This is a genomic window from Levilactobacillus lanxiensis, assembly GCF_016861655.1.
GTDB classification, from domain to species: Bacteria; Bacillota; Bacilli; order Lactobacillales; family Lactobacillaceae; genus Levilactobacillus; species Levilactobacillus lanxiensis.
The window spans coordinates 1-57671 of sequence record NZ_BOLN01000002.1 but is presented as its reverse complement, the minus strand read 5'-3'; the positions used below and the strand labels follow the sequence as shown (position 1 = coordinate 57671).

General features: G+C 50.6%; 41 protein-coding genes. 31 read left to right on the top strand and 10 right to left on the bottom strand.

The annotated features are described in order from the left end of the window. Positions 1 to 213: 213 nt before the first annotated feature. The gene (gene hflX, locus JUF22_RS02285; protein ID WP_203637504.1) at positions 214 to 1491 is read right to left on the bottom strand and encodes a GTPase HflX; all 1278 of its coding nucleotides are present in this window, start codon (positions 1489 to 1491) and stop codon (positions 214 to 216) included. Positions 1492 to 2318: 827 nt separating this feature from the next. On the opposite strand from hflX, the gene JUF22_RS02280 reads away from it, so the two are divergent. From JUF22_RS02280 to JUF22_RS13890, 7 genes are all read left to right on the top strand, one after another. After that, positions 2319 to 3947 (top strand): peptide ABC transporter substrate-binding protein, encoded by a 1629-nt coding sequence (locus JUF22_RS02280; RefSeq protein WP_203642908.1) that lies wholly within the window; start codon positions 2319 to 2321, stop codon positions 3945 to 3947. Positions 3948 to 4860: 913 nt separating this feature from the next. Continuing rightward, positions 4861 to 6489, top strand: a complete 1629-nt coding sequence (locus JUF22_RS02275; protein WP_203642906.1) for a peptide ABC transporter substrate-binding protein — start codon at positions 4861 to 4863, stop codon at positions 6487 to 6489. Between the two features lie 199 nt (positions 6490 to 6688). Then, positions 6689 to 7618, top strand: coding sequence for an oligopeptide ABC transporter permease (opp3b, locus tag JUF22_RS02270; protein ID WP_203642904.1), 930 nt, complete (start codon positions 6689 to 6691; stop codon positions 7616 to 7618). A gap of 11 nt (positions 7619 to 7629) precedes the next feature. Beyond that, a complete protein-coding gene (locus tag JUF22_RS02265; protein WP_203637501.1) occupies positions 7630 to 8655 on the top strand; it encodes an ABC transporter permease in 1026 nt (341 codons plus the stop codon). 13 nt (positions 8656 to 8668) lie between these two features. After that, a complete protein-coding gene (locus JUF22_RS02260) occupies positions 8669 to 9769 on the top strand; it encodes an ABC transporter ATP-binding protein (RefSeq protein WP_125765881.1) in 1101 nt (366 codons plus the stop codon). Next, positions 9769 to 10728, top strand: a complete 960-nt coding sequence (locus JUF22_RS02255) for an ABC transporter ATP-binding protein (protein WP_125765880.1) — start codon at positions 9769 to 9771, stop codon at positions 10726 to 10728. The genes JUF22_RS02260 and JUF22_RS02255 overlap by 1 nt, the downstream gene beginning before the upstream one ends. Positions 10729 to 11297: 569 nt before the next feature. Beyond that, positions 11298 to 11378 carry a putative holin-like toxin gene (locus JUF22_RS13890; RefSeq protein ID WP_225893638.1) on the top strand — a complete coding sequence of 27 codons (81 nt, stop codon included), beginning with the start codon at positions 11298 to 11300 and terminating at the stop codon, positions 11376 to 11378. A 471-nt stretch (positions 11379 to 11849) separates the two neighbouring features. On the opposite strand, the gene JUF22_RS02250 is transcribed toward JUF22_RS13890, so the two are convergent. Next, positions 11850 to 12506 (bottom strand): histidine phosphatase family protein, encoded by a 657-nt coding sequence (locus tag JUF22_RS02250; protein ID WP_203637500.1) that lies wholly within the window; start codon positions 12504 to 12506, stop codon positions 11850 to 11852. A 579-nt stretch (positions 12507 to 13085) separates the two neighbouring features. Further along, positions 13086 to 14942: a cation:proton antiporter family protein gene (locus tag JUF22_RS02245; protein ID WP_203642902.1), complete on the bottom strand. Its 1857-nt coding sequence runs from the start codon at positions 14940 to 14942 to the stop codon at positions 13086 to 13088. A gap of 838 nt (positions 14943 to 15780) precedes the next feature. Here JUF22_RS02245 and helD point away from each other — a divergent pair. The 16 genes from helD to JUF22_RS02165 all read left to right on the top strand — a co-directional run bounded on the left by helD (position 15781) and on the right by JUF22_RS02165 (position 35892). Continuing rightward, the gene (helD, locus tag JUF22_RS02240; RefSeq protein WP_203642900.1) at positions 15781 to 18075 is read left to right on the top strand and encodes an RNA polymerase recycling motor HelD; all 2295 of its coding nucleotides are present in this window, start codon (positions 15781 to 15783) and stop codon (positions 18073 to 18075) included. Positions 18076 to 18549: 474 nt separating this feature from the next. Further along, positions 18550 to 19473, top strand: coding sequence for a type I pantothenate kinase (gene coaA / locus JUF22_RS02235; RefSeq protein ID WP_125765875.1), 924 nt, complete (start codon positions 18550 to 18552; stop codon positions 19471 to 19473). 11 nt (positions 19474 to 19484) lie between these two features. Then, positions 19485 to 20063, top strand: coding sequence for a hypothetical protein (locus JUF22_RS02230; protein ID WP_203642891.1), 579 nt, complete (start codon positions 19485 to 19487; stop codon positions 20061 to 20063). Between the two features lie 695 nt (positions 20064 to 20758). Next, positions 20759 to 22300, top strand: coding sequence for a glutamine-hydrolyzing GMP synthase (gene guaA / locus JUF22_RS02225; protein WP_203643638.1), 1542 nt, complete (start codon positions 20759 to 20761; stop codon positions 22298 to 22300). A gap of 547 nt (positions 22301 to 22847) precedes the next feature. After that, positions 22848 to 26132: an LPXTG cell wall anchor domain-containing protein gene (locus JUF22_RS02220; RefSeq protein ID WP_203642889.1), complete on the top strand. Its 3285-nt coding sequence runs from the start codon at positions 22848 to 22850 to the stop codon at positions 26130 to 26132. 246 nt (positions 26133 to 26378) lie between these two features. Further along, positions 26379 to 26738, top strand: a complete 360-nt coding sequence (locus JUF22_RS02215; RefSeq protein ID WP_203642882.1) for a hypothetical protein — start codon at positions 26379 to 26381, stop codon at positions 26736 to 26738. A 251-nt stretch (positions 26739 to 26989) separates the two neighbouring features. Next, positions 26990 to 27370, top strand: a complete 381-nt coding sequence (locus JUF22_RS02210; RefSeq protein WP_203642881.1) for a hypothetical protein — start codon at positions 26990 to 26992, stop codon at positions 27368 to 27370. Positions 27371 to 27420: 50 nt separating this feature from the next. Further along, on the top strand, positions 27421 to 27894 hold the full coding sequence (locus JUF22_RS02205) for a hypothetical protein (protein WP_203642880.1): 474 nt from the start codon (positions 27421 to 27423) through the stop codon (positions 27892 to 27894). A 21-nt stretch (positions 27895 to 27915) separates the two neighbouring features. Beyond that, positions 27916 to 28674: a hypothetical protein gene (locus JUF22_RS02200; RefSeq protein ID WP_203642879.1), complete on the top strand. Its 759-nt coding sequence runs from the start codon at positions 27916 to 27918 to the stop codon at positions 28672 to 28674. Positions 28675 to 28801: 127 nt separating this feature from the next. Next, positions 28802 to 29575, top strand: coding sequence for a hypothetical protein (locus tag JUF22_RS02195; protein WP_203642878.1), 774 nt, complete (start codon positions 28802 to 28804; stop codon positions 29573 to 29575). A 42-nt stretch (positions 29576 to 29617) separates the two neighbouring features. Beyond that, complete coding sequence (locus tag JUF22_RS02190) at positions 29618 to 30076, top strand: hypothetical protein (RefSeq protein WP_203642877.1); 459 nt, start codon at positions 29618 to 29620, stop codon at positions 30074 to 30076. Between the two features lie 223 nt (positions 30077 to 30299). Then, positions 30300 to 30776: a flavodoxin gene (locus JUF22_RS02185; RefSeq protein ID WP_203642875.1), complete on the top strand. Its 477-nt coding sequence runs from the start codon at positions 30300 to 30302 to the stop codon at positions 30774 to 30776. Positions 30777 to 30917: 141 nt separating this feature from the next. Then, complete coding sequence (locus tag JUF22_RS02180) at positions 30918 to 31331, top strand: hypothetical protein (protein ID WP_203642874.1); 414 nt, start codon at positions 30918 to 30920, stop codon at positions 31329 to 31331. 108 nt (positions 31332 to 31439) lie between these two features. Beyond that, positions 31440 to 31922: a flavodoxin gene (locus JUF22_RS02175; RefSeq protein ID WP_203642872.1), complete on the top strand. Its 483-nt coding sequence runs from the start codon at positions 31440 to 31442 to the stop codon at positions 31920 to 31922. 77 nt (positions 31923 to 31999) lie between these two features. After that, complete coding sequence (locus JUF22_RS02170; protein ID WP_203642870.1) at positions 32000 to 34531, top strand: M1 family metallopeptidase; 2532 nt, start codon at positions 32000 to 32002, stop codon at positions 34529 to 34531. Between the two features lie 284 nt (positions 34532 to 34815). After that, positions 34816 to 35892: a hypothetical protein gene (locus JUF22_RS02165; RefSeq protein WP_203642868.1), complete on the top strand. Its 1077-nt coding sequence runs from the start codon at positions 34816 to 34818 to the stop codon at positions 35890 to 35892. A 188-nt stretch (positions 35893 to 36080) separates the two neighbouring features. Here JUF22_RS02165 and JUF22_RS02160 read toward each other — a convergent pair whose 3' ends face one another. The 4 genes from JUF22_RS02160 to JUF22_RS02145 form a co-directional block, all read right to left on the bottom strand. Beyond that, entirely contained in the window at positions 36081 to 37484 is a 1404-nt protein-coding gene (locus JUF22_RS02160; protein ID WP_203642866.1) for a C69 family dipeptidase, read from the bottom strand. A gap of 77 nt (positions 37485 to 37561) precedes the next feature. Beyond that, on the bottom strand, positions 37562 to 38329 hold the full coding sequence (locus tag JUF22_RS02155; RefSeq protein ID WP_236000690.1) for an ion transporter: 768 nt from the start codon (positions 38327 to 38329) through the stop codon (positions 37562 to 37564). A gap of 201 nt (positions 38330 to 38530) precedes the next feature. Beyond that, positions 38531 to 39895, bottom strand: a complete 1365-nt coding sequence (locus JUF22_RS02150; protein ID WP_203642862.1) for a dihydrolipoyl dehydrogenase family protein — start codon at positions 39893 to 39895, stop codon at positions 38531 to 38533. 60 nt (positions 39896 to 39955) lie between these two features. Further along, on the bottom strand, positions 39956 to 40393 hold the full coding sequence (locus tag JUF22_RS02145; RefSeq protein WP_203642860.1) for a MarR family winged helix-turn-helix transcriptional regulator: 438 nt from the start codon (positions 40391 to 40393) through the stop codon (positions 39956 to 39958). Between the two features lie 366 nt (positions 40394 to 40759). Here JUF22_RS02145 and recQ point away from each other — a divergent pair, with 366 nt between their 5' ends. Both recQ and JUF22_RS02135 read left to right on the top strand, forming a co-directional pair. Further along, complete coding sequence (gene recQ / locus JUF22_RS02140; RefSeq protein ID WP_203642859.1) at positions 40760 to 42559, top strand: DNA helicase RecQ; 1800 nt, start codon at positions 40760 to 40762, stop codon at positions 42557 to 42559. Positions 42560 to 42718: 159 nt separating this feature from the next. Further along, positions 42719 to 44962 (top strand): ATP-binding cassette domain-containing protein, encoded by a 2244-nt coding sequence (locus JUF22_RS02135; protein WP_203642858.1) that lies wholly within the window; start codon positions 42719 to 42721, stop codon positions 44960 to 44962. A 178-nt stretch (positions 44963 to 45140) separates the two neighbouring features. Here the strand turns inward: JUF22_RS02135 and arfA are convergent, their stop codons facing one another. The 3 genes from arfA to JUF22_RS02120 form a co-directional block, all read right to left on the bottom strand. Next, a complete protein-coding gene (gene arfA, locus JUF22_RS02130; RefSeq protein WP_203642857.1) occupies positions 45141 to 46631 on the bottom strand; it encodes an arabinosylfuranosidase ArfA in 1491 nt (496 codons plus the stop codon). A 184-nt stretch (positions 46632 to 46815) separates the two neighbouring features. Continuing rightward, positions 46816 to 48090, bottom strand: coding sequence for an oligosaccharide MFS transporter (locus JUF22_RS02125; RefSeq protein ID WP_203642856.1), 1275 nt, complete (start codon positions 48088 to 48090; stop codon positions 46816 to 46818). Positions 48091 to 48104: 14 nt separating this feature from the next. Beyond that, the gene (locus JUF22_RS02120; protein WP_203642855.1) at positions 48105 to 49085 is read right to left on the bottom strand and encodes a glycoside hydrolase family 43 protein; all 981 of its coding nucleotides are present in this window, start codon (positions 49083 to 49085) and stop codon (positions 48105 to 48107) included. A gap of 274 nt (positions 49086 to 49359) precedes the next feature. Between JUF22_RS02120 and JUF22_RS02115 the strand changes: the two genes are divergently transcribed. The 6 genes from JUF22_RS02115 (at position 49360) to JUF22_RS02090 (ending at position 57356) form a co-directional block, all read left to right on the top strand. Next, positions 49360 to 50250 (top strand): ArsR/SmtB family transcription factor, encoded by an 891-nt coding sequence (locus JUF22_RS02115; RefSeq protein ID WP_203642853.1) that lies wholly within the window; start codon positions 49360 to 49362, stop codon positions 50248 to 50250. An 86-nt stretch (positions 50251 to 50336) separates the two neighbouring features. After that, positions 50337 to 51422, top strand: a complete 1086-nt coding sequence (locus JUF22_RS02110; RefSeq protein ID WP_203642842.1) for a GntR family transcriptional regulator — start codon at positions 50337 to 50339, stop codon at positions 51420 to 51422. A 431-nt stretch (positions 51423 to 51853) separates the two neighbouring features. Next, positions 51854 to 53458, top strand: a complete 1605-nt coding sequence (locus tag JUF22_RS02105; protein WP_203642841.1) for a xylulokinase — start codon at positions 51854 to 51856, stop codon at positions 53456 to 53458. Positions 53459 to 53483: 25 nt separating this feature from the next. After that, on the top strand, positions 53484 to 54215 hold the full coding sequence (locus JUF22_RS02100; RefSeq protein ID WP_203642840.1) for an L-ribulose-5-phosphate 4-epimerase: 732 nt from the start codon (positions 53484 to 53486) through the stop codon (positions 54213 to 54215). A 376-nt stretch (positions 54216 to 54591) separates the two neighbouring features. Further along, positions 54592 to 56016: an L-arabinose isomerase gene (gene araA, locus JUF22_RS02095; protein ID WP_203640882.1), complete on the top strand. Its 1425-nt coding sequence runs from the start codon at positions 54592 to 54594 to the stop codon at positions 56014 to 56016. A 776-nt stretch (positions 56017 to 56792) separates the two neighbouring features. Continuing rightward, a complete protein-coding gene (locus tag JUF22_RS02090; RefSeq protein WP_203642838.1) occupies positions 56793 to 57356 on the top strand; it encodes a sugar O-acetyltransferase in 564 nt (187 codons plus the stop codon). Positions 57357 to 57671: the final 315 nt, after the last annotated feature.

Sequence of the window (57671 nt, the reverse complement as noted above, 5' to 3'; positions counted from 1 at the left end):
CGGCTGACACTTGTTTAGCCCGGACTGCGCTGGTCGTTTGTCCGGTGGCGGTTGCCTTGGTTTTGGTATTTGATTGGTTTAGTTATATTTAGACGTAAATTGAGTTCACTCACTTCAGTTCGTTGGAACTGGCGTGGGTGGGCTCTTTTCATTTATCGTAAACAAAAAGACATCCGCCTGACTATTTGTCGGGGGATGCCTTTGGTGTGCAAATTATTCGGTGACAACGTATTTTTTGAAGCGGTCGAAGTCGGCTTCTTGAAGTTCAACCTTCAGGGCCGTGCCTTCTGCTTCGTAGTTGGTGTCCAAGACGTTGGCGTGGTCGTTCATGTAGGCGACGACCTCACCGTCCGCGAATGGGACCAGGAAGTTGGCCGTTACGTAGTTGTGGAAGACCTTTTCCTTGATGGCCGTAACCAGGGCATCGATGGACGCCGGGTCCTTGGCTGACAGGATGAGTTGGTCACCTACGCGGTTCGGGTAGTGGGCTTCCGTCAGGTCGGCCTTGTTGAAGACGGTGATCATTGGCACGTCGGTGACGCCGATGTCTTGCAGCGTCTGTTCCGTGGTGGCCATCATTGATTCCTTGTTCGGGTCAGCATAGTCAACGACCTGAATCAATAGGTCAGCGTTGGCAGCTTCGGCTAACGTGGAACGGAAGGCTTTGACCAGTTGGGTAGGGAGTTGGCTCACAAACCCAACGGTATCACTCAGCAGCATCTTCTTTTGGTCGGGGAAGGTCAGCTGACGAACGCTGGTGTCCAGCGTGGCGAACAGCATGTTCTTCACGAAGACCTGTTTTTCTTCGCTCTTACCAAATTCACGAACCAGGGCGTTCATCAATGTGGACTTGCCGGCGTTGGTGTAACCGACCAGCGCAACGGAAGGGAGTTCATTCCGTTCCCGCTGTTGCCGTTGTGTGGCGGCTGCCTGGTTGATTTCCTTCAGTTCATGGTTGACGTGGTTAATCGACCGTTGAATGGTCCGCCGACTCATTTCAGTTTGCGATTCACCGGCACCACGGTTGGTGAACCCACCGCCGCCACCGCTACCCGTTTGTTGGTCCAGCCGTTGCGAAGCGCTGGTGTGCAAACGAGGGAGTTGGTATTGCAGCATGGCGAGTTGGACTTGGAGCTTGGCTTCACGGGATTGTGCCCGGTTAGCGAAGATTTCCAAGATTAAACCGGTCCGGTCCATGATGCGGGCCTTGGTGCCAGCCTCCAGGTTCCGGATTTGGCTAGGGGACAGCTCATCGTTCACGACAATGGTATCGACACCATCGTCCGCAACAATCGTCGCTAATTCCTCAACCTTACCAGTCCCAAAGTAAGTCCCTGGATTTGGCTTTGGCAATGACTGCTGAACTTCTTCAGCGACCGTCATGTTGTTGGCCTCTACCAAGTTTTTCAGTTCAGTCATCGAGTAGCCGAACGTGGCTTGACCAGCGTTCAACCCAATCGTGATGACTGGTGTTCGTGGGGTTTCTTCCAAAAGATCACCCTCCTTTAAAGTCTATACGTTGAGTATAACATGTTCCTTTGCAAACACCGAAAAATTAAGCGTTGTTAGGCTTCCGACTGTCCCAAACTAGTGAAAATCGGGTGGCGGTTTGAGGTCCGTTCCCGGCGGCGAGCTCAAGGCGCCCTGCTGTGGGGCCGGTTCCAGCCTGAGGGACGGGCTTCCACCTCAACTTTGAGCCTGAGAGGCGGTCTCAAAGGTTGTCCCATGGACTAAGCTGAGTGAGAAACCTCAGCTAAGACCATCGACACAGCTGGTCACCTTGGCTCGCCTCTGGTCACTTATACTGATCGTGTATTTTCACTGGATTGGCACTGGCTGGTGTTTGGGTGTGTGATTGCTAATTTTTCGGGTGTGAAGGCGAGGGGATTATTTGGAAACATTGAGATAACTTGTGACCACACTGGTGAATGAATCCAACGCTAAAGACAGTTAGAAATTACATATTTCTGAGAAGCAACACCACAATCGTTATTGGGTTGGTGTTATGTCAGCCGTGAGGGCGGGCAAAATAGGCTCAGCCGTGGGATTTAGTTTTTGGTGGGAACCACCGAAAACTAAATGGCGTCTTTGAAACGCGGGCTTGGCGGTTCAAAGCGAGCTGAAAGACCGCTCCTCAGGCTTTCGGCGTCCTGCCCACCGCGTTCCGGCCTATTTTGACCGCCCGGTAAGGTGATGACAAAGACCAACAGAAACTCTCGAAAATGAGAATTTGGTATTGATTCTCATTTGATTTTAATTTATAGTGGTCTTTATCAACAAAGTTGCTTAGGCATACTAACTTAGAGGGGTCGGATTTTATGAGAGTTAAATCAGTCATTAAGTTAGGGACGGTCGCCGCGCTAACCACCATTGCGTTAGCCGCGTGTGGTTCATCTTCTAGCAGCAGTAGCCAAGCCAAGGATCAAACCTTGACCTGGATGGAAAGTTCCGCGTTACCAACCATGGACAGTTCGTTGGCAACCGACGTCGTTTCCGGTGAAACGCTGAACAACACAGGTGAGGGTCTGTTGAAGTTTGGCAAGAATAGTACCACGCATCCCGCCGTCGCCAAGAGCTACAGCAAGTCTAAGGACGGCAAGACCTACACGTTTAATCTCCGGAAATCCAACTGGAGCAACGGGGATAAAGTAACCGCCAAAGATTTCGTTTACGGCTGGCAACGCACAGTCAACCCGAAGACGGGGTCCCAATACGCCTACCTCTACGCTGACGTGAAGAACGCCAACGCCATCATGAATGGCAAGAAGGCCGTTTCCACGCTGGGCATCAAGGCCGTCGGGGATTACAAGGTCCAAGTGACTTTGATTCATCCCGTCAGCTACTTCCCAACGCTGGTCGCCCAAACCGCGTTCTTCCCACAAAACCAAAGCGTCGTGGAAAAATACGGCAAGAAGTACGCCACCAACGCCCAAGACAACGTCTACAACGGGGCCTTTAAGCTGAGCTACTGGACCGGGACGTCTGACAACTGGACGCTGACGAAGAACACGAAGTACTGGAATGCCAAGTCCGTTAAGCTTAAGCACATCAAATTTAGTGCCGTTAAGGATCCCCAAACGGCTTTGAGCCAATACCAGAGTGGCAAGCTCGATGCCATTTACCTGAGTGGCCAACAACCGAAGAACTACAAGAACAACAAGGAATACCATGCGCGGAACAGTTCCCGGGTCGCTTACCTGGAACTCAACGAGAAGAAGGATTCCATGATGCGGAACAAGAAGGCGCGTCAAGCCTTGTCATTGGTCATCAACCGGAATCAATTTGTGAACAAAGTGCTCGACAACGGGTCAAAGGTCGCAACCGGGATTGTCACGAGTGGTCTGGCCATCCGCAACGGCAAGGACTTTGCGACTGAGGGCACGATTCCTGCCGCTACCGAACACAACCTGGCTAAGGCTAAGAAGTTGTGGAACGAAGCCTTAAAGGAAACTGGGCGTAAGAGTTACTCACTGACCCTGATGGCCGACGATACCGCTGAAGGCAAGAGCACGACCGAATTCGTTCAGAGTCAATGGTCGAAGCTGCCTAACTTCAAGGTCACCAACTCTAATTTGCCATACAAGACGCGGCTTTCCCGTTCTGCTAGTGGCCAGTTCGACGCCGTGGTGACGCTCTGGGGCGCTGACTTCCCAGACCCAATCACCGACCTGTCTCTGTTCACGTCCGACAATTCCTACAACAATGGGAAATGGTCTAACAAGACTTACGACAAGCTGGTCAAGGAAGCTACGACGACCAACGCCAACAAGCCGGCTGCCCGGTGGCAAAATCTGATTGATGCCCAAAAGGTTCTGTTGAAGGACCAAGGGATCATTCCGGTTTACCAGAGTGGCAAGCCACAATTGGTTAAGTCAAAGGTTAAGGGCGTCACTTACTTCCCAGTTAGTTCCAACTGGGACTTCAGCAAGGCCTACATCGCTAAGTAAGCTAGTCGGAGCCGCTTCGGCAGTGAAAATGAGAGGTGTTCGGTGACGTCCGTTCCCGGCAGTGGTCTCAAGCGGGCCTGCTATGGGGTCGGTCCCAGCCTGAGAAGCGGTCTGGGACCTCGACTTTGTGCCTGAAAGGCGGTCACAAAGGTCGCCCCGTGTTCTAAGCTGAGAAGAATCGCTCAGCTAAGAACACCGACACAGCTGGCCGGCTTGGCCCACCTCTGGTCACTCACATCGGCCGGAACTGTCTCATTTTCCTGGCCTGACAGTACTGCTAACACTTATTTTTCAAGAATTAGACAACTGATAATTTTTTTCAGGACTGATACCCCTCTAACTGGGCGTGTCAGTCCTGTTTTTGTATATGTAGGAATTTACCGGGGGTCGGGGGCTAAACGGCCGTGTGTGGACTCGGAGGGGACTTCTGGGCTGTCTCCACGTTATAAACACCTTAATGTTTTCAGCTTGCCACTCTTACGGAAAACTTAGAATGACTATTTTTGAAAAATGAATATTAGAATTCACCGATTTTGACGGATTAATTATTTAACTGGTAGCGGCACCATTTGCGACGGAATCCCGCTGGGGTGCGCTCCTTGAACTCTAATAAAAGGTTTTACTAACTCTGTGTAACCGTAACCATTGCTGTTATAACAGTCATTCAGCATCGTAACTTTATGCTGTTTTTCTGTATACGGTATACAGAAAACGAAAATTCCGCGCGTTTTAAATGTGACATCAGATTTTAATTTTTTATTTTAAACCGCGGTGCAACAACGTTTTGATAAATTTTTTTAAATTAAATTAGCTTTTACCATTGATTTTAATTGTTTTCTAATATACAATTGCAATATCAAATTTGAGGTTGTCAATTTATTTATCAAACAACTAAGAGGGGTTGGATTATAAAATGAAAATCAATTCGGCAGTCAAACTCGGAACGGTCGCGACATTTGCCGCTGTGTTACTTGCAGCGTGTGGATCATCATCAAACAGTTCTAGCGAGGCTAGCAAGCAGACGTTAAACTGGATGGAAAATTCCGCATTACCTTCAATGGATTCTTCTACCGCCACGGATGTTGTTTCTGGGGAAACGATGAACAACACCGGTGAAGGTCTTCTCCGGATCGGCAAGAACAGTTCCATTCACCCAGGGGTCGCTAAGAGCTACACCAAGTCCAAAGATGGTAAGACTTACACCTTCAACTTGCGTAAGTCTAACTGGAGTAACGGCGACAAGGTAACCGCTAAAGACTTCGTTTACGCCTGGCAACGGACCGTTAACCCTAAGACCGCTTCACAATACGCTTACATGTACGCGCAGGTTAAGAACGCCAACGCCATCATGAACAAGAAGAAGCCAGTTTCTAGCTTAGGGATTAAGGCCGAAGGGGACTACAAGGTGGTTGTAACGTTAACACAAGCCACTAGTTACTTCCCTTCATTGGTTGCAAGTCCAATGTTCTTCCCACAAAATGAATCAGTTGTTCAAAAATACGGTAAGAAATACGCAACGAATGCCCAAGATAACGTCTACAACGGTCCATTTAAGTTAACTTACTGGACTGGGACGTCCGATAACTGGACATTAAGCAAAAACACTAAGTACTGGGGCGCTAAGAATGTTAAACTAAAGAAGATCAACTTCAAGACGATGAAGGATCCCCAAACTTCTTTGAGTCAGTACCAAAGTGGCAAGCTTGACGCAACTTACTTGAGTGGTCAACAACCTAAGAACTACAAGAACGACAAGCAATATGTTGAACGTAAGAGTGCCTCAACCTTCTACATTGAATTGAACGAAAAGAAAGATTCAATGTTGAAGAACAAGAAGGCTCGTCAAGCCTTATCACTGGCTATCAACCGGAACCAATTCGTCAACAAGGTCTTAGCTGATGGTTCTACTGCTTCAAAGGGCTTAGTTTCAACTGGTTTAGCTGAAAACAAGGGAACGGACTTCAACACTGATGCTGCTGTTCCAGCCGCAACTTCACAAGACCTGGCCAAGGCTAAGAAGCTTTGGAAACAAGCTTTGAAGGAAACGGGCCGTTCTAGCTACTCACTGACCTTAATGGCCGATGACACGCCAGCCGGTAAGAACAGTGCCGAATTCATCCAGAGTCAATGGGCTAAGTTGGATGGCTTAAAGGTTACCAACAGTAACTTGCCATTCAAGACGCGTTTGAGCCGTTCACAAAATGGCCAATTCGATGCCGTTATCTCTGCTTGGGGTGCTGACTTCCCTGACCCAATTTCATTCCTGTCTCTGTTCACTTCAGGTAACTCTTACAACAACGGGAAGTGGTCTTCCAAGGCTTACGACAAGGATGTTGCCGCAGCCACTGGTAAAGATGCCAACAACAACACTGCTCGTTGGAATGACATGGTTAACGCCCAAAAGACTATCTTAAATGACCAAGGGATCATCCCCGTTTACCAACAAGGGAAAGCCCAACTGGTCAAGTCCGATGTCAAGGGATTGATTTACTTCCCAACCGGTGCTAACTGGGACTTCAGTCGCGCTTACATTGCTAAGTAAGCAACACGTTTAAATCAGTTATGACGGTCAGGCGAAGGCCCGACTTAAATAAGCTTTATCGGGGTAAGGATTAACGCGAGTTGGTCCTTACTTTTCGATATTATTGCAATCATTTATCATCTTGTTATTTTCGTGGAGTTCTTGTTAAGTTTAACGACTTAACGGTAACAAATAAGTCTACTGATTGAGAGGTAAACAAATGGCAAAGTATCTAGCAAAACGGATCTTTTACCTGATCCTGACCTTATTCATCGTTATTACCTTGACGTTCTTCCTAATGAAGTTGTTACCCGGGACGCCACTGACTAACCAAGCTAAGTTGTCCAAGAGTCAGATTGCGCTGATCTACGAACAATATGGTTTGAACAAGCCAGTCTGGCAACAGTACCTGCTGTACCTAGCAGGGGCTGTGCGGGGTAACTTCGGAACGTCTTTCCAATTCAGCGACCAACCAGTGTCCTACTTGCTTTCAAGTCGGATCGGACCATCCTTGCAGATTGGGCTGCAAGCCATGATCTTAGGGGTCATCGTTGGGATCATTGTCGGGGCCTTTGGGGCCATGCGGCAGAACTCGTGGGTTGATACCACGGCTACGGTTGTTTCTATCTTAGGGATTTCTATTCCATCTTTCGTTTTAGCCGTTTTACTCCAATACTACTTGGGGTTGAAATTGGGCTGGTTCCCAATCGCCGAATGGGGTGGCTTTATCTACACGGTCTTGCCAACCCTAGCGTTAGGAGCGACGCCGCTAGCCGAGTCGGCGCGGTTCGTCCGAACCGAAATGGTCGACGTGCTCAGTTCGGATTACATTGAATTGGCCAAAGCGAAAGGGTTGAGTCGTACGGGGGTTATTTACCACCATGCGCTGCGGAACAGTTTGATTCCGTTGATTACGATCGTTGGACCGTTAGCTGTGAACATCATGACTGGATCCATGGTTGTGGAAAACATTTTCTCCATTCCTGGTATCGGGGAACAATTCGTTAAGTCCGTCTTGACGAACGATTACCCAACCATCATGGGCTTGACCATCATCTACTCATTCATGCTCTGTGTCGTTCTGTTGTTCACCGATATCTTATACGGTATCGTGGACCCACGGATCCGGATCACAGGAAAGGCTAACTAGGAGGTAAATAAATGGCAGATACAGTTAAACTCCCTGAAGATAGCTTTAAGCGAATCAATGCCGATGACCGGGCAGCGCTCGACAGTGAAAAAATTGCGGCGCCTTCGTTAACCTTCGCGCAAGATGCATGGCGCCGGTTGCGGAAGAACAAGGGTGCTTGGGTATCCTTGATTGTCTTAGCCATCGTGTTCATCATGGCCTTTGGGTCCCTGGTGGTCTCACCACACAACCCGAACGCCGTGAACCCGTCATACGCCAACTTACCTTCTAAGATTCCTGGTATTGGCATCAACGGCTTCAACGGGACGTTGGTCCAAGCGGGTCAACGAATCGATGCTTATAAGCAGGCTGGGGCTTCCAGCAAGTTTTACATCATGGGGACCGACTACTTAGGCCGGGACCTGTTCTCACGGGTTCTCTACGGGACTCGGATCTCCTTGATCATTGCGTTAGTGGCGACCCTCTTTGATTTAACGATTGGGGTGACCTACGGGATGTTCTCGGGGTGGAAAGGTGGCCGCATAGATACCATTATGCAGCGTATCATTGAAATCATCTTGTCCATCCCTAACCTAGTTGTTATCGTCCTGTTGATTTTGATTCTGAAACCCGGGATGACCTCAATCATCATTGCCATCGCGCTGACATCGTGGACCAACATGGCCCGACTAGTCCGAGCGCAAACGATGGAGATAAAGGAACAAGAATACATTCTGGCGGCGAGAACGCTGGGTGAGCGACCGCTGAAGATAGCCTTCAAGCATCTTCTGCCAAACCTCTCCAGTGTGATCATCATTAACACGATGTTTACCATCCCTAACGCCATCTTCTTCGAAGCCACCTTGTCCTACATTGGGATTGGGATTTCCTCACCACAGGCTTCACTAGGGACGTTGTTGAACGATGGACAGAAGAACTTCCAATTCCTACCATATCAAATGTGGTGGCCAGCGTTGATTCTTTCCATCATCATGTTAGCCTTTAACCTTCTGGGTGATGGCTTACGGGATGCCTTTGATCCGCGGACGAAAGAGTAGGTGAACTAACGTCATGGAGAACGATAAAAACATTTTGGAAGTACGCAACCTGCAGGTTAATTTCAAAACTTACGCCGGTGACGTTAAGGCCATCCGGAACGTCAGCTTTGATCTGCGGAAGGGTGAAACCTTAGCCATCGTTGGGGAATCTGGTTCCGGTAAATCCGTGACCACCCGGACGATTATGGGATTAAACGCCCGTAACGCCGACATCACCAGTGGCTCGATCCTATACAAGGACCAAGACCTGTTGAAGAAGAGCGACAAGGAAATGGAACAATTCCGGGGACAAGATATCGCCGAAATTTTCCAAGACCCAATGACCTCACTGGACCCAACCATGAAGATCGGTAAGCAAATTGCCGAACCGCTGATGGTCCACAAGGGTATGAAGAAAGAAAAAGCCTTGGCACAAGCCTTGGAAATGATGAAATTAGTTGGGATCACCGATGCAGAAAACCGGATCAATGATTATCCGCACCAATTCTCTGGTGGGATGCGGCAACGGATCGTGATTGCGATTGCCTTGATCAATTATCCAGAAATTCTGATTGCCGATGAACCAACGACCGCCTTGGACGTGACGATTCAGGCTCAAATTTTGAACCTGATGAAGGAACTGCAAGACAAGATTTCCACGTCAATCATCTTTATCACGCATGACTTGGGTGTCGTGGCCGGCATGGCCGACCGGGTCGCCGTTATGTATGCCGGGAAGATCGTGGAATACGGGACTGTCGATGAAATTTTCTACAACCCGAAGCATCCGTACACGTGGGGCCTTTTGAGTTCCATGCCAACGCTTGATTCGAGTGGGGATGAATTGCCATCGATTCCTGGGACGCCACCTGACTTACTCGATCCACCAACCGGGGATGCTTTCGCTGCCCGGAACGCGTACGCCCTGAAGATTGATACGGAACAAGAACCACCATTCTTTAAGGTTTCTGACACGCACTACGCGGCCACTTGGTTGCTCCATCCGGATGCACCAAAGGTCACGCCGCCAGCCCAAATCGTGGCGCGGCAAAAGAAGTACGCTGAGATGCAACAGGCCTTGGTCGCCAAGCAACGGCCAAGTGTCCCAGTTGAAGAAGAGGAGGAACAGCAATAATGGACTACGAAAATGCCGAAAAAATCCTCGAGGTCAAGCACCTCAAGCAATACTTCAACGTGGGTAAGGCCGATGAGGTTCGCGCCGTCGATGATATCTCGTTTGATATCTACCGCGGGGAAACCTTTGGTCTTGTTGGTGAATCCGGTTCTGGGAAGACCACGACCGGTCGGGCCATCATCCATTTGTACGAACCTACCTCAGGTGAAATCTTGTTTAACGGCAAGAACGTGGATAACTTTACTAGTAAAGACGACCAACGCGAATTCCGTCAAGATATGCAAATGATTTTCCAAGATCCTTACGCGTCCTTAAATCCGCGGATGAAGGTCAAGGATATCGTGGCCGAAGGTATCGACATTAACCATTTGGCTAAGGACGATGCCGACCGGACCAAGCGGGTGGAAGACTTGCTGGAAACTGTGGGTCTGAACAAGGACCACTCCAGCCGGTACCCCCACGAATTCTCTGGTGGGCAACGGCAACGGATTGGGATTGCGCGGGCATTAGCCGTTGATCCTAAGTTCGTGATTGCCGATGAACCTATCTCAGCCTTGGATGTTTCCATCCAGGCCCAAGTGGTCAACCTGATGAAGAAGCTCCAGCGTGAACAGGGCTTAACGTACCTGTTCATCGCCCATGACCTCTCCATGGTGAAATACATTTCGGACCGGATCGGGGTTATGCATTACGGCCGGATGCTAGAAATCGCCGACTCTGACGAAATTTACGCCCACCCCTTGCATGATTACACCAAGAGTTTACTGTCCGCTGTGCCTGTCCCTGACCCTGAGTTCGAACGGACCCGGGAAGAGATTGCGTACGACGGTAGCGGTGAAAACGATGGCAAGGAACGTCATTTGGTTGAAATCGCCCCACGTCACTGGGTGCGGGCTGCCGATGATGAAATTGACATGTACACCCAACGGGCCCACGAGGCTTCGTTGATTCGCAAGTAAGTGTTTTAGCACCGCAGCTGTTTTCCTGGCTGCGGTGCTTTTCTTTGGGCTTGGTTCGGGGCTTTAGGTCAAAGGCTTTTGGGTCAAGGACAGTGGAGTGGGGGATGGCCGCCTGCGGCTTCCAGGGTTCCTCCAGCTCGCTTTTAAGCCGCCAGGGTCGGCATCTCAAAAGTCGCCCCGTGATGTAAGGTCGGGAAGCCCACCGGCCTAACATCACCGACACAGCCGTCTCCGCCCTGGCTTCCTCCGGCTCCTGGTTGTGCGTTGACCAGGTCGCTGGTTTAGCCCGAAGCCCGAAGCCCAACTTAATTTGCTGACTTGGTACAAACTATTCACAGTTGGCTACACAGCTTATGTACTTGGAGGATGCAAAAAGGGCCAGCAACCGTGATTAGTTGCTGGCCATAGAGATGGAACGGTTTATTGAATTATTTGTAAGTCGACTTACCGAGGGAATGGCGATAACTCTGTTACACTGGGAAATGCAGGAAGTTTTGTGAGCGGGGGCTGTCTTTTTCCTTCTGAGGTGAAGCGTATGGAAAAAATCCCAAAGAAAGGTTTCACAGTCCATGAGCGTGTTTCAAGCGCTATCATTGATGTTGGCGTTTGCCACATTGATGATACTAATCGATCGTCACGATCGAAAGTAATCAAAAAAGCCGCCCTGTATAAGCTTTGACAGGCTAGGGCGACTCATCTGTCGTTACTGTCTCCGCTCTTGAAGCGGCTTGTAAGGTCGGCGGTCCAACGCCGGCCTTTTTCTATGATTACAATATAGCATATTCTGACTCGAATGCCTATTCAAGCCACTCAAATTAGTGTGAAAGCATAGAGAATTTGAAATCAATTCCATAGCCCTAAACATCGTTCAAATCCATAGTTGATTGTCATAACAATCGGAAATATTCAAAAGCCGCCCCCTAAATCTTTGACGGGTTAGGGCGACTCATTCGTCGTTACTGTCTCCGCTCTTGAAGTGGCTTGTAAGGTCGGTGCTCGAACGCCAGTCTTTTTCATGCTTATAATATAGCATATTCTAACCCGGACAACCCTGCCAAGCGCTTACAAATTTCGTTATAAAAAGCCCGCCAACAAAAGCTTGTCAGTAGGCTAGTAAGAGACTATTTAATCTTACCCTCAGAGTTGTTGTAGTCGTTCACCTTGTAGGTGCCGTCCTTAACGGTAATCTTGGTGATACTCCCGTTATCGACCGGCACGGAGACGTCGATGTCCGAGTACTTGGAAACGATACTGCGGATGGTCGTGCTGTGGGTGGCAATCAGAATGCGGTCGCCATCTTTGGCAGCGGCAATCGCGTGGTCCAAACCTGGTTGTACCCGGGCCCAGAACATCGCGTTGTCTTCAGCATCGCCGAAGGGGTCTTGGGCGTGAAACATGTCCTTGGTCTTTTCAATCGTCAATTCCTTGATCATGGCGTTGAAAGAGTCCAGGCCAACCGGCGTACCCAGCGTGTGCCAGGTGAGACCGGTGTCGAGGCCTTCGAAATACCCAAAGTTTTCTTCACGGAAGGCGGGTTCCGTCGTCAAAGCAACGGGGGCCTGGTTAGCGGCTAAAATGTTCTTCGCCGTATTCTGGGCCCGCGTCGTGTCACTGGCATAGGCAGCGGCAAAAGGAATCTTCGCCAATCGCTCGCCGGCACGTTTTGCATCGGCGATTCCCTTAGCGGTCAGCGGAGAGTCGGACCACCCTTGAATCCGGTGGTATTTGTTCAAATAAGTTTGGCCGTGACGCACCAAGTAAAGTTCAACTGTTGCCATCTCAATCTCTCCTATTCTTCAAAGAACTTCCTCCATGGTCTGTTGCTCGCTGTCATTGCCTCCGGGATAGTGAAAATAGGCCGTGGCGCTGTGGGCGAACGTCCGAAGCCAAAGAGCGGTCTTCGGACTTACTTTGAGCCTCAAAGGACGAGTCTCAAAGATATCAGTTACCTAAGTGGCTTTGCCGCTAAGGTAACTCCCACGGCTGAGCCTATTTTCACCATCCCTGCGGCTGATAAACGTTTAGACCATGGATAAGGTCAACTGTTCGTTAAATGACAGCTACTTTCAGTTAGTTACCAATACATAGGTGGTAACTAACTGAAAGACATAACCAATGGTGTGGGCACTCGCAGTGTAGCCGAGAGGGCAGCGAAAATGAGCTCAGCCGGGGGATTCTCTGTGTTCTTCAAAGAATGGCGACTTTGAAACGCGATTTGGGCGGTTCAAAGCGAGGGCGAAGACCGCTCTTTGGCTTCGGCCGTCCTGCCCCCAGCGTTCCGGCTCATTTTTTCTGCCCGGCAAGGCGCTGGTAACATCAGTTTGGTACCCATACAACTGGTTAATATCTTAACAGTTTTAGTTTAAAATGCCTAGTTCGCGCCGGATGTCACGAGCCGTTTCCGCATTGCTCGTGAAGATGATCCGGTCATTCAGCTTTAGCGTGGTACTCCCGGTTGGCCGAACAAAGTGACCATCCCGGAAAATCTGACTGATGGTGATGTCTTTAACAAATGGCAAACTGTGAATTTCCAGGCCGGTGTAGCGCCGGTTGTGGAGGGCCACTTCGTAGACGGCGGCGGTCGTTGAGGTCAACAGGCGTAAGGTCGTTGGCGTTTCAATCAGGCTCCGGAGCATGGAGATGTTCACGTTCGGCGTGTTGTAGACCTCGATGCCCAGGTCGGTCAGCTCGTCTTCGCGGGCGTCTAACACGTTGCGGTCCTCGAAGCGGGCGATGACCCGTTTGACCCCGTAGGCTTTAGCGGCCTTGGCCAGCTCATAATTCTTGTTGGCGTTGAAATGACCGAGAACCACGATATCCGCGTCGAAGGCATCCTGAGCCTCCACGTAGTCACTTTCCAATGAATCCAGCAGGTGAACGTTGACCTCGGAGTTATAAGTTTTGTAATTGTCAGGTTTGTCGGTGTACATACTGATGTCGTACCAGCTATCGGCCAGCTGTTGCGCCACGGGCACGGTCAGCAGGTTGGTCCCGATGAAGTGGACGGTCGACTTCTTCAGGTCTTCAGCCTCGGCGGAGTAGCCGGTGTTAAAGAGCAGGGGCCCCAGCACACAGGTCAAAATGGCGGCCAGTAGGAAGGCACCAGACTGTTGCGAGGTGACGACCTTCATGGACTTGGCAACCTGCAAGACGGCCAGGACCATGGTGATGGTGGCCGCGGAAATGGCGGTCCCTGCAAAGGCGTTACCGCGTTTGAACCGCAACCGCAAGATGAAGTAAACGGCGGCCTTGGACAGCAGGTAGGCGGCAAAGAAGGCCGGAATCAGCAGCAAGGTTGCCGGGTCTGCCAGCAGCGTGCGCAGGTTGAGGTCGGCCCCACTCATCATGAAGAAGATGGGGATGAAGAACCCGTACCCGATGCCATCGAGCCGGACCATGGTGTTTTCCTGTGGTTGCAGGAGTTTCATCACGATGCCGGCCACGAAGGCGCCCAGGATACCCTCGGCCCCCACGGATTCGGCAATGACCACCAGACTAAAAATCAGGAAGAAGGCCAGTCGAATGTCCAGCTGGGTCGTAGACTTGTTGATGCTGTCAAAGAAGGTGAAGAACGGCTTGAACCGGCGAAAGAGCACCCCGGCCGCCAGGAAGACCAGCAGGAGCAGCCACAGGGACTTGCTATTGTCACCAAAGACGGATGCGTAAATCGTTAGCGAAAACAGCGGGATGATTTCACCCAACGCGGCAATCAACAGGACGGTCTGTCCGAATGGTTTGCTCAGCAGTTCCTTTTCCTTCAGCGTGGCAATGACGATCCCCAAAGAAATCGTCATGAAGATAATGGCCGCCAGCCACGGGTCCTTGAACAGCCCGGTCCATTGGCAAATGAAGCCCAGCAACAGCGAGCTGACCATGATGGCCGCGTAGCTTGAGACGGCGAGAAAGACCGGCGAGTACTTGGGCGCACTCCCGGCCGCTTTGGCCGCTAACGGGGTCTGCGGCACCTTGCGCCGGCTGAACAGGCTGAAGTCGATTTCCATCCCACTGAGGAACAGGAGGAAAATGACCCCGGTGCTCGACAGTAAGGACAACGTCGAATTGCTGTGAACGATGTTGAGGACGCTAGGGCCCAACAGGATTCCCACCAAAATTTCCACCACGGCGGTCGGTAGCACGGTCAGTTTGAATTTGGCCATGACCAGCGGCGTCACCAGGGCGGCGGTTAAAATAATTAACAAGGATACTTGATCCATCGTTTCATCCCCTCAAAAAAAGTTCCCCTACATTATACCAAAGTTCGCGTGAAGGAACTGGTTTGACGCCGGTCAGTTTACTTTCTTTATAGGCTGAACACGTGTAAAATGGAAAGTCGAATTATGCTTGATACGGGTTTAATTTTAGTCGTTGCTGGTGCCTCCGGGCTGGTGAAAATAGGCCGTGACGCTGTGGGCGAACGCCCGTCACTGACATCGGCGGTACGGACGCTCCCGGCGGCGGATTCAAGCCGCCCTGCTATGGGGCCCGGTTCCAGCCTGAGGGGCGGTCTGCCACCTCGACTTTGAGCCCAAAATCGGTCTCAAAGGTCGGCCCACGTTCTAAGCTGTGAAGATCACGCAGCTAAGAACGTCGACACAGCTGGGCGGCTTGATACGCCTCTGGTCGCTCAGACTGGCCATGCCAGTGACAATCAATGTGGTTGGTCGATTTTCACCATCTCGGTGGTGTCCATCGGTTTAGCCCGTAGTCATGCATAGTTGATTAATGTTGTTGGTTTCATTGTTGACGTCGGTAGGTCGCCTTACTAATCATTCGGCCTAACTGTTAAGACAATGACTTATCTAGTAGGTTAGACTAAAATAGAGTTATGGAATAAAGTTGGTGCATGAAATAAATTAATTTAGCCACCACAATTACCATATGAGTGGCGACGGAGTCAGTTAGGTATGGAACCGCCGCCTGTGAAGACCGCCCTATGGCTTCAAAGGGTTGCCCCACAGGGGTGGCATACCTAACTGACGCAGGCAGAACGGATTTAACATACAGTAATTTTAAGTGGTAGTTGTTTACCCAGTTATTTGAGGAGGGATTGGCTTGCCAGATTCAATCAAGGCCCACGAGCAAGAACATTTAGACGCGGTGGTCACAAAGATCAAGACCGCCGAAAAGGAAGCTAAGGAACGGATCGACGTAGCCGAGAGTGATGAGGCCGGGATCCGGAAGAACTTTGTCAATGATTTACGAATCAAGACGGATAGTTACGAAGGGATTTTGGAAACGGCGCTCTCCGTGCGGCAACAGCAACAAATGCTGGCCGAACGGCAGAACAGTTGGCAACATGCGACGACGGAACTGAGTACGCTCAAACGCTTGGAACAGAAGGCTTACTTCGCCCGAATCGACTTCCAGGAAGGTCCCAAAGCCAAGGTGGAAACCATTTACATCGGTCTGGGGTCCTTCTCCGACACGCCCGACCACTTCCTGATCTATGACTGGCGGGCGCCCATCTCCAGCATCTACTACGATGGCGAGCTGGGAAACGTCAGCTACCAAACGCCGGATGGCGAGCAGACGGTGGACGTCAAGCTAAAGCGCCAATTTCAAATTGAAGACGGTACCATCATCACTCTGTACGACACGGATCAGACGGTCACCGATCAGATGCTCCTGTCGGCCCTGAGTGAGCATTCCGACACCAAGATGAAGAGCATCGTGACCACCATTCAAAAGGAACAAAACCAAATCATCCGGGACACCGGCTCCGACCTGTTATTCGTGCAGGGGGCGGCGGGTTCCGGGAAGACGGCCGCTATTTTACAGCGGGTCGCGTTCCTCTTGTACCGGTACCGCGGGCATTTAACCGCTGGCCAGGTCATGCTCTTCTCGCCTAACCAATTATTTAACGATTACATCGACCAGGTGCTCCCAGAATTAGGCGAGCACAATATGGTCCAAATGACGTATTACCAGTACGCTGGCCGTCGTTTGCCAAAAATTGAAGTGGAAACGTTGGCCCAACGCTTTGACGAGACCAACACTCCCGCGCAAAAGAAAATCAATCAGATGAAGGGGAGCCTGGCGTTCTTTGATGCCGTGACCGGTTACGCCGATCATTTGGAAGCCAAGGATATGGTCTTCCGTAACATCAAGTTCCAGGGCGACGTCTTTATCCCCAAGGAAAAGATTCAGGAAATCTACTACAGCTTCAACCGCAACTACCATCTGGGCAACCGGCTACAGGCCACCAAGGAAGCCCTGATTCGGATTCTCAACCGCCGCATCACCAGCGAAATGAAGACCAAGTGGGTTGAAGACACGATTCAAGACTTGAGCAAGGAACAGTTGGACACGCTGTACGGGGATGACCCCCGGGAGTTCGATTCCTCCGAAAAGGAAATGCAGTTCTTGGCGCGTAAGGTTGTCATGAAGGCCTTTGAACCCATTCGAAAGGCCATCGTGCGGGCGCGCTTTCTGAGCATCAACAATCAGTACGTCCACATGCTCCGCGACATGCCGAATCGCATCGACCTGAGCGACTACCAGGTCACCGTGGCCGACTGGAACGCCAGCGTCGAGGAATCCGTGGCAAAGCTGCGTGACCACCGGATGCAACTGGTCGACACCACGCCGTACCTGTACCTGTACGACAAGATGACCGGGAAATCCGGCGAACGTGACATGCGCTACGTCTTCATGGATGAAATTCAGGACTATAACGCCTTTCAACTGGCGTTCCTGAAGTTCAGCTTCCCACGAGCTCGTTTTACCATGTTAGGGGACCTCAACCAGGCCATCTTCACCAAGGAAAATAGCGGGACGCTGCTGCAGGAGCTGAGCACCATGTTTGACCCCGACAAGACGCGCGTCGTCCAGTTGACGCAGTCTTACCGGTCAACGCAACAGGTCACCGACTTCACTAAGCACATTTTGAAAAATGGGGAAGCCGTGACCGCCTTTGCCCGTGAAGGGGAGCTGCCAACCATGACGGTGGCGGCTGATGAGGAAACTGGCCTGCAAAAGGTTATCGCCCAAATCAAGCAAAACGAGGAAGAGGACGAAACCACGGCCATCATCGGCAAGGACTTGGCGGACTGTCGCGACCTGACGGAGCGCTTGAAGGCGGCCGGCGTGGCGGTGACGTTGATCCAATCTGAAAACCAACGGCTCGCACCGGGGACCATCGTGGTGCCATCCTTTTTGGCCAAGGGGCTGGAATTTGACGGCGTCATCGTGTGGCAGGCCTCGGCCAGCCGCTATGACGCGGATGACGAACGGCAACTGCTGTACACCATCTGCTCGCGAGCCATGCACCGCTTGAGCCTGATTGCGGTCGGCGAGTTGTCACCGCTATTGAGTGACGTGCCGGCGGATGAGTATGAAATGGTTTAAAGCTACTATCTAAGAAATGAAACGCATCCTCCACTGGCCTTTGGGCTAGTGGGGGATGTTTTTGTGTCCATAAAGTGTCTTGACTGAATCCGCTGCCATTCTGGTGAAATCATGCCCGGTAACCAGCGTATCTGCGGTATAATAGGATTTAATTGTTTGACCTGTTGTGCGTATAAAACAAGCAGTGCCAAGGCTTAGAATCTTAGACACTGGTGCGGGTTTAAATCAACGGATGGTCGGTCTTGGAGCCGGAGGGCGTTAGGCTTGCCAGCGCCTGTGTCGGTGGTGTTAGACCGGTGATTTTCCGGCCTTACAGCACGGGACGCGTTTGAGATACGTGACTTTCGTGGCTCAAACCGAACCCGAAGACCGCTCTTTGGCTTCGGGTGGGCCCCACAGGCCGGCTAGCCTAAACGCCCGCAGGCGGAAAGACCCAGCACAACAGTTTATTTTAACCAAAGTAGAGGTGTCTCCATGAGTGATCCCATCAATTACAATGCGTTTACCCGCGCCCAGTGGCGGGCCTTTTCCGATGACGCAACGCTCCCACTGACGCAGGAAAGTCTGCGGCAGATCAAGGCGTTTAACGACCGGATTTCCCTGCAAGACGTTCAGGACGTGTACATTCCGTTGGTGCATTTATTACACTTGGAATTTAACCACTACCGCCAATTACAAAAAGACAAGGCGGCCTTTCTCCAGCAAAAGCCGCGGCGGGTCCCATTTATTATCGGCATCGCCGGCAGTGTGGCCGTGGGTAAGAGCACGGCGGCACGCTTGCTAGAAGTGTTGCTCAATCACTATTTTGAGGGGCAACGCATTCAGCTGATTACGACCGACGGCTTTTTATACAGCAATGAGGAATTAAAAAAACGCAATCTGATGGCGCGCAAGGGCTTTCCGGAAAGCTATGATATGGCGTCACTGATTCAGTTTTTAAACGACGTTAAGGCGGGGCAGGAGCTAATTAAGGCCCCCGTTTACTCGCACAAGGTCTATGACATCGTGCCAGATCAATTTGAATACATCGTGCACCCAGACGTTTTGATTGTCGAAGGGATTAATACCCTGCAGTTACCGACCAATGAACAGATTTATGTTAGCGACTTCACCGACTTTTCGTTGTACGTGGATGCTGATCCGACGCTGATTGAGAGTTGGTTCTTGGAACGGTTCGAGTTGTTATTGCAAACGGCTTTTCAGGACCCGACCAACTATTACTATCCTTATACGACGGTCAGTCACGAGGAAGCCATCGCGAAGGGTAAGCAGGTTTGGCGTGACATTGATTTGAAAAATTTAACGGAATACATTTTACCCACGCGTAATCGCGCGGACATGATTCTGCATAAATCCTTCCACCACCGCATCGACCGCTTGTTGTTGCGGAAGTACTAGGGGGCGGCGCGATGTTACGAGACGCAACGATTGTGGACGCGGACGCCGTGGCCATGCTGGTGCTCCACGAGGTGGAACGCCGCCAGCTCAGACGCCTACGCCGCGTGACCAAGGAACAGTTATCGCAAATGTTATTTGTCGGCTACCACCAGCCTGATTTTCGCTACGGGTATCCGCAGGCGAGAGTCTATCAAAATCAGGGTGTGGCGGTCGGTGTGGCTTACGGGTATCCCGCCGCAACTGAGCGGACGCTGGATAATCAGTGGGCGACGTTGTTTGAACGGCAACAGTTAACGGTGCCCCAACAGCTCGTGGTGACGCCGCGGGCCTTGCCGGACGAGTGGTATCTGGATCTCTTGACAGTCCGTAACCGCTCCAAGGGCAAGACCTACCAGCAGAAATGGTTTGATGAGTGGCTGCTGGGCGACGCCATCCATCGCGCGCGGCAGAGTCGATTGCCGGCGATGGGGATGGATGTGCGGCCGGGGAGTTCGCTGGCGGGGCTGGCGGCCGACTTCGGTTTCATCGCCACACAACGCCGCCAGCTAGACCGCCAAACTTACTATCATTTGCGGTTGAAACTGGTTTGAATTGCGCCTCCGGGCTGGTGAAAACTGGGCCGTGACGCTGTGGGCGCACGTCCGAAGCCGAAGGGCGGTCTCCGAGCTTACTTTGAGCCTCAAGAATCGAGTCTCAAAGATATCAGTTGCCTAAGCGGGAAACCCGCTAAGGCAACTCCCACGGCTGAGTCCATTTTCACCAGCCCTGCGGCTGACACTGGTTTGAACCGCAGATAGCGAGTTGGCGGCTCTGCTGGTGTGCTGCTGGTGAACAGTTGTTAAATTTAAATGATGTGAACTAGATTAGTTGTACTCGTGCCAAAAGGTTACGTCAGTATAGGTGATTTTGAGCAGCATCCTTTGATGAATAGGTTTACCGAGATGAAAATTTGCTTGGTCGGAACCGGAGGAGGACAGCCCCGTGCCACCTGTGTCGGTGCTGTTAGGCCGGGATTTTTCCGACCTTACAGCACGGGCCGACCTTGGAGACTTGTGGTTTTTACAAGGCTCCAAGGCGAGGTAGAAGACCGCTTTTTGGCTTCTGCCGGGCCCCACAGGTGGCACGGGGCTGTCAGCCGCAGGTGTAGACCGTGGAGACCAAGCAAATTTTCCATCACCGGGTGAAGCGATTGTGGTGGATTTATATTGACCCGCGTTTCAGAAATCGGTATGATATAACCAATGTTTAAAAAGAAGAAAGGGTGAATGGCTTGGCAAACGTTGATATGTCCAAATTCGATAAAATTATCGTCTTGGACTTCGGAAGTCAATACAATCAATTGATTACGCGCCGGATTCGTGACATGGGCGTTTACTCTGAACTAAAGGCCCACACCATGAGTGCGGCTGAAATCAAGGCTTGGGGCCCTAAGGGGATTATTTTCTCCGGGGGACCTAACAGTGTGTACGATAGCAGTGCCTTTAACGTTGACCCAGAGATCTTCAAGTTAGGGATTCCTATCTTGGGTATCTGTTACGGGATGCAACTGATGGCCCACAGCCTGGCTGGCGGGAAAGTTGAATCCGCTGATAACCGGGAATATGGGCGGGCTGACATCACGGTATTAAGTGACGATGCCAAACTGTTCAAGGACACGCCAAAGACGCAGACGGTATGGATGAGTCACGGTGACTTAGTGACCCAGGTGCCTGATGGCTTTGAACGCGTGGCAACGAGCGAAAATTGCCCGATTTCTGCTATGCAAGACGTTGACCGCAACTTCTATGGGATTCAATTCCACGCGGAAGTTCGGAACACGGAATACGGTAATGACATCTTGAAACACTTCGCTTTTGATGTCTGTGGCGCAAAATCTAACTGGTCCATGGACGACTTCATTGACCTGCAGATCGAGCATATCCGTGAGACGGTCGGTGACAAGCGGGTCTTGTTGGGCCTGTCCGGTGGGGTCGATTCCTCCGTGGTCGGTGTGCTCTTGCACAAGGCTATTGGGACGCAACTGACCAGCATCTTCGTGGACCACGGCCTGTTGCGAAAGGGTGAAGCTGAACAAGTGATGGCGAGCCTGGAAGGGAAGTTTGGTCTGAACATCGTTAAAGTCGATGCGCAAGACCGTTTCCTGAGCAAGCTGGCTGGTGTCACTGAACCCGAAAAGAAACGTAAGATTATTGGGAATGAATTCATCCAAGTCTTTAACGACGAAGCCCAAAAGCTCGACGGTATCGACTTCTTGGCCCAAGGCACGTTGTACACCGACGTGATTGAAAGTGGGACGGACACGGCGCAAACCATCAAGTCTCACCATAACGTGGGTGGGTTGCCGGAAGACATGCACTTCCAGCTGATTGAACCCCTACGTTCCCTGTTCAAGGATGAAGCCCGTGAGTTGGGTGAAAAATTAGGGATGCCAAGCGACCTCGTTTGGCGTCAGCCGTTCCCTGGTCCCGGTTTAGGGATTCGGGTTCTGGGTGAAATCACGCCAGAAAAGTTACAAATTGTTCGCGATAGTGACTTGATTCTGCGTGAAGAAATCAAGAAGGCCGGCCTCGACCGTGATATTTGGCAATACTTTACCGTCTTACCAAATATTAAGAGTGTCGGGGTCATGGGCGATGGCCGGACCTACGATTATGCCGTGGGTATCCGGGCCGTCACGTCCATCGATGGGATGACGGCGGACTTCGCGCGCATTCCATGGGATGTCTTACAGGAGATTTCCGTCCGCATCGTCAACGAAGTGGATCACGTCAACCGTATCCTGTACGATGTTACGAGCAAGCCGCCTTCGACAATCGAGTGGGAGTAGGCTTTACTTCCATTCAGCCGGATTGTAACGGCGTAAATATACGATGATTTAAACGAAGCAGCTAACCTTTTGTTGGGGTTGGCTGCTTTTTTAGTGGTGGGCAAGAACTTACGGGTATTGGGGTATAAAATTATTTTTCACAGAGAGTCGGCTCACGCACACAAGTAGATTTATCGTACGCAACCCATTGAGACCAGTTAGGCTCTCGATGGATTTTTAGTAGCACTAGGATGCTGTGGCGGCATCGACCGTGTAACCACAAAAAAATGATGATACGATTCGATAAAGGTTTATTACCTACATAAAATTTCACGTTTTACCCGCCAAAATACGGCTAGACCATAAAAATTCAAGTACCCATAAACCACCTGTAGATCTAAGCGTAACGGGGGTTCACTTAACGTTTCAATAATATTCGGCAGTAATAACGTTTTAGGGGATTGAATGTATCTCACAAACTACCTATAATGGATAGTAATAACAAGGGTAACGACTATATTTGACATCACATTACCTGAGCTTGGTCATGTTAAGAGGGGGACCAATCATGAAGGATTATGAACGTAAAACACATTACAAGATGTACAAATCACATAGAGGCTGGCTAGTTGCTGGTATCACTGTCACCAGTATGGCAGTGGGAATCGTCGCTGGACCACAGACCAGTCAGACTGCACGGGCTGACGATAATGCGCCAACTACCACGACAACCACTTCCGGTCAATCGACGACAAGTGGCTCGCAAGCTAAACTACCGGCTACACCGGTTGCGTCAACGACGGACAAGTCGGCTGGAGTTAGTAATGGTGATCCAACACCAACACCAACACCAACACCAACACCAACACCAACACAGAACCCGGCAGAGAAGCCAGTAGTTGAGTCTGCACCCGTCCAGCCAGCTGACAGTGGCACGCCGGCTAACGATGGTATCGTTACGACAAAGGAGCCTTCATCTGATCAGACGACACCGGCACCGGTTGAACGACCGACTGCTAGAGCTGCCGTGACGACCGCTACGCCTGTTAAGACCGGGATTTCTGTGCAGGATACCGATGATTTAACCAACAAGGTGGCTGCCACACCAGCCTTTAATATCAGCAAGACTGATCAATTGCAATATACTTATAATCACGAGGATTCTGCCGGGCACAACACAGACTTAAGAGTTGTGGATGGTTATGATAGTAGTCACCAAGTACAGGGAGCTGGCACTTGGTTGGGCGAAACGTATGCGAACCAGATTGCCCAGGATGCCAAAGGGATTGATCCCGTTTCATCGGCTAAGTATGGGACCCAACTCATGTACATCGATGAATGGTTGCCAGATTATGGACTCCAATACTTTCTCTGGCAGAATAACTATGCCAAGACGTATGCCACGATTGCTGACTTTCGAAACAACTTCTCGAAGGCTGAGTTGGCAACGCTTACGTCCATTTATTCGAACGATAATTTACAAGCCGCAGCCGGCAATCAGCCGACGACTTACTATCAGAGTATCATGGCCATGCAGACACTTGAAGGCCTACAAAATGCGGTCAACCTTCAGGTATTAGATATTTCGCCGAACATGTTGGTCAGTTTAGAAACTTACGGGACTGGTGAGAAGAATAGCAACCTTTGGGATATTCGGGCGTTAAGTGGCCTGCAGAACCTGCGTGAGGTTCGGTTACCAATGGCTGCCATCAATGATATCTCAGCGTTGGGGAATCACGACAAGCTGACTGAGGTCGGTTTGATCGATAACCAGATCACGGATATTTCACCATTGGCGACGGATAAGAACCTCTTGATTTCAAATGCTAACCTGGCTAAGCAACACGTGCTGTTAGCACCGATTAAAGTCAGCGATAAATTGGCTAAAGGGGCCAACACAACTGACGCAGGAATGCTGACCTACACAACACCTTCCTTTATCATCAAGGACCTGACTGCTAGCAACCTGCCAATTCAGGGCTTTGATAATGCCAGTGATCTGTTATATCCTTCCCTGTACCCGTCTAGTTCTGATGCCGGTAATCTGAACAGTAACACGTTGACCTGGTATAACTTATTAAATAGTACCGATTCCACGTACGGCAGTCTGTCCACCACCTGGAGTGATACCAACAGTGACTTCGCCGGTTACATCATTCAGCCGTATGAATTGGCTGCCAACGTCAGCGATTTAAACGTTAATATTCAGCTGCTACAAGCTAACGGCCAGCAGTTGAACTTGGCGCCAGCTACCCTGATTTCTGGGGATGTTGGGTCGAGTGTGAATGTCCAACAGAATGCGACCGTCCAGACGTTATTGAATCAACAGTTGTCTAAGGGCTACACGTTCTCCGGATTGATTTTGGATGGCACGGGCCTTTATTCCGACTACGTGGCGAAAAATGGCAAAGCCAATGCGCAAACGTCTTGGGCCACCACTTTAGGTGACGAATCCAAGAACTGGACGATTCTATTCTACAAGGACGTCATGCCCTGGACGGTGTCAGTTGGTTATGGTGTGAAGGATGCCAATGGCAATTACACAGCAATCACGAATGCGGATGGTTCGGCCGTGACCGCCAACTACAAAGGAACGTCAGCGGACAAACTAGCTTTGACCGATTATGAAAAGAACTTTGACGACTACGTTTACACCGGTGCTGAAACGAGTGCCGATGGTCAGACCTGGACTGATATTAGTCAGGCAGCTGATATTCCTTACGTTAACGATATTCAAGCAGTCCGGATGGTTTATGCCCAGGCTAAAAAAGCCACGGTGACCATCAAGGACGCTACCACGGGTAAGACGCTCCAGGTGTTGGATGCGACGACTAATCCTGAACTGAAGGGGGCCATTGGTTCCACCAGTTCCTTTGATTCCAACGCGGTGATTGCGCCTGAACTGGCCAAGGGATACACGGTGGTCAGTGATACCACGAAGAACGCTGACGGCACCAGTGCCATTGTTTTCGCCAAGGATGCTACGGCTAACTTGGACTACACGATTACCTTAGCACACGCTTTTAAGACCGTTGAGCAGGCCGTTCACGAACAGATCACGTATCAAGATAATCAACAAAAGAACGTTGCTGCGCCGGTAACTAAGACGATGGACTTTGCCACGGTGACGGATCAAGTCACCCAAGAAGCCGTCACCTACAGCAAAGTAGATGCTACGGCGACGCCCGAATTAGACGTCACTGGTAAACCCACTGACCCTAGCTGGGTGGTTTACCAAGCGGGTAGTGATCTGGCATTCACTGCGGTGAAAAACCCAAGTGTGCCTGGGATGCACGTTGTTTCAACAACTGACCCGGCCAACGATTTGACGCAAACGGTGACTCAGCCAGTAACACCAACCACCGCCGACCTGAGTTTTGTCGTCACCTATGACGCTAACCCAACATCCGGCGGCGGCGACAATGGCAACAACGGTGGCGGGACCGTCACGCCACCAGTGACACCAACTACGCCAACTCCCGGCGGTAATGGCGGTGGCGCCGCGGCTGTAGTCGCACCTAAGAAACCGACAAAACCGACAACGCCGACAAAGCTGACAGAACCCAACCAGGGTGGTCAAGCGGTTGTCGTGAATAAGAAGACGATTCGCGGAGCTGGTCATCAGGCTGGTGGGACGGTCACTGCCGGTAGTCAAGGGGCGAAGGTTCAGTCCTTGACGGCGCCAGTAGCGAAGCCAGCATCAGTAGCGAAAACGGCTGCAGCAACGACGGATTTGAAGGTCGCTCAGTTACCACAGACTGATGAACAGCAGCATAACGGGTTAGCCGTCATCGGTTTAGCGCTGTTAGGTGCTTTGACTAGTGTTGTGGGCTGGAGGAAACGTCGCTTCTAAGTTTAGATTTGAAATACAACCGGTATGTAACGACGCAAATATACGATGATTTAAATGAAGTAGCTAACCTTTTGTTGGGGGTGGCTGCTTTTTTAGTAATGACAATCATAGAAGGGAAAAGTCCATTGAGTAGCAAGGAACATATAAATCTGTGAATGTATACGATAAAGTGGATATAAGATTTAATCATTTACGAGATTAATGATACAATTAGTCTTGTATTTGAATCCATAGGAGGAGTTCAGCATGACAAGAATCACAAAATTAATTGCACTAATGGCTGCCACGGCCGGTGTCGCTGGCGGGATTATCACCACGACTACCCCGATTACCGCTTCCGCCAACACCAAGGTTCGGTATTACAAGAACATGAAGCCCCACACGTATAAAATCGTCAAACAGAGAGCACAGATTTATACTAGTGGTAAGATTAATCATAAGAGCCTCTTTATGCTCGGTGCCTACGGCGATAAAGGCGATCCCCTCACCATCTACAAGGCTTCCCACGTGACCATCAACGGCCACAAGCGTGTCTACTACATGTTCAAGGGTCACTTCAGAATCCCTACTGGCTGGGTTTGGAGCGGTGCCTTAAAGAGGGTTTAGCAAGGACCAGGGCAACCAACTTAAAAATAGTTCACGGGTATACACCCAATGTAGCAGCCACACTGGGAATTAGATTCCGGTGTGACTACTTTTTGATTATGGCGAAAGCTTCTAACTACGAAAAAGGTAGCTAGAAGCCTTTTTGTTGCCGTTCAACAATCAGTGTCAATTAAATTTTTAGTGCGGTGAAAGTCAGATAGTGCTATGGTTAATTTGGTTAATAAGTACATAAAAAGGAGAATAGTGGGAAGATGCGCAAATTAGCAGCAACACTGATGATGGTGACGGCTCTGGGCTTCGGGAGTAGCGTGGTGACAACGACTACGGCGAATGCCAGCACCTGGCACAAGGGGACACCCAAAGTCTTGCGTGGCGTTTGGAAGTACAGTCTTTCAGGAAAATGGAAAGATGACGTTGGGCCTATGTTTAAGCTGACGAAGACCACGATGAAGACGTATGGTCGCGGCAGTATTCAGGGGAAGGCGTCATACAAAGCATTGGGTCACCATAAGTATCAGGTGAAAACGAAAGCCGAAGGAAAATTACCACCACTGAATTTCAAGTTTCAATACGTAGGCAAGAATAAAATGCGGATGGTTGGAACTGGGTACAGTCAGCTCTATAAGCGTTAAGCAAGCACCCAAATGAAAGCGTTTTATAAGCTAGAGGAGTGAAGGTCACTATGAAGAAGCAATTATTGTTTTCAGGACTAGCCGTTATGGTGGGCCTGACTTTAGGGAGTGTCGCGTTGCCAGGCACCACGGCTGAAGCCAAAATTCACTACACGACAACGCCTAAATCGTTTAGAGGAACCTGGGTGAACTTTTTCAAAGAAGACATGAACGGTACTATGTATCGCTATCGTTCAACGACAAAGATAACTAAGTACGTGTACAACTATAAATATGTCGTTAATGGGCGGACAATCTCCAAGGTTAACTGGTCGGGAAAGAAAAAATCACATTTTTATAATCATAGTGATCTTAGCGTTAAAAAGGGTAAGAACGGCCACTGGCGGATTTCTCAGTATGGCATGAAAAATAACATCTTCAATACGACCTACAAGCGGGTTAAGCACAATGGGAAACAGGCCCTAGTCAGTCTTGATCATTACGAAGATGGTACACCACTGAACTTTTACTACTACAAGAAGTAAGTCATGAGGAGGATTAAGCGAATGAATAAACGGGTAAAGTTAGTTATTGCCGGATTGGTGGCGCTCAGCTTTGGCATCGTCTCTGTGGCCACGGCCTCTTCACCCGCTTTGGCAAAGACTAAGGCGGCCAAAGTGATTAGCCACCAAAAATTAGCGAAGACCAAGTTCCATCCCAATGGCGGAAGTCTATATACCTCAACTAAGCTGACGAAGAAGTCGCCTAAGACGTTCAAGACAGTAAAAACGACGTTCTACGCGACGAAATCGGTCAAACTCAAGAAGGCTAATGGTAAGCGGGCAACCTATTACTACGTTAAAAATAAGAAGGGTAATATTAACGGTTGGATTTGGAAAGGCTTTTTGAATAAGACTTCAGATTTAGCTCAGCGTTCATCAGATATCCGAAGATTCAAGGGAGCCTATTCATTGTTGGAGAAGCGGGGCGATATGCGTTCCCTGACAGACAAGGCACTTCGAGAAATGACGTTAGCTCATGCTTATAATATTAGTGACCACGTTGATAAGGCTGGAATTGCTTCCTTGTTAACCGGGTTCTATGCCTGGAATCCCAAAGAGGCCAAAGCATCCTTAGCTGCGTACAACATATTTAAGGGACGTTTTAATGCCAAAACGAATGCAAAATTGTTGAAGCAGAAAAAGGCAGTTCTAAAAGCAATTTCGGAATATAAATCGGACAATTTTGGTTCTGATGACGATTTGTGGAATGCAACGAATGATTTTGGCCTGACATTGGCTAAGGCGGTTCATACGCTGGATTAGTGAGTTAACGATGCGTCATTGTTTTGGCAATGGGAAACAGACCTTAGTCAGTCTTGATCATTACGAAGATGGCACACCACTGAACTTTTACTACTACAAGAAGTAAGTCATGAGGAGGATTAAGCGAATGAACAAACGAATAAAGCTAGTTATTGCCGGATTGATGGCACTCAGTTTTGGCATCGTCTCCGTGGCCACAGTCTCTTCGCCAGCTTTGGCAAAGACCAAGGCGGCCAAAGTAATTAGCCACCAAAAATTAGCGAAGACCAAGTTCCATCCCAATGGCGGCAGCCTATATACCTCAACTAAGCTGACGAAGAAGTCGCCTAAGACGTTCAAGACAGTGAAAACGACGTTCTACGCGACGAAGTCAGTCAAGCTGAAGAAGGCTAATGGTAAGCGGGCAACCTATTACTATGTTAAAAACAAGAAGGGCAATATTAACGGTTGGATTTGGAAAGGGTATCTAAACAAGACCCAAAACCTGGCACAACGTGCCTCTGACATTCGGCGTTTTAAAGCGACATACAAATATGTTGATAATCCCAAGGATGACGGGTACCAATTGTACCGTGACTCGTTGAGCGGCATGACTTTAGCCCATGCTTATAATGACAGTATCTATGTTGAGGATGCGGGTATTCCCTCGATTCTTGAGGCAACCTATAGTACATCGAACGCTAAAACGCTGCGGGGATGTCAGGCGACTTATAAAATTTTCAAAGGTCGGTTCAGCGCTAAGATTAACGCAAAACTAGCGAAGCAATGGAAAAAGGTCTTAAAGGATTCTGCTGCGGTGAAACGCCAACCTGATATGGGCGACGTTACCGATCAGATGTACGACTCGACTTTGAAATTCACGAAGACATTAGGTCATGCTATTCATGGCTTGGATAAGTAAGCAACAACAGTCACCAAATTTAGTAAGGGAGCGATAGATATTATGAAATCTAAATTGATTTTTTCAACCATGGCAGTAGCGGCGGGTCTAGCCCTAGGCGGCGTTGCGACTCCGAACACGACGGCTGAAGCGAAGATTCACTACACAACGATGCCCAAATCATTCAGAGGAACCTGGGTGTGCGTTGATGATGAAGATTCCGCCAACATTCACACGCTTAAGATTTCGAAATACGTGTACGACTACAAGTCTAATTATCATGGCAAGAAAGAGACGCTGGCTAAATGGTCCGGCAAGAAGAAATCACATTACTACAACCACAGTGACCTTAGCGTCAAGAAAGGTAAGCACGCGGGAACCTGGCGAATCAGTTGGTATCGCATGAATAGTTTGTTTGCTGAAACGATTAAAAAAGTGAACCATAAGGGGAAGACGGCGCTAGTTTTCCTAAATCATTTTGGTGATGGTACGCCGCAGAGAACTTATTTCTACAAAAAGTAGACTAGCTGTATCTTATCGTCGTCAATTCAAAAATTGGCGGCGATTTTTTAGATAGCTTAGTCACCTCCCCAACCCCCATGTAGTCCATAAATGCGTCAACCCTCATACTCAAAACGTATACGCCATCACTCAGTTTTGGAATCTTTCGCAGGGATGACCACAGACGGACTAAAAGGGTGTATAACTAAGTTAGAATGCTATTTATAAAACGGGGGAATGACTAATGGGGCAATCAGTTGTCATGTACTTTTCAAATACTGGGACTACCCAGGCTATCGCTGAACAGATTGCGGTTACGACGGGCTCTAAGCTCATTGGGGTTCACGCCAAGGAAGACTATACACCGGCCGATTTAGACTGGGAGGACCCAGCCAGCCGGAGTTATCATGAGATGCACGCCGGAAAGGTGCGGCCAGCCATTGAGGCGATTGATCCGGCACCGATTGCGGCAGCCGACGTCATCTACCTGGGTTTCCCACTCTGGTGGGCGACCGTGCCACGGGAAATCAACACGCTCCTCGACAGTTTGGATTTGACCGGCAAGGCGGTTCATCCTTTCTGCACATCTGGGTCGACGCCAATCGCCGAGGCAGTTGAACGGTTACGGGCAAATTATCCGCACATTGATTGGCATGCCGGCCGTCGTTTCGCCACCAGTCTGACCGCGGATGAGATTCGTGACTGGGCGGAAGAAGACTAACTACGGCGAATACGTCAATGGCTGTCGTCTCTTTAACTAGAAAGTAAAACCCCACAAATTGTGCGCCACAACACTGGTAATCGCGAGGTTCACCGTGCTATTCTGGGCTTGTACCGAATACATAGTGGAGGAGCGATTCAGATGACGTTCAAACAAGTTGGGGTATCTTTGTTAACACTAGTCGTTTTAGCACCGGTGATGACCGTACCCGCCAGTGCTAAGGTTAAGGTGATTCCAAAGGCCATGCGGGGCACCTGGGTAACGAAACCCCAGTACAATAAAAAGCCGCATATCAAGAAGAACATGTGGCTACCCAGCATGAAGTTAGTGGTTTACAAAAAGACTGCCAAGTGGCAGATGAAGGGTTACTTGCCTTCAGATACGGGTTATGATCATAAAATCCATAAGATCAACGCCTTTCAGTACAGTAAGGATATTGTCACGCTGCACGGGGATGCGCTGTTTACGAAGTGGAATTTTTTAAGTCGTCAGGGCAAGAAGCTCGATTTCGGCCAACAAATGGGCGGCGACATTATCATGCACCGTGCCAAATAAAAATTCAGTTCAACACCAACACAATCCCCAATCGGATTGTGTTTTTTTGCCAAGAAATGGTCGTATAATAAAGACAGAGAGAAAAATCCAACCACAGGAGGATTTTACATGTCAAAACAAGTGATTATCTACTTTTCTAATACTGGACACACCGCTGCCGTGGCCCAGAAGATTGCGGCCGTGACGGGTGCGCAACTCGTTCAACTTCAGGCCGAGCAACCCTACACGCCGGCCGACCTTGACTATCAGGATCCGACAAGTCGGACCTCACTGGAGACCCATGACGAGACGTCGCGGCCAGCCATTGTGGTGCCAGACAAGACGCTGATTGCCAACGCCGACAGGATTTACCTGGGCTCACCCCTCTGGTGGGGCCAGGTCCCACACGTCATCAACACCTTGCTGGAGACCGGCTTCTTCCGTTGCAAGGACGTCCGGCAGTTCTGCACCTCTGGCGAGACACCCATCACCAAGTCGACGGCCAAGCTGACCACGGACTATCCCGCCATCAATTGGGGACCCAGCCAGCGTTTCACCAGTGCCATCACCGGCACGGCGGTCGAGGACTGGATCAAACGGGGGAATCGGTAATCTCGTCGCGTGATTCGTGGCGCCCCGCAAATAATTGTCGTATAATGGGTTTATTCTAAGAATTTAAGGAGAAAACTATGGCAGAATCCACACATTTTTATGCACTGTTTCAACCAACGCATTACAACGTTTACCTTGATATCAACCGTGCGACCAAGCTGATCTCTGGGACGTCCACCATCACTGGTGACGCCAAAGAGACGAGCATCGCCATTCACCAGAAATACATGACCATCAGCGCCGTTAAAGCCGATGGCAAGGACGTGCCATTCACCTTTGATGACGAGTCCGAAGGCATCCACATCGACCTGGGCAAGACCGGCGAGACCACGGTAGCCATTGACTTCACCGCACCATTGACCGACAGCATGATGGGGATTTACCCCTCCTACTACGAGTTAAATGGGGAGAAGAAACAATTGATTGGGACGCAGTTTGAAACGACCGCTGCTCGCCAAGCCTTCCCATGTATCGACGAACCCGAGGCCAAGGCCACGTTTGACCTGGCAATCAAGTTCGACGAGCGTGACGGCGAAACCATCATCAGCAACATGCCTGAAGTTAAGACAGTTGATGGTGTTCACTATTTTGACACCACGGTTCGCATGTCGTCTTACCTGATTGCCTTTGCTTTCGGGGATATGCAGAGCAAGCTGACGACCACCAAGAGTGGCGTCAAGGTCGGTGTTTTTGCCACCAAGGCGCACCAGGCCAAGGAACTCGACTTTGCCTTAGACATTGCCAAGCGCTCGATTGAATTCTACGAAGACTTCTACCAAACGCCATATCCACTCCCACATTCCTGGCAACTGGCCTTACCAGACTTCTCAGCCGGCGCCATGGAAAACTGGGGCCTGGTCACGTACCGGGAAGCCTACTTACTGTTAGATCCCGACAACACGTCATTTGAAACCAAGCAACGCGTGGCCACGGTTATTGCCCACGAATTGGCTCACCAATGGTTCGGTGACCTGGTTACTATGAAGTGGTGGGATGACCTCTGGTTGAACGAAAGTTTTGCCAACATGATGGAATACGTGGCCATCAACGCCATCGAACCCGACTGGCATATCTGGGAATCCTTCCAAACCGGTGAAGCCCCAATGGCCCTCCAACGGGATGCCACGGACGGTGTCCAATCCGTTCACGTGCAGGTTGAAGATCCCGCCGAAATTGACGCGCTGTTCGACAGTGCCATCGTCTACGCCAAGGGTGCGCGGATGCTGGTCATGGTCCGTGCCTTGATCGGTGACGACGCCTTACGTGCCGGCTTGAAGAACTACTTCGCCACGCACCACTACGGCAACGCCACCGGGGCCGACCTCTGGGCCGCTCTGGGGGCCGCTTCCGGCATGAACGTCGGCGCTATCATGACCTCTTGGCTCGAACAACCCGGTTACCCCGTTGTTTCCGCCGCAGTCGTCGATGGTAAATTGACCATCCACCAACAACAATTCTTCGTGGGTGAGGGCAAGGACGCTGGCCGTCAATGGCAAGTGCCATTGAACAGCAACTACGACGCTGCCCCAGCCATTTTCGCGGACACCGATGCCACGTTAGGCGATTACGCTACGTTGCGTCAGACCAGCGGCGAACCTTTCCGGTTGAACGTCGGGAACAACTCCCACTTCATCGTGAAGTACGACGCCACCTTGTTGCAAGACATCCTGGACAACTTGGAGTCTCTGGACGCCATCACGCAGTTACAATTGTTACAAGACCTGCGTTTACTCGCGGAAGGTCGGCAAATTTCTTACGCGGACATCGTGCCATTACTGCCACGGTTCGCTAAGAGCCACTCCGCTGTGGTCAACGACGTGCTCTACGGTGTTGCCAACAACCTGCGGAAGTTCGTGACGCCTGGTTCGACCGAAGAAGCCCAATTACGGGCCTTGTTTGGTAAATTAAGTGCGCCACAGGCTGATCGGTTAGGGTGGTTACCACAAGCTGGCGAATCCAACGACGACCAGTTGACACGGCCAACGATTTTAAACGCTGCGCTGTACGCCAAGGAACCAGCCACGTTACAGGCCGCTCACGCCATCTTCACGGCGAACCAGGACAAGTTAGCTAGTTTGCCAGCTGCCGTACGGGTCTACATTTTGGCGAACGAGGTGGAAAACTTCGGGAACGCCGACTTGTTTGCCCAATTGTTGAACGACTACCGGAAGTCCAGCGACGCCAGCTACAAGGCCGACATCGCTGCAGCCTTACCAACCACGCCGGACGCTGACTTGATCAAACAATTGATCAACGCGTTCGAAGATGCCGACACCATCAAGCCACAAGACTTACGGGCATGGTACCGTGGCGTGTTAGCCCACAAGGGTCAACAGGCGGCATGGGATTGGTTACGGAACGACTGGCAATGGCTCGAAGACACGGTCGGTGGCGACATGGAATTCACCACCTACATCACCGTGACGACGGGCGTCTTCCACACGCCAGAACGGTTGGCTGAGTTCAAGGCCTTCTTCGAACCTAAGATCAACACCCCAGGCTTAACCCGAGAAATTAAGATGGACACCAAGGTCATCGAGAGTCGCGTTGACCTGGTCGAAGCCGAAAAGGATGCCGTGAACGCTGCGGTTGCCAAGACGGTAAAGTAAAGCTTAACTGAATGAAACGGAAGCCCTCATCAGAAATGGTGGGGGCTTTTTCGGCTCTGGATAGGGGGAGATGGGGCGTATGGTATACTACAATGAGTTATTGCTAGTAGATAGAATGTATAAAAAAATTGTGTTTAAATCAGACCAGTTTAAGTGACCAGAGGGGGATCAAGGTTTCAAGGCGAGGTGGCAGACCGCCCCTCAGGCTGGAACCGTTCCCCACCGCCGGGAACGACAGTAACACAAGACTGATTTGCACAACAACTGTGGAAGAAGGGCATGGCGTGAGAGAACTCGTCGATTATTTTCAATCTATTCGGATTCGGGGGATGGGCTGGCTGTTGCTGGTCTGCCTGTATTTATTTGCGAACCAACCAATGCTAATTTTGGTGTACATCTACTTAGCCGCGATGATGATTCTGCGGACATGGTTGGCGCAGTTTCCGCGACTGGCTAAATGGGGGCTGACGGCGGTTTACGGCCTCTTGATGGCGTTACAGATTATCTTTGTCTCGGTCGTGGTCTTTCCGGACCGCGGTTGGTCATTCGTGTACTTTCCCGAAAAAATCATCGGGGTCGTCATCGTGTTGTTGCCGCTCTGGGTCGAACGCTTCGTGACGACCAACAATCAGGTAGCCTTTTACCTGCCGACGGTCGAAGAGGCGGCAACGGTCAGCTTCGATGAGCTGCGGCAGAGCGCTGACAAATTGAGCGACCTGATGAACGATGCGACGGCCGCCAAAGACAAGGTGTCCGTTGACCATTTGAAAACGATATTGGCGGACCTGCCACGTCACAGTTCCGTGCGGTACATCAATCATGGCACGTTGACGGACGACTACTTTGCGGCCGCCACCGCGACGCTAGCCGATGAGCACCTGTACCTGGCCGTGTCCAATACCGGGAGCGCCGCTAGTGAAATGATCTCGGTGGTTACGCGCAAACAGTTCAATCACGTGTCGCTGGCATTTGACCGCGACCTGGCCACGATTATTTCGTACAACGGTGGGGACAATGTCTATCCGCCGGGAATGAACGCGGAGACGCTGGAGTTTTTTCACCAGAAACAGGGCGCGTCACTCTTGGTCTACAGTTTGCCGGTGACGCGCGCACAGAAGCAGTTCGTGATTGATAAGATTGCGGAAATTAACCGGGAAGGCAGTGCCTACAACATGGTGGGCCTGGTTTCGAAGCACTCGGCGAAGCCCAATATTCTCTTTTGTTCGCAGTTTGTCTACAAGATGCTCAAGTTGGCGGGTGTCGCCTACTTTGATAAGCGAGACGGTGAGGTCAAGCCCACGGACTTTATCGAGCAAGATTACTATAAGAAATTGGCGTTTGCGTATGAGTTAAAATTCTAACTGACACCAGCGCCTAAGTAAAAAAGGGACAGAATCGTTTTTGCCTGCAATGGCTCGCGGGTTAAAACGATTCTTTCCCTTTTTTGCCGGTGTTCGCTAGTTATTTCGGTGGGGGCCAGGTATACTTGCAAGAATCACTTGAAATAGAAAAAGAGCCTGGAAAAATCCCAGACTCTCAATCAGATTAATTAGTCGTTTAGGTTGTAACGTAACTTCATGTGTTCGGAACCAAAGGTCACCATGTCGCCAAGCAACTTGGTTTGACGGGTGAAGGATTCGTTGGACAATTTTTCGTTAGCATCCTTTAAAATCTTCACGTCGGCGCCGTTAGCAATTGCGGCATCCGTGTCGTTTTGAATCTTACGGTAGGCACCCATGGCGTCTAAGGCAAAGGTGTTCCGGAAGTCTTCGTACAGGTCGAAGTCCGTGTCACCCAAGAGGGCCGTGGTGCAGCTCAACCAGTACATGTGGTTCATGTTGAAGGTGCCATCAGCATCCTTGTAGGCAGCTGGGGTGTCGTCAACGTTGGCGTAGAAAGGTACGACCGTGTTGAACGTGTTGGCGCCAAAGGCTAACCAGTGAATCCCGGCAATGCTGTCGGGCACGTTGTTCCGAATTTGCAGAATGTGGACATCGTGGTTCCGGTTGATCCCGATTGGGCGGAACTTCGTCTTGTCACTTTCGGAGCCGTCGCCGTAAACATCATACTTCGTGTTTTGGAAATGAGAGCTCAGGACGTACTTGACGTCTTCAATAGAGATCTTCCGGTTGGCGTGACAAATGAATGGCAGGTCTTGACCTTGTGGGTCCTGTTCAACGTCTGGGGTGAAGTACTTTTGACCGAACCAAGCACGTGGGTTGTTGTAAACCGTGTCCTTGTCAGTCGCACTCCCAAAGATGTGACGCAGGTTAACGCCGTCAAAGTCGGGGTTCAGGTTGTAAGTGGCAATCATGTCAGCCAGGTCATCTGAAGCCAGTGTGTCATCGGCGTTGAAATCAAAGTCGTCAATGTTCATCCGGTTAGGGGCAACCACGTAGGCGTCATCTGGAATCCGCTTAGCAGCCCAGTGATGACCACCGATGGTTTCTAACCACCAGATTTCGTTGTTATCGGAGAAGGCGATGCCGTTTGGTTCGTAGGTCCCGAATTCCTTCAGGAGGGCACCCAAACGTTCGACCCCTTCCTTGGCACTGTGGATATATGGCAGAACTAAGGTGACCAGGTCTTCTTCACCAATTCCACCGGCAACGTAAGGGTCGATGCCCAAGACGCGGGAGTTCGTGGTGATGGTTTCAGTGGCTGACATCGCGATGTTATCGCTGTTGATGCCGGCTGCTGGCCAGATACCGTTGGTCAGAATTGAGTTAGGAATTGACGTGTAACGTAAGGGGTTATCAGGCAGCTTGATTTGAACGCCACTGATAACGGCTTGGTAATCCCGGGGTTGGTCAGCGGGGTTAACCACGACAAACTTCTCGGGGTCGAGGGCTTCGTGGCCATCGTCGTTCCGTGAAATGATGGTTGAGCCGTCGATTGAGGCCTTTTTCCCAACTAAAATAGTGGTACATGAACCTTTAATTCGTTTTTCCATAAATGCAGTACTCCTTTTAACCCATATTATATCATTGTCGTCAGGGTGAAGAGAAGTGGTTCGGCAATTCCAGCGGGCTATTTTTCAGCTGTTTCAGCGTGTTTGTCGGATGTGTCGTCAGTCTTGGAGCGTTGCGCACGCAAGAGGTCTCTGAGCTCCTGGTTCTGTTGCTCGATGGTGGTCAGGCGGTTAACGACCTGCTGATACTCGGAGTCACGTCCGCGGTTCGCAAAGTAGGTGGTAATCGTACTGGTCAACGCCCCGATAAAGCCAATGCCCACCAGCATTAACAGGGTGGCCGCACATTTGCCGATGACCGTATGCGGGGCCACGTCACCGTAGCCGACCGTCGTCGTGGTGGCAATCGCCCACCAGAGGGCCTCGCCCCAGGAAACGTGCTCGGCGTAGGAATACAGGGTGGCCGCCAGAATCAGAATGGCGGTACAGGCCCAGAGGAGGTAGACGAAGCCATTCGTCTTTAGGAAGCCCTTTAGGGTGTGACGGAGCTTGCCAATGAAGCCCACGAGCCGGACGAACCGAAAGAGGCGAACCAGTCGAAAGAGCCGCGTGATCCGAGCCAACCGGAAGAAGCTGAAGATGGTGCTGAGGGGGATGATGGCCAGGAGGTCAAAGATGTTGTGGCGGAAGAAGGCCCATTTGCGAGGCGCCCGCCACAGTCGAACGAGATAATCCAGCGTAAAGAAGGCCAGAATCCCGTCATCCAGCACGGACCACGGCCAGTGGGTGATACCGATGACCCCGGAGAAGTCAAAGACGGCCAGGCCAATCGAAATCAAGGCCAGACCTACGACGATTAAGTTGTAGAACTTTTTAACGGTCGTCAATATCATCACTCCCCACAGTCATTTGTCCCTCGTATTAAGGCTAGTATGACACGTTTAGGCAGCGGATGAGTGTGGGGGTGACTGGTATTGACGGTGGGCTTACTTGAAAAGAGTGTGACAAATAATAGGCCAGGCAGCAGGGCGACAAAAAGAGCCCAGGACAAGTCCCAGGCTCAAGCAGGATACATAGTTTTAAAAAGATTAGACCGTAGCAACCGGCGCAGGCATCATAGCTGGTAAGAGCGCATCGATAATGCCCTGAGTGGCCGTTGGAAAGGCAAAAATCATCTTGCTAAGGTCCAGCGCGCTCAGGCGTTGATCAATGATTAGGGCCAAAACGTTGACAATATCCGGGGCATCCATGCCATAGACCGAAGCACCCACCAATTGGTTAGCATTATTAAATACAGCCGTCAATTCGGCATCGGTTTCGTTCTGATAGGCGAAGGCAAAGAGCTTGCCGTAGGGGATGGTCTGAACGTGGTAACTGTCTGGATCAACAGCCACATCTTCAGTGGTAACGCCGATTTGGGCCAACCGGGGGAGCGTGAAGAGGACACTGGGGATGGCCGGGTAAGCGATGGGGTCCGAGTTACCTAAGATTTGACCGGCAATGTAGTTGGATTCGAAGATTGCCGTGGGCGTGAGCTTGGGCTCGTCCTTGTCCAGAACGTCGCCGCTGGCGTAAATGTTGTCGCCGTTCGCCCGCAGGTGGTCATCGACTTCGATACCACGTGCGCTGGAGTAAATGCCGGCGTTCTCTAAGCCTAAGCGGGTGATGTTGGCTTCCCGACCGGTGGCGTCGATGACGTACTGGGTGTCGATACTCTTGCCACTAGCCGTGGTGACCCGGTAGCCATCGGTGGTGACGTCAACGGATAAGGCAGATTCATTGAAGTAGCAGGTCGCGCCGGCTTCTTCTAAGTGGGCTACTAACTTGTCAACGTGTGCGGCATTAAAGCCACGAGCCGCTCGGTCGCCGTGTTCGATGATGGTGACCTGACTCCCGAGAGCCAGCACCAAGGAAGCAAATTCTAGCGAGATGATGCCTGCCCCAATAAAGGTGAGGTGACTAGGTAATTTCGGTAGACTAAGGAATTCACGGCTGTCATGCAGAAATTCATTGCCCACGATGGCGAGGCGTTTAGGCTTTTGCCCGGTGCCAATCACAATGTTGTCGGCCTTGATGATTTCCTTACCAACTTGGATGAGGTGGTTGCCCATGAGGATGCCCCGGCCATTGATGACGTCGATCCCCAGTTTAGTGAAGAGGGCCGTCATTTGGTCTGGGAGGGGATCAATCACCTGGTGCTTGTAGGCCATGAACTGGTCCCAGTTAACGTTCATCGTGCTTTGAACTCCGACGTTGGCGTATTGGTGAAGCTTGGCAATCAGTTCTGAAGGCCCATCCAGTAAAATTTTGGCATCACAGCCATAGTTGGCACAGGTGCCGGCAACCAAGTCCTTTTCGATAATAACTACTGATTTTCCGGCTTGTTTCAAGGTGACAGCGGCGTGCCAATTGGCGTGACCGCTACCGATAAACGCGACATCATATTGTGACATTAACTAAATAACCTCTTTCTGTTTTTGGTCGTGAACGATTGATTTGGGGGACAAAAAACACTAATTTAGCATTTTTTGTAGTTTCTCGATGAGCGCATGGTTCATCTGCAACGCGGCGTTGTATTGAATCGGGTCGATGTTTTGGGCATCCACACAGATTCGGATGGCGTCAAAGATGGCTGGTTTGGATGTTCGCCCGTATTCCGTGAGGCTGATGATCAATTGACGCCGGTCATCGACCTGGGGGGTTCGCGTGAGCCAGCCGTTGTATTCCATCCGCCGAAGCAGTGGGGTCAGCGTATTACTGCCAAAATCTAGGCGGTCACCTAGATCATGGAGGGGTTGCCGATCATTTTCCCACAGGCTCAATAAAACGAGATACTGGGGATACGTCAGGGAAAATGGCTGAAGCGCTTGTTGATAGAGTTTAATCAGCAAACGGCTAGCGTGGTAAGTTGAGAAACAAAGTTGATTGGCTAGAGTTAAGTCATCCTGCACAGTATCCTCGCCTCCAATTGAGTTGTGTACGATACACTGTACTATATGCGCATTTGTCTTACCTGTCAACTATCTTCGGGCTATATTGTGAAAAATCCGAGATAATTAAGGCCGTTGTAACCGTCACCGAATCCCGGCTAAATAGGATTGTGGGATGAACTAAAAATTGTTGAATAAATTTTTTCACTAAAAGGTTAACTCACACTATTTACGTAAAATGGCTAAAAAGCTGACTGGCCCGCTAGCTGGACTGAAGTTTGGTCATGTCAGTCTAACGACCAGGGGAGTATTGCGGGCCAACCTAGCGTATAATGGAGCCTAGAGTTAATCCGCAGAAATTAGAAACAAGCATAAGGAGTAGACGTGATGGAGTTAGCGGCAGCACAAAAGGTTTTAAAAACAGTCTTCGGCTACGATGAGTTCCGGCCGGGGCAAAAGGCCGTCATCGAACACGTGATGGCTGGCGATAATAGTTTGGCCATCATGCCGACCGGGGGTGGGAAATCCCTGTGTTATCAAATCCCAGCGGTGTTGTTTGATGGCATTACCGTAGTCGTGTCTCCCTTGATTTCCTTGATGAAGGATCAGGTCGATGCGTTAAACGACAGCGGCATCCCCGCCACGTTCATTAACAGTTCGTTGGACTGGCCCGATATTCAGGAACGCTTGAACGCCTTACACAATGGCGTGTTTAAATTGCTCTACATTGCCCCCGAACGGTTGGATTCGGCGGCGTTTATTCAGGCGCTGTCAAGTTTGCCGATTGATTTGCTGGCGGTCGATGAGGCCCACTGTATTTCTCAATGGGGTCATGACTTCCGGCCCAGCTACCTGGCGTTGAGCACGGCGATTGAACAATTGCCAACACATCCCCAGGTCTTAGCTCTGACAGCCACGGCCACGGTTCAGGTGGCCACCGACATCCGTCAGCAACTACGTATCGATGAGGCCAACGAGGTCAACACCGGGTTTGCCCGGGACAATTTGAATTTGACCGTGGTCAAGGACCAGGATACGGACCGGTACATTTTAGACTACTTAAAGGTCAACCAGGGCGAAGCTGGCATCATTTACGCCAGCACCCGGAAGGAAGTCGACCGGGTCACCAAACTCTTACAACGGCACCACATTGACGTGGCCCCATACCATGCGGGACTGGACGAAGATGTGCGGCGGCAGAATCAAGAAGACTTTCTCTATGATCGGGTTCAAGTGATGGTCGCCACGAACGCCTTTGGGATGGGCATCGACAAGAGTAACGTGCGCTTCGTGATTCACGCGCAGGTGCCGGGCACGCTGGAGGCCTACTACCAAGAAGCGGGGCGGGCCGGTCGTGATGGGTTACCCAGTGAAGCCATTTTGCTCTACCGGGCCTCAGACCTCCAGATTCAACGGTTCTTTATTGATCAATCCGAAATGGATGAGGAGCACCGCCAACGGTCCTATCGCAAGCTGCAGGTCATGAACCGCTATGCCAACACGCAGGGGTGCCTGCAACAGTTTATTCTGCATTACTTTGGCGAAGAGTCCGAACCCTGTGGGCGCTGTAGCAACTGTCTCGATGACCGGGAAGCCCAAGACGTCACCACGGATGCGCAGAAAATTCTGTCCTGTGTTATTCGGTTACGGTCCCGTTACGGTAAGGCCGTGGTCGCGCAGGTGCTGACTGGCGCGCACAATCAGCGAGTTCGCGAGAATCATTTAGACGAAGTCACCACCTACGGTATCATGCAGGGCCAGCGACAAAAGGCCGTCGGGGAGCTGATTGACTTTCTGACCGCGGCCGGCTACCTGGCAAGCGTTGGGGGCCAGTACCCCACGTTAAAGGTGACGGCCGAGGGTGGGGCCGTCTTGAAGGGCGACGAACAGGTCTTCCGGAAGATGGCCCGGCAGGTCAAACGCCTGGCGCCAGAGGATGATGAACTCTTTGGTCAACTGCGCGCCTTACGTCGTGAATTGGCCGAAGCCATTGGTAAGCCACCATTTGTCATTTTCTCGGACAAGACGCTCCACGCCATCTGTGAAGCCCTGCCAACCGATGACCAGAGCTTCCTCGACGTTAAGGGTGTCGGTCAGAGCAAGCTGGATAAGTACGGCGAAGAGTTCATGGCAATCATTCGCGAGTACGTGGCGACAGAACAGGAAAAATCAACAAAAGAAGCCTAATACCTAACGCCAAACGGCCAACGATTAACGGGAGTTTCCCGCCATCGTTGGCCGTTTTTTTGACGACGTAAAATGGCAAGACGTCTCACTTTGTTCACGCTATCAACTATGGTAATCTAGAAGTCTGTCAGTTACTTAGTCAATCGACGGGAGGTCGCCATGTCTAATCCAGACTTTATCGAAATTGTGAATGACCGGGAAAACAACTTGAAGAACGTGAGTCTCAAGATTCCCAAGAATAAATTGACCGTGTTTACCGGGGTATCCGGATCGGGGAAGTCTTCCATCGTCTTCGACACCATTGCCCAGGAGGCGGGGCGACAGCTGAACAGTACATACGATAGTTTCACGCGGCTATACCTGCCACACTATCACCGACCGGACGTGGATGAGGTGCATAACCTGTCGACGGCCATCGTCATCGACCAGAAGCCCTTAGGTGGCAATGCCCGCTCGACGCTGGGGACGGTCAGTGACATCAACGCGCTCTTGCGGATTCTGTTTTCACGGTTCGGTCGGCCCCAGTATGGGCACGCCAGCAATGCCTTTTCCTTCAATGATCCGGCGGGGATGTGTCCGGATTGTGAGGGCATTGGCAAGACCTACGTGTTGAATCGCGAGGCGGCGTTGGATGTGACAAAATCCCTGAACGAAGGCGCCATCCAGTTGCCGGGGTACGGGGCAACCAGCTTTTACTTTCAAATGATTGCGAACAGCGGTTACTTTGACCTCGACAAACCGGTGCAAGACTTCACCCCAGCCGAAATGGACCAGCTGATGAACGGTGAGAAGCCCTTAACGGTCGATTACCGGGGGTCACAGATGAACGTGACGTTTGAGGGCATCGAGCGACTCTTCTATCGGCAAAATCTAAAGACCAGCACGGGAATCAGTGAGGGTGCACGCAAGAAAATCGAAAAATTTGCGACCATGCAGACGTGCCCAACCTGTCACGGCCAACGTTACCGGCCAGAGGTCTTAGCCGCCAAGGTCAACGGGTTTAATATTTTTGAACTAACGGACCTACAGTTGGATCAATTACTGGTCATGTTAAAGACCTTTACGGATGAGCGGATGCAGGGCCTGATCACCAGTATTCGCGACCGGGTCCAAAGTTTGGTCGACGTCGGTCTGGATTATCTTAGCCTGACGCGGGAGACCACCACGTTATCCGGCGGGGAATCTCAACGGGTGAAGACGGTCAAGTATTTGGCCAATAGTCTGACGAACCTGTTGTACATCCTCGATGAACCCAGCACGGGCTTACATCCCCGCGATGTTCACCGACTCAATGACTTGCTCTGTCGCTTGCGGGATAACGGCAACACGGTGCTCGTGGTCGAACACGACCCGGACGTCATCAAGGTGGCCGATTACGTGGTCGATGTCGGCCCACGCGCCGGTATTCATGGGGGCGAAATTACCTTCACCGGGACCTATCCAGAATTGCTGAAGGCAGACACGTTGACCAGTCGTTTTCTGAGTCAAAGCCTGCCGATTAACCCCAATCCGCGCCAACCAACGACCTTTTTGACCAGCCAACCGAGTCGCCGACATAACCTCAAGGACGCCGTTTTGCGGGTACCAACGGGGCTATTTACCGTGGTGACCGGGGTGGCGGGCTCTGGCAAAAGCACGCTGGTCGAGCAGGCCTTTGCCCATGACCAGCCGGACGCCATTCAAATCGACCAGCGACCGTTACACGCCAATAGTCGCTCCAATCCGGCGACCTACATTGGCGTGATGAACGACATTCGCAAGTTGTTGGCCACGGCCAATGACGTGAGCGACAGCCTCTTTAGTTACAACTCCAAGGGCGCTTGCCCCCAGTGTGGCGGTAAGGGTGTCGTGGAACTGAACCTATCATTTATGGAAAACGCGACGGTGACCTGTTCGCTGTGCCACGGCGGAAGGTTTGATCCGCAAGTGCTGACCTACACCTACCAGGGAAAGAATATTGTTGAAATTCTGGCGATGACGGTTGAGGAGGCGGTGACCTTCTTTGCTGGTACTAAGGTGGCGAATAAGTTGACTCACGTGACCAATGTTGGTCTGGATTACTTGGCGCTCGGCCAGCCCCTGAACACCTTGTCCGGTGGGGAAGGGCAACGGTTGAAGATTGCCAAAGAGCTCAACAAGCGCGGAAACCTCTACATTTTAGATGAACCGACTACCGGACTGCATCCCTCAGACATTAAGGTGATGATTCAGATTATTAATCGTCTGGTGGATAAGGGCAATACGGTGCTGGTCATTGAGCACAACCTGGACATCATGCGCAGTGCGGACTGGCTGATTGATATCGGTCCGGACGGCGGGGACAAGGGTGGCGAGGTCCTGTACGAAGGCCCCGTTAGCGGCATCCACCAGGCTGAGCGTTCGGTGACGGCCCAGTACTTGTAAGCGAGCCCGTTCCCGGCGGCGAAGTCAAGCTGTTCTGCTTTGGGGCCGGTTCCAGCCAAAGAAAATTCAGTAAGAACGCAAATATGTATCAAAAAATAAATGTAAACCAAAAGATTCGCGTCCGCGCAAAGTTGCGGATGCGAATCTTTTTTGCTAGTCGTTCATTTAATAAAACAGGTTATTCCGTAACCTGAATCCGGAACATGTTCCAGGAAAGGGGTTGGAGCGTGGTTTGTAAGGTGTTATCGGTCAGGGTGACGTGGTCGTTAGATTTGATGGCCATGGTCTGATCTTCATTGGTTTGTTTGATGTCGTAGCCGGCAAATTGCGTGGCTTCAATCACGGATTGCGCGGTGAATTCCCGCAGTTCGGTGCTGAAGTCCATGGCATCTTCACCCTTATTTTCGGCAAAGACCACGACTTCGTGATGTTCAGGATTGTAGACGGCCAGGCTATCGAGGTAAGGCACGTCGGTAAAGTCCTTACTGTTGTAGGTGTCCGCCGTTTGCTTAGGAGCGAGCGCGATGCCACGGCCGTACTTGGAGACCTGCATGAATGGGAAGAAGATGGACTGCAGCCAGATGCCGGTGTCGTCGGTCATGATAGGCGCAATCACGTTGACCAGTTGGGCCAGGCAGGCAATTTTTACCCGGTCGGCATGCTTCAGCAGCGTGATCAACATGGTCCCGACCATCAGGGCATCCTCAAAGTTGTAATGGTCTTCCAACAGATGTGGGGCATTTTGCCAGGGCGCGGTCTCATCATCTTGCTTGTGGGAGTGGTACCAAACGTTCCATTCATCTAAGGCCAGATTGAGCGTCTTGTCGCTGTGTTTACGGGCCTTGACGGCGTCACACACGGCGACGATGCCACTGATAAATTCATCGAAGTCGACGGATTTGGCCAAGAAATTGTGGAGGTCGTTTTCCTCATTATCATAGTAACGGTGCAGGGAGAGGTATTGCACGTCGTCGTAGGTGTGGTCGAGAACGGTTTCTTCCCAGCTACCAAACGTCGCCATTTCCCGGGTGGAACTGCCGCTGACGACCAGGTCGAGGTCGGGGTCGACCAGCCGCATGACCTTGGCCGTTTCGTGGGCTAATTTGCCATATTCTTCGGCGTCCTTGTGGCCAATCTGCCAGTCGCCATCCATTTCGTTACCCAGGCACCAAGTCTTGATGTTAAAGGGTTCTGCGGCGCCGTTTTGCTTCCGTAGATCACTCCAGTAGGTGCCACCGGGGTAGTTACAGTATTCAACCAGGTTGCGGGCAGCATCGATACCGCGGCTGCCCAGGTTAACGGCCATATCGGGCCGCGTGCCGGTCTGCTTGGTCCACTTCATAAATTCGTGGAGGCCAAACTGGTTGGTCTCAATGCTCCGCCAGGCCAGGTCCAGCCGGGTTGGTCGTTGGTCTTTCGGCCCAATGCCGTCTTCCCAGTTGTAGCCAGAAACAAAGTTCCCACCGGGGTAACGGATCAGGTCGATGTTGAGGTCTTTAACGGCTTTGACCACGTCCTGCCGAAAGCCATTGTCATCGGACAGGGGATTCCCCGGGTTATAAAGCCCATCATAAACGCCGCGGCCCAAGTGCTCAATCAGGGCACTAAAGACACGGTCGTCGATTTTAGAAATCTGATTGGTCGGGTCGACGGTTAATTTTCCTTGCATGGAAGTTTTCCTCCTAATTAGGTATGTGTCAGTTATCGGTGAATCGGGTACGTGTTTACGTGTGATAGAAGTCCACAGGAGTGGATAGATGCGTGAAGAAATAATGAGGCACACCTGTAGAAAAGAGGGGCGGCCGCGATTGGCCTCCCCTCTATTTCAAATCTAATTACTTAAGCGTTGACGGTCATTCCTGATTAGTCGCCGTTTCAGTCTTAGCAGCAGGTGCTTCAACTTCACCAGCTTGGACAGGGTCTTCCTTCTTTAACATGAAGGCAGCGAACAAGGTAATGAAGAAGACAACGACACCCATGATAACGTAAGTGTGTTGGTAACCAATCTTGTCGTACATGCTCCCAGCAACGGTTGAGAAGATGAAGACGGAAATCTGTTTAGCGAAGTTCGACGCGAGGGCGTAAACCGTAGCGTACAAACGAATATCGAAGGCACCAGCGATGTACTTCATAATAGAAGTTAACAGCAATGGCATTTCCAGACCAGCCAACAGACGGAAGCCGACGATCCAAATCCAGTTAGGGGATAAAGCAGACCCTAAGATCCGGATACAAGTCAGGAACCCGTAGATGATCAACCCGTTCCGAGAACCAATCTTGTTGATGATCCATGGCATTGGGAACATTAAGCAGAATTCAATGGCCGTTTGGGCGGAACTCATGTAAGAGTAAACCAAGGTCCCTTGGGCGGCCGTGTCAAAGAAAGTCTTGAAGAAGATGATAAATTGTTGGTCAAAGACATCGAATAAGGCAGAAGCACCCATGTAGAAGATGGCCAAAACCCAAAGGTTCTTGATCTTGAACACGGAAAGAACCGTCTTCATGTCCAGGGAGTCGGAAGTATCACCGGCAGCGGAGGCATTGTCCATATCAACTTTGTCAGAGAAAAGTAATAAACCAGTTAAAACAATAGCAGCAATGGTACATGCCCAGAAGATTGAGTTTGGTTTCCAGAGGAATACTCGGCCGGCAACTAATGAAGCGACAACCCCGGCAACAGAACCACCAACCCGTGAGTGGGCGTATTCGAAACCGTTGGCTAAACTAGCACGTTGGACGTATTGTTCAATAACGGAAACACCACCGTTTAAGATGAAACTGAGGAAAGTCCCAGTCACAATGGCAACTAATACCGTGTTAATGTGCAGCAATGGCATGAAGGCCCATTGGAAGTAAGGCCCGATGAAGATCCCGACGATGGAAATCGTTAAGATCAAGGTCTTCTTGAAGAGTAACTTATCGGAAACAACCCCGAAGACTGGTTGGAAGATCAAAGAAATCCCGGCCATCATGGAGAAGATCATCCCAGATTCAGTCCCGTTTAAATGGGCAACTTGTTCCAACCAAAGAGTTAAATACCCGTTGACGACAGCCCAGATAAAGAAGTAACTAAAGTGAGAGAATGGGAACCCCCAGAAATGTTTTGATTCAGTTTTTGCATTATCCATTTTTTATTTCGCCCCTATTTGTAATTGTATGGAACTGGCTTACCAAAGTTTGGTGTGCCATCATCATTCCAAGTGAACGGCTGAACCATCGTGTGACGGTTTGGATCGTACAGTGGGTCACCCTTGATGTCGGTGTAGTTCCGGCAGTGGTAAACCAAGATATCAGTTTTATCATCTTCGGCAACCGTGAAGGAGTTATGACCTGGGCCAAATTGGTGAATTGGCATGTTGCTTTGGAAAACAGGTGTCTTAGACTTGGTCCAGTTGGATGCGTCCAGTAAGTCAGCATCTTCGGGAACACTCAGCATGCCCATGGCATAGTTTTCGTCGGTCGCGCTGGCGGAGTAGGTGAGGAAGAACCGACCGTTACGGTGTAACACGGCAGGACCTTCGTTGACCCAGAAAATCTTCGTTTCCCAGTCGTATTCAGGCTTCGTCAGCATCACTGGCTTGCTCTTCAACGTCCAAGGATTTTCCATCTCAGCGATATAGATGTTAGAGTTTCCTTTGATTGCGGGATCCTTTTGGGCCCAAACGTAGTATAACTTGTCTTGGGCTTCAAAGACCGTGGCATCCAAAGCGAAGGTGTCCATTGGCGTTTCGACCCGGCCATGTTCGATCCAGTCGGATTCGTCACGCATGGGATCTGGATTGTCACATTCAATACAGTACATCCGGTGTTGGAACATCCCGTTGTGGTCGAATTCCTTGGTGTGGGAAGCGGCGAAGTAGATGAACCACTTACCATCAATGTAGTGTAATTCTGGTGCCCAGATCAATTGGCTCATGGCACCGCTACCATCTGGGTGTTTACGCCAGATAGTCCGGGGTGCAGCATTGGCCAACCCGTTTAAGGTTTTTGCCCGGCGAATTTCAATTAAGTTGTAGGCAGGCACCGAAGCAGTGAAGTAGTAGTAACCGTCAGTGTGCTTGTAGATGTAAGGATCTGCCCGTTGAACAATGAGTGGGTTGATGTAATCCTGTGCTTGTACCATATTAAATCAATCTCTCCTTTGATGAATAATTTGTAAGGACTTAAAATTGCTATTTCCAAATAAATCCTAATAAATAAGTACATATGAAATATACAACCGGATGAAAACGCTGTCAACCACTTTTGTTAATCTTTCTACAAAAAAGTTTGTTTTTCGTGGCTGGGTTAACTATAATGTTAAATGTTAGCGGATACATCGCCGATTGGTTTTGATTTAGTTAATCTAATGGTAAATGTTAAAGACTGAAAAACTTTGTGAAGAGGGGCGCATTACGATGCAATTAGATTTAACAGAAACATCTTTACCGGTTTACGAGGCCTTGGCAAGCCCCGTCCGATTGAAAATTATTCAATTGTTGTCCGGTCAACCGATGAGTGTCCAAGATTTGGCTGGTCACCTGGATTTAAGCAGTGCCATCGTTACCAAACACTTGCGTAAGCTAGAGACGGCCGGACTGATCGTCAGCAAGCGGGTCGGTCATCAGAAGATTTCTTCCTTACATGTCGATACGATTGAGGTCAAGTTCCCCCAGGCCATTTATCCGGACTTCAAGGTTCACCAGACCACCATCCCGGTTGGCCACTACACCGAATACTCTGTGCAGCCGTCATGTGGGTTGGCCGGCCCCGATGGCTACATTGGCAAGGTAGACAACCCCAAGTTCTTCATGTTTCCCGAGCGGATGAATGCCGGGATGATCTGGTTTAACGATGGTTACGTGGAGTACCGCACGCCTAACTTCCTACAACGGGGGGAGCACCTGGAGATGCTCGACCTGTCCGTGGAGTTGGGCTCGGAATTTCCGTTCTCCAATAATACCTGGCCGTCCGACATTACGTTTTCCATTAATGGTAAGGAAATTGGCACGTGGCGGAGTCCCGGTGACTTTTCCGATATCCGGGGGAAATACACGCCCGACTGGGTGCCGGACAACGTCAACCAGTATGGGATTCTCAAAATCTTGCGGGTCACAGACCATGGGACCTATCTGGATGGGCAACCCTTCACCGATGTTTGTTTGGATGATTTACCAACGGATCAGGAGACCTGGACCATTCGTTTTGAGGTTAAAAAAGATGCTAAAAAGTCCGGTGGCTGTACTATTTTCGGCCAAGGTTTTGGCAACCATGACCAAAATATTGCGTTGTCTGCCTTCTATAGTTAATTGTCTAATGAATTCCGATTATTATGATATTTATTTGAAACGGACGCCGAAAACCGGTAGAATAAGTGCATTGATGAGGTGCTGACATGGAAAATAAATATCAAAAAGTCAAAGATGGCTTAAAAGAAGATATCATCTCGGGCAAATATCAGGTGGATGAAAAGCTACCGACGGAGTCCGAGTTAATGAAACAATACGCGGTGAGCCGCTACACGGTGCGCCGGGCAGTGGGGGATCTGGAAAGTGATCACTTCATTTACCGGATTCAAGGGGGCGGCATGTTCGTCCAGGACTGGCATAAGGACTGGTCAACGCCAACCGATACCAAGCTGATTGGGGTCATTACCACCCACATCGCGGATTACATATTCCCGAATATCATTTCTGGAATCGACCAGGTGTTGTCCAAGGCCGGTTACTCAATTTTGATCAGTAACACGCATAACATGCATGATAAGGAGCGTAAGAGCCTCATCAACATGTTGGACAGTAAGGTGGCCGGGCTGATCATCGAACCCACCCAGAGCGCCTTGCCCAACCCCAACGAGGACCTTTACCAGGAAATCAAGGATGATGAGCTGCCGACGTTGTTCATTAACGCCCACTATCCCAAACTGGACTTTCCCTACGTGGATACCGATGACCTGACCGCCGAACAGAGCATGATGCGCTACCTGTTTGACCTGGGGCACAAGAGTATCCTGGGAATTTTCCAGGTGGATGATATCCAAGGGGTCTACCGGATGAACGGGTTTGTCCGGGCCTACCAGGAGCATCCCGAGTATTCCTATATGAGTAACATTATCATGTACCAATCGGGAGAATCATCCGAGAAAATCTATGAACGCATCAATGGTTACCTGCAACAGACAGAGGCCCCAACAGCCATCGTCTGTTACAACGACCAGCTGGCGATTCACGTGATCGACTACCTGAAGTCTAACGGCGTCCGGGTCCCGGAAGATATCTCGGTCACGGGCTTTGACAACTATCAGATTGGGGAATACTTCACGCCATCCCTGACGACCATGAATCACGAGAAGGAACGCATGGGGGCCGACGCGGCCAATGCCATGATCAAATTGCTGAACCATGATCAGGTTGAGAACATCACGTACCAACCAGAAATTGTGAAGCGTCATTCAGCAATTAAGCTACCAGATGGGGACTAGCCGTCTGATTTGATCAATAACTAGTATGAGAGAGCGAACTTGGTGAAACTGCCGGGTTCGTTTTTTTTGTGGTCGAAATGGATTCGGTAAATTCAGCGCGCACGGTGTGAGTTGTTAGAGACGACAGTGAATCAGGTCAGTTACTTATCCGGATAAGTACATAATTCAGGCAACAACCAACCTTTTGGATATCGTTTTTGGCGAAAATAGGTCAGTTTCACCCGGTTATCTTCCACTTTATGGACGATAATTTGGTTGTATTTTGAAAGAACCAACGATTGCGAGTCCCACGAACCCTTGATACGACTGAATTAAACAAATAATCCGTACAAATATAATTTGTTCTTGATTTATGCGAATAAAAATTGTACAATTCTTGTGTTGAGTCATAAGTTACAGAACTAGCCGACAGAGCTATGGAGGTTAATCGCATGAGTGCGGAGAATATTATTCAGGATGTTGAAAGCGGTAACATCTCGTTGGGAATCGAACTAGGTTCCACGCGGATCAAGGCCGTCTTAGTCACTCCCGACTTTAAAACGATTGCTTCAGGCAGTTACGTTTGGGAAAACGAGTTGAAGAAGGGCGTTTGGACGTATTCCTTGGAAAACGTTTGGGCCGGGATTCAAGCCAGTTACCAAGAGATGGCTGCGGAAGTACAAACGAACTATCATGTTCCCTTGACCAAGATTGGGTCAATTGGGGTCAGTGCCATGATGCACGGGTACATGGCCTTTAATGAAAACGATGAGCTGCTGGTGCCATTCCGCACTTGGCGGAACAACATCACGGAACAGGCCGCCGATGAGCTGACGGATTTATTCGACTTTAACGTGCCCCAACGTTGGAGCGTTGCCCACTTGTATCAAGCCATCCTCAATCAAGAGGACCACGTCAAGGACGTGACGTTCTTCACGACGTTGGCCGGCTACGTGCACTGGCAACTCTCCGGTGAACGGGTCATTGGGATTGGGGATGCCTCCGGGATGTTCCCAATCGACAGTTACACCAAAGATTATGATGAAAAGTTATTAGAAAAATTCAGAAACGTCAAGTCCGTCCGGCAGTACCACTGGGATATCAAGGAAATCTTGCCCAAGGTACTCTTAGCGGGTCAACCAGCCGGTACCTTAACGACTGATGGCGCCAAATTATTGGATCCGAATGGCAACCTGACCGCTGGTAGCGTGATGGCACCGCCTGAAGGGGATGCGGGGACCGGGATGGTCGGCACCAACGCCGTCCGCGAACGGACCGGGAACATTTCCGCTGGGACGTCCGCCTTCTCCATGGTGGTCTTGGACCAACCTATGAAGGCCGTTCACCGCGACATTGACTTGGTCACGACCCCAACCGGTTTGCCAGTTGCCATGGTCCACACCAACAACTGCTCTTCCGATATCAACGCTTGGGTCAACCTGTTTAAGGAATTTGCCCAAACGATTGGTGTTGACTTGAAGCCCGACGAATTGTACGGCGCGCTGTTTAACAAATCAACGGAGGGCGATGCCAACGCCGGGGGCCTGTTGAACTACAGTTACCTTTCCGGTGAAAACATCACCAAGATGACGGCTGGCCGGCCACTGTTTGTCCGGACACCGAACAGCAACTTCACCTTAGCCAACTTCGTGAAGACGCAGTTATACGCCGCGTTTGCGCCATTGAAGATTGGCATGGACATTCTGGCTAACGAGGAACACATTCATTTGGATTCCCTGATTGCTCAGGGTGGGCTGTTCCGGACGCCTAAGGTGGGTCAACAGGTCTTAGCCGACTCGTTGAACACGCCGATCACCGTCACCAGCAATGCCGGCGAGGGTGGTCCTTGGGGGATGGCAGTCCTTGGCTTCTACGTCATGGACAAGGATACCAACGAAACGTTGGAAGACTTCCTGGACAACAAGGTCTTTGCCAACCCTGACAGCACCACGGTCGACCCTGACCCAGCTGGTGTGCAAGGTTCGAATGAATTTATCGCCGGTTACAAGGCCGCCTTACCCGTTGAAGGCAAGGCCGTCGACTTACTAGCTGATTAATCACTGATAGTTAAGGAGAAAGAATATGCTTGAAGATTTAAAACAAGAAGTTTATGAAGCCAACATGCGTTTGCCAAAGCTTGGCCTGGTCTCATTCACCTGGGGTAACGTTTCCGGGATTGACCGCGAAAAGGGCTTGTACGTCATCAAGCCTTCCGGTGTCGATTACAACGACCTGAAGCCAGAAGACATGGTTGTCGTGAGTGTCGCCGATGGCAAAGTCGTTGAAGGGGACATGAACCCTTCCAGTGATACGCCGACCCACACGTACCTGTACAACCATTTTCCAAATATTGGTGGGATTGTGCACACCCATTCACCTTGGGCCGTTTCTTTTGCCGCTGCTAAGATGGACATTCCAGCCATGAACACGACGCACGCCGACACCTTCTACGGTGACGTGCCTGCTGCCGATGCCTTGACGCAGGAAGAAATCGAAGAAGACTACGAAGGTAACACGGGGAAGACCATCGTGAAGACCTTTAACGAGCGGGGCATCGACTACGAAGCCGTTCCCGCAGCGTTAGTTAGCCAACATGGTCCCTTTGCTTGGGGCCCAACGCCAGACAAGGCCGTTTACAACGCCAAGGTGCTCGAAGTGGTTGCCGAAGAAGACTACCACACGTCCCAGTTGACGCGGGCTAACCGGGAGTTGCCACAGTACTTGTTGGATAAGCACTATCTCCGCAAGCACGGCGCCAACGCCTACTACGGCCAAAACAACGCCAAGTCCAAGGAACACGCCGCTCGCGAGTAGGGCTTTGACCTTGACGCCTGCGCTAACTAGGAATTCCTGCCTGTGGGGCACAGCCGAAGCCAAAGAGCGGTCTTCGGCCTCGCTGGCAAGCCTCACGCCTTTGTGAGGCTTGCCAGCGTCCCGTGCTGTAAGGCCGGGATGACACCGGTCAACACCACCGACACAGGCATCCATCCCTAGTTAGCTCCGGCTACTGGCAATGGTTGTGAACGTCGCGCGGTATTCTCTGGACTAGCGTGAGTGTGATTGTTGTGGGCCTGATCCATTTGGGTTCATGCCTATGATACTTATATGAATCAGTATTTATAAATGGCATAGGTTGGCTACTTGAATTATCGCGAATAAATAAAAAATATATCAAAGGAGTGTCATTATTATGTTATCAGTTCCAGATTATGAATTTTGGTTTGTTACCGGTTCCCAACACCTGTATGGTGAAGAACAATTGAAGTCCGTTGCTAAGGATGCTCAAGACATTGCCGACAAGCTGAACGCTAGCGGCAAATTGCCTTACAAGGTGGTCTTCAAGGATGTCATGACGACCGCTGAAAGCATCACCAATTTCATGAAGGAAGTTAACTACAACGACAAGGTTGCCGGTGTGATCACTTGGATGCACACGTTCTCCCCAGCCAAGAACTGGATCCGTGGGACGGAATTATTACAAAAGCCATTACTTCACTTGGCTACCCAATACCTGAACAACATTCCTTATGCCGACATCGACTTTGATTACATGAACTTGAACCAAAGTGCCCATGGTGACCGCGAATACGCCTACATCAACGCCCGTTTACAAAAGAACAACAAGATCGTTTACGGCTACTGGGGTGACGAAGACGTGCAAGAACAAATCGCGCGTTGGGAAGACGTTGCCGTTGCTTACAACGAAAGCTTTAAGGTTAAGGTTGCTCGCTTTGGCGATACTATGCGCAACGTTGCCGTTACTGAAGGTGACAAGGTTGAAGCACAAATCAAGATGGGCTGGACTGTCGACTACTACGGTATCGGTGATTTAGTTGAAGAGATCAGCAAGGTTGCTGACGCTGACATCGACAAGGAATACGCCGACCTCGAATCTCGTTACGAAATGGTTCAAGGCGACAACGATGCTGACAAATACAAGCACTCTGTTCGCGTACAATTGAAGCAATACCTGGGAATCAAGAGTTTCTTGGAAAAGGGCGGTTACACGGCCTTCACCACGAACTTCGAAGACCTCTGGGGGATGGAACAACTTCCTGGTTTGGCCGCACAATTATTGATTCGTGACGGTTATGGCTTCGGTGCCGAAGGTGACTGGAAGACCGCTGCCTTGGGCCGTGTCATGAAGATCATGTCCCACAACGACCGGACGGCCTTCATGGAAGACTACACGTTGGATCTGCGGAAGGGCCACGAAGCCATCCTCGGTTCTCACATGCTGGAAGTTGATCCTTCAATCGCTTCCGACAAGCCACGCGTTGAGGTTCACCCATTGGATATCGGTGGTAAGGCTGACCCTGCACGTCTGGTCTTCACGGGTTCCGAAGGTGACGCCATTGATGTCACTGTTGCGGACTTCCGCGACGGCTTCAAGATGATCAGCTACGCCGTAGACGCGAACAAGCCAGAAGCTGAAACGCCTAAGTTGCCAGTTGCTAAGCAACTCTGGACGCCAAAGGTTGGCTTGAAGACCGGTGCCTTGGAATGGATGAAGGCCGGTGGTGGTCACCACACCATGCTTTCCTTCTCCTTGACTGAAGAACAAATGGAAGACTACGCTACCATGGTTGGCATGACTAAGGCTTTCATTAAGTAATTTTAATTGAAAAGGAGTGGCCGCTCGCCGGTAAGGCGGACGGCCACTTTTCTTATCGGTTTGTGCTTTGCGCTCCCGGCGGCAGCCTCAAGGTGCTCTGCTGTGGGGACCGACTACGGCCTGAGGAGCGGTCCTCCGTCTCGCCTTGAAACCTCGCTGAAAAGCGCGAGTTTCCAAGGTCGTTCCATGGCCTAACCTGGGTGAGAATCCCCAGCTAACGCCATCGACACAGCTGCGTCCGCAAGGTTGCCTTTGGTCGCTCACAAATGTGAAGAGAAGTGGCCGGAGTGGGTGTGTAGGGATTGTGTGTTGTCAGCAGCGTGGATTAGTAATTTCACAGGTTCTGAGCAACAGCCAGCGTCACGGAATCTACCAGTAAAATATGTGGATATCAATAGAATAAGTGACATCATCTCAAAACAATAAGTATGTTACCGACAACAAGAAGAATGACGCGGTAACGGGGTAAACAAGTGTTAGCCGCAGGGCTGGTGAAAATGGGCCAGTTGTGGCAGTGACCAGAGGTGAGCCAAGCCGACCAGCTGTGTCGGTGGTCTTGGCTGAAGTTCTTTTTCAGCCTAGTCCACGGGACAACCTTTGCGACCGGTTCTCAGGCGCAAAGTTGAGGTGGAAGCCCGCGCTTTGGCTGTAACCGGCCCCACAGCAGGGCAGCTTGAGCTCACCGCCGGGAACGGACGCGACGAGGCCCATTTTCACCAGCCCGGAGGCGATGCAAAACACCTGTTTAAACTCAGAACCGGGAAAATGGAGGAATTATGGCTAAAAGTGAAAAACAAAAAATGATCACCGGTGAACTCTTCAACGTCTACGACCCAGAACTAGTCGCCGAACGTGACGTGGCGCGTAAGCAGGTCGAAGCCTTGAACGCGTTAGGTGAATCTGACCCGGCGACCAGTGAACAACGAGTGAAGGCTCTATTTGGGGCGACGGGCGAGGGCGTTGAAGTCCACGCCACGTTCCGGTGTGACTATGGCTACAATATTTATGTCGGTGATGATTTCTTTGCCAACTACGACTGCACAATCTTAGATGTGGCGCCGGTCCGAATCGGCAAACACTGTCTACTGGGACCTAAAGTTCAGATTTATTCGGTGAACCATCCGGCTGACCCCAAGCTCCGGCGTAACGGGGCCATGGGCATTGGCAAGCCCGTCACGTTGGGCGACGACGTCTGGGTCGGTGGTGGGGCCATCATCTGCCCTGGCGTGACCCTTGGAAGCAACGTCATCGTTGCGGCCGGTGCGGTCGTGACTAAATCATTTGGCGACAACGTGGTTCTGGGGGGCAATCCAGCACGTGTGATTAAAAATTTAAACTAAACTTGTATTACAAAGCACAATTTTCGCAGGGTAAGACGCGGAGGTGTTTGTACCAGAAACCAAGGGCCGAATGCCGGAAGAGATCGAACAACAAGCGACGCAAGCGAAAAAGCCTTACGAAATTTCTGAATCGCAAGACCGTTAAAATTGGTTAAAAAAGAGGCTGTGACATAACTAGCCTCTGTAGAACAAAAATGAGGCACGAAACCGAACTTTGGTTTCGTGCCTTATTTCCATACTCTTGATTCTCAAGCCGTCTTCTCCTGGTGGAGACTAACTTGAGGATATTCAATGCTAGAACGAGGATTCCAGTTT

What these genes read in the sequence shown, in the direction of transcription:
- JUF22_RS02175 (WP_203642872.1), top strand. Translation starts at nt 31,440, where the DNA reads ATGTCAAAACAAGTGATTATCTACTTTTCTAATACTGGACACACCGCT.
- araA (WP_203640882.1), top strand. Translation starts at nt 54,592, where the DNA reads ATGTTATCAGTTCCAGATTATGAATTTTGGTTTGTTACCGGTTCCCAA.
- JUF22_RS02105 (WP_203642841.1), top strand. Translation starts at nt 51,854, where the DNA reads ATGAGTGCGGAGAATATTATTCAGGATGTTGAAAGCGGTAACATCTCG.
- JUF22_RS02255 (WP_125765880.1), top strand. Translation starts at nt 9,769, where the DNA reads ATGGACTACGAAAATGCCGAAAAAATCCTCGAGGTCAAGCACCTCAAG.
- JUF22_RS02195 (WP_203642878.1), top strand. Translation starts at nt 28,802, where the DNA reads ATGAACAAACGAATAAAGCTAGTTATTGCCGGATTGATGGCACTCAGT.
- JUF22_RS02110 (WP_203642842.1), top strand. Translation starts at nt 50,337, where the DNA reads ATGGAAAATAAATATCAAAAAGTCAAAGATGGCTTAAAAGAAGATATC.
- JUF22_RS02150 (WP_203642862.1), bottom strand. Translation starts at nt 39,895, where the DNA reads ATGTCACAATATGATGTCGCGTTTATCGGTAGCGGTCACGCCAATTGG.
- JUF22_RS02210 (WP_203642881.1), top strand. Translation starts at nt 26,990, where the DNA reads ATGCGCAAATTAGCAGCAACACTGATGATGGTGACGGCTCTGGGCTTC.
- JUF22_RS02215 (WP_203642882.1), top strand. Translation starts at nt 26,379, where the DNA reads ATGACAAGAATCACAAAATTAATTGCACTAATGGCTGCCACGGCCGGT.
- JUF22_RS02200 (WP_203642879.1), top strand. Translation starts at nt 27,916, where the DNA reads ATGAATAAACGGGTAAAGTTAGTTATTGCCGGATTGGTGGCGCTCAGC.
- JUF22_RS02170 (WP_203642870.1), top strand. Translation starts at nt 32,000, where the DNA reads ATGGCAGAATCCACACATTTTTATGCACTGTTTCAACCAACGCATTAC.
- coaA (WP_125765875.1), top strand. Translation starts at nt 18,550, where the DNA reads ATGAGTGATCCCATCAATTACAATGCGTTTACCCGCGCCCAGTGGCGG.
- recQ (WP_203642859.1), top strand. Translation starts at nt 40,760, where the DNA reads ATGGAGTTAGCGGCAGCACAAAAGGTTTTAAAAACAGTCTTCGGCTAC.
- JUF22_RS02220 (WP_203642889.1), top strand. Translation starts at nt 22,848, where the DNA reads ATGAAGGATTATGAACGTAAAACACATTACAAGATGTACAAATCACAT.
- JUF22_RS02245 (WP_203642902.1), bottom strand. Translation starts at nt 14,942, where the DNA reads ATGGATCAAGTATCCTTGTTAATTATTTTAACCGCCGCCCTGGTGACG.
- JUF22_RS02190 (WP_203642877.1), top strand. Translation starts at nt 29,618, where the DNA reads ATGAAATCTAAATTGATTTTTTCAACCATGGCAGTAGCGGCGGGTCTA.
- JUF22_RS02100 (WP_203642840.1), top strand. Translation starts at nt 53,484, where the DNA reads ATGCTTGAAGATTTAAAACAAGAAGTTTATGAAGCCAACATGCGTTTG.
- JUF22_RS02115 (WP_203642853.1), top strand. Translation starts at nt 49,360, where the DNA reads ATGCAATTAGATTTAACAGAAACATCTTTACCGGTTTACGAGGCCTTG.
- opp3b (WP_203642904.1), top strand. Translation starts at nt 6,689, where the DNA reads ATGGCAAAGTATCTAGCAAAACGGATCTTTTACCTGATCCTGACCTTA.
- JUF22_RS02135 (WP_203642858.1), top strand. Translation starts at nt 42,719, where the DNA reads ATGTCTAATCCAGACTTTATCGAAATTGTGAATGACCGGGAAAACAAC.
- arfA (WP_203642857.1), bottom strand. Translation starts at nt 46,631, where the DNA reads ATGCAAGGAAAATTAACCGTCGACCCGACCAATCAGATTTCTAAAATC.
- JUF22_RS02090 (WP_203642838.1), top strand. Translation starts at nt 56,793, where the DNA reads ATGGCTAAAAGTGAAAAACAAAAAATGATCACCGGTGAACTCTTCAAC.
- JUF22_RS02180 (WP_203642874.1), top strand. Translation starts at nt 30,918, where the DNA reads ATGACGTTCAAACAAGTTGGGGTATCTTTGTTAACACTAGTCGTTTTA.
- JUF22_RS02260 (WP_125765881.1), top strand. Translation starts at nt 8,669, where the DNA reads ATGGAGAACGATAAAAACATTTTGGAAGTACGCAACCTGCAGGTTAAT.
- JUF22_RS02250 (WP_203637500.1), bottom strand. Translation starts at nt 12,506, where the DNA reads ATGGCAACAGTTGAACTTTACTTGGTGCGTCACGGCCAAACTTATTTG.
- JUF22_RS02160 (WP_203642866.1), bottom strand. Translation starts at nt 37,484, where the DNA reads ATGGAAAAACGAATTAAAGGTTCATGTACCACTATTTTAGTTGGGAAA.
- JUF22_RS13890 (WP_225893638.1), top strand. Translation starts at nt 11,298, where the DNA reads ATGAGCGTGTTTCAAGCGCTATCATTGATGTTGGCGTTTGCCACATTG.
- guaA (WP_203643638.1), top strand. Translation starts at nt 20,759, where the DNA reads ATGTCCAAATTCGATAAAATTATCGTCTTGGACTTCGGAAGTCAATAC.
- JUF22_RS02280 (WP_203642908.1), top strand. Translation starts at nt 2,319, where the DNA reads ATGAGAGTTAAATCAGTCATTAAGTTAGGGACGGTCGCCGCGCTAACC.
- JUF22_RS02230 (WP_203642891.1), top strand. Translation starts at nt 19,485, where the DNA reads ATGTTACGAGACGCAACGATTGTGGACGCGGACGCCGTGGCCATGCTG.
- JUF22_RS02275 (WP_203642906.1), top strand. Translation starts at nt 4,861, where the DNA reads ATGAAAATCAATTCGGCAGTCAAACTCGGAACGGTCGCGACATTTGCC.
- JUF22_RS02265 (WP_203637501.1), top strand. Translation starts at nt 7,630, where the DNA reads ATGGCAGATACAGTTAAACTCCCTGAAGATAGCTTTAAGCGAATCAAT.
- JUF22_RS02185 (WP_203642875.1), top strand. Translation starts at nt 30,300, where the DNA reads ATGGGGCAATCAGTTGTCATGTACTTTTCAAATACTGGGACTACCCAG.
- JUF22_RS02205 (WP_203642880.1), top strand. Translation starts at nt 27,421, where the DNA reads ATGAAGAAGCAATTATTGTTTTCAGGACTAGCCGTTATGGTGGGCCTG.
- JUF22_RS02120 (WP_203642855.1), bottom strand. Translation starts at nt 49,085, where the DNA reads ATGGTACAAGCACAGGATTACATCAACCCACTCATTGTTCAACGGGCA.
- JUF22_RS02125 (WP_203642856.1), bottom strand. Translation starts at nt 48,090, where the DNA reads ATGGATAATGCAAAAACTGAATCAAAACATTTCTGGGGGTTCCCATTC.